The 57,671-nt window shown below is 39.2% G+C and carries 54 protein-coding genes and 4 tRNA genes (1 of these 58 running past the window's edge); 31 read left to right on the top strand and 27 right to left on the bottom strand.

The genetic code is table 11. From position 1 onward, the window contains the following. The 6 genes from F4V57_RS06220 to F4V57_RS06195 form a co-directional block, all read left to right on the top strand. Positions 1-214 carry the end of a peptide chain release factor 3 gene (locus tag F4V57_RS06220; protein ID WP_070069741.1) on the top strand. Its footprint begins 1,379 nt before the window's first position, so 214 of the gene's 1,593 nt are visible here — the last part of the coding sequence; the start codon falls outside the window, past its left edge; it ends in the stop codon at positions 212-214. A 38-nt stretch (positions 215-252) separates the two neighbouring features. Continuing rightward, complete coding sequence (locus F4V57_RS06215; protein ID WP_070069742.1) at positions 253-1,077, top strand: hypothetical protein; 825 nt, start codon at positions 253-255, stop codon at positions 1,075-1,077. A 146-nt stretch (positions 1,078-1,223) separates the two neighbouring features. Next, complete coding sequence (locus F4V57_RS06210; RefSeq protein ID WP_171257535.1) at positions 1,224-2,195, top strand: RsiV family protein; 972 nt, start codon at positions 1,224-1,226, stop codon at positions 2,193-2,195. A gap of 4 nt (positions 2,196-2,199) precedes the next feature. Beyond that, complete coding sequence (locus F4V57_RS06205; protein WP_070069744.1) at positions 2,200-3,021, top strand: TatD family hydrolase; 822 nt, start codon at positions 2,200-2,202, stop codon at positions 3,019-3,021. Between the two features lie 96 nt (positions 3,022-3,117). Next, on the top strand, positions 3,118-3,819 hold the full coding sequence (locus F4V57_RS06200; protein ID WP_070069753.1) for a transglutaminase-like domain-containing protein: 702 nt from the start codon (positions 3,118-3,120) through the stop codon (positions 3,817-3,819). 76 nt (positions 3,820-3,895) lie between these two features. Beyond that, a complete protein-coding gene (locus F4V57_RS06195; RefSeq protein WP_070069745.1) occupies positions 3,896-4,681 on the top strand; it encodes a tRNA threonylcarbamoyladenosine dehydratase in 786 nt (261 codons plus the stop codon). Positions 4,682-4,718: 37 nt separating this feature from the next. Here the strand turns inward: F4V57_RS06195 and F4V57_RS06190 are convergent, their stop codons facing one another. Further along, positions 4,719-5,360 carry a peroxiredoxin gene (locus tag F4V57_RS06190; protein ID WP_070069746.1) on the bottom strand — a complete coding sequence of 214 codons (642 nt, stop codon included), beginning with the start codon at positions 5,358-5,360 and terminating at the stop codon, positions 4,719-4,721. Positions 5,361-5,643: 283 nt separating this feature from the next. On the opposite strand from F4V57_RS06190, the gene secA reads away from it, so the two are divergent. From secA to F4V57_RS06125, 13 genes are all read left to right on the top strand, one after another. After that, positions 5,644-8,385 (top strand): preprotein translocase subunit SecA, encoded by a 2,742-nt coding sequence (secA, locus tag F4V57_RS06185; protein WP_070069747.1) that lies wholly within the window; start codon positions 5,644-5,646, stop codon positions 8,383-8,385. Between the two features lie 99 nt (positions 8,386-8,484). Next, positions 8,485-8,859 carry a hypothetical protein gene (locus F4V57_RS06180; RefSeq protein WP_070069748.1) on the top strand — a complete coding sequence of 125 codons (375 nt, stop codon included), beginning with the start codon at positions 8,485-8,487 and terminating at the stop codon, positions 8,857-8,859. 212 nt (positions 8,860-9,071) lie between these two features. Beyond that, a complete protein-coding gene (gene argJ / locus F4V57_RS06175; RefSeq protein WP_070069749.1) occupies positions 9,072-10,292 on the top strand; it encodes a bifunctional glutamate N-acetyltransferase/amino-acid acetyltransferase ArgJ in 1,221 nt (406 codons plus the stop codon). 247 nt (positions 10,293-10,539) lie between these two features. Beyond that, positions 10,540-11,604, top strand: coding sequence for a quinolinate synthase NadA (nadA, locus tag F4V57_RS06170; protein WP_070069750.1), 1,065 nt, complete (start codon positions 10,540-10,542; stop codon positions 11,602-11,604). A gap of 134 nt (positions 11,605-11,738) precedes the next feature. Next, positions 11,739-11,815, top strand: a tRNA-Pro gene (locus F4V57_RS06165). A gap of 56 nt (positions 11,816-11,871) precedes the next feature. Next, positions 11,872-11,948: transfer RNA gene (locus tag F4V57_RS06160), tRNA-Arg, on the top strand. A gap of 32 nt (positions 11,949-11,980) precedes the next feature. Beyond that, positions 11,981-12,056, top strand: a tRNA-His gene (locus F4V57_RS06155). Positions 12,057-12,072: 16 nt separating this feature from the next. Further along, positions 12,073-12,149, top strand: a tRNA-Pro gene (locus tag F4V57_RS06150). Positions 12,150-12,752: 603 nt separating this feature from the next. Continuing rightward, positions 12,753-12,947, top strand: a complete 195-nt coding sequence (gene cydP / locus F4V57_RS06145; RefSeq protein WP_070069037.1) for a cytochrome oxidase putative small subunit CydP — start codon at positions 12,753-12,755, stop codon at positions 12,945-12,947. Continuing rightward, entirely contained in the window at positions 12,944-14,527 is a 1,584-nt protein-coding gene (locus tag F4V57_RS06140; RefSeq protein WP_070069036.1) for a cytochrome ubiquinol oxidase subunit I, read from the top strand. Before cydP ends, F4V57_RS06140 begins: the two co-directional genes overlap by 4 nt. Further along, complete coding sequence (cydB, locus tag F4V57_RS06135; protein ID WP_070069035.1) at positions 14,524-15,669, top strand: cytochrome d ubiquinol oxidase subunit II; 1,146 nt, start codon at positions 14,524-14,526, stop codon at positions 15,667-15,669. Before F4V57_RS06140 ends, cydB begins: the two co-directional genes overlap by 4 nt. Positions 15,670-15,689: 20 nt before the next feature. Further along, positions 15,690-15,791: a cytochrome bd-I oxidase subunit CydX gene (gene cydX, locus F4V57_RS06130; protein ID WP_070069034.1), complete on the top strand. Its 102-nt coding sequence runs from the start codon at positions 15,690-15,692 to the stop codon at positions 15,789-15,791. Positions 15,792-15,794: 3 nt separating this feature from the next. After that, complete coding sequence (locus F4V57_RS06125) at positions 15,795-16,091, top strand: cyd operon YbgE family protein (protein ID WP_070069033.1); 297 nt, start codon at positions 15,795-15,797, stop codon at positions 16,089-16,091. A 44-nt stretch (positions 16,092-16,135) separates the two neighbouring features. Here the strand turns inward: F4V57_RS06125 and F4V57_RS06120 are convergent, their stop codons facing one another. From F4V57_RS06120 to F4V57_RS06080, 9 genes are all read right to left on the bottom strand, one after another. Further along, complete coding sequence (locus F4V57_RS06120; RefSeq protein WP_070069032.1) at positions 16,136-16,762, bottom strand: LysE family translocator; 627 nt, start codon at positions 16,760-16,762, stop codon at positions 16,136-16,138. Between the two features lie 68 nt (positions 16,763-16,830). Then, positions 16,831-17,646 carry an AraC family transcriptional regulator gene (locus tag F4V57_RS06115; protein WP_070069031.1) on the bottom strand — a complete coding sequence of 272 codons (816 nt, stop codon included), beginning with the start codon at positions 17,644-17,646 and terminating at the stop codon, positions 16,831-16,833. Positions 17,647-17,650: 4 nt separating this feature from the next. Next, complete coding sequence (locus tag F4V57_RS06110) at positions 17,651-19,051, bottom strand: efflux transporter outer membrane subunit (protein ID WP_070069030.1); 1,401 nt, start codon at positions 19,049-19,051, stop codon at positions 17,651-17,653. Between the two features lie 45 nt (positions 19,052-19,096). Continuing rightward, the gene (locus tag F4V57_RS06105) at positions 19,097-21,085 is read right to left on the bottom strand and encodes a MacB family efflux pump subunit (protein WP_070069029.1); all 1,989 of its coding nucleotides are present in this window, start codon (positions 21,083-21,085) and stop codon (positions 19,097-19,099) included. 2 nt (positions 21,086-21,087) lie between these two features. Continuing rightward, a complete protein-coding gene (locus tag F4V57_RS06100; protein WP_070069028.1) occupies positions 21,088-22,425 on the bottom strand; it encodes a MacA family efflux pump subunit in 1,338 nt (445 codons plus the stop codon). A gap of 93 nt (positions 22,426-22,518) precedes the next feature. Next, complete coding sequence (gene holA, locus F4V57_RS06095; RefSeq protein ID WP_070069027.1) at positions 22,519-23,514, bottom strand: DNA polymerase III subunit delta; 996 nt, start codon at positions 23,512-23,514, stop codon at positions 22,519-22,521. Positions 23,515-23,526: 12 nt separating this feature from the next. Beyond that, the gene (locus tag F4V57_RS06090; RefSeq protein WP_070069041.1) at positions 23,527-24,048 is read right to left on the bottom strand and encodes an LPS-assembly lipoprotein LptE; all 522 of its coding nucleotides are present in this window, start codon (positions 24,046-24,048) and stop codon (positions 23,527-23,529) included. 81 nt (positions 24,049-24,129) lie between these two features. Beyond that, on the bottom strand, positions 24,130-26,751 hold the full coding sequence (gene leuS, locus F4V57_RS06085; protein WP_070069026.1) for a leucine--tRNA ligase: 2,622 nt from the start codon (positions 26,749-26,751) through the stop codon (positions 24,130-24,132). 109 nt (positions 26,752-26,860) lie between these two features. After that, entirely contained in the window at positions 26,861-27,280 is a 420-nt protein-coding gene (locus F4V57_RS06080) for a DUF4124 domain-containing protein (protein WP_227515660.1), read from the bottom strand. 481 nt (positions 27,281-27,761) lie between these two features. Here F4V57_RS06080 and F4V57_RS06075 point away from each other — a divergent pair, with 481 nt between their 5' ends. From F4V57_RS06075 to ilvC, 3 genes are read left to right on the top strand one after another with little or no spacing between them, the layout of a single operon-like run. Continuing rightward, positions 27,762-29,486, top strand: a complete 1,725-nt coding sequence (locus tag F4V57_RS06075; RefSeq protein WP_070069024.1) for an acetolactate synthase 3 large subunit — start codon at positions 27,762-27,764, stop codon at positions 29,484-29,486. Continuing rightward, positions 29,486-29,977 (top strand): acetolactate synthase small subunit, encoded by a 492-nt coding sequence (gene ilvN, locus F4V57_RS06070; RefSeq protein ID WP_070069023.1) that lies wholly within the window; start codon positions 29,486-29,488, stop codon positions 29,975-29,977. The genes F4V57_RS06075 and ilvN overlap by 1 nt, the downstream gene beginning before the upstream one ends. Before the next feature lie 38 nt (positions 29,978-30,015). Beyond that, positions 30,016-31,032, top strand: coding sequence for a ketol-acid reductoisomerase (gene ilvC, locus F4V57_RS06065; RefSeq protein ID WP_070069022.1), 1,017 nt, complete (start codon positions 30,016-30,018; stop codon positions 31,030-31,032). Between the two features lie 87 nt (positions 31,033-31,119). On the opposite strand, the gene msrA is transcribed toward ilvC, so the two are convergent. The 5 genes from msrA to thyA all read right to left on the bottom strand — a co-directional run bounded on the left by msrA (position 31,120) and on the right by thyA (position 34,735). Then, the gene (msrA, locus tag F4V57_RS06060; RefSeq protein WP_070069021.1) at positions 31,120-31,641 is read right to left on the bottom strand and encodes a peptide-methionine (S)-S-oxide reductase MsrA; all 522 of its coding nucleotides are present in this window, start codon (positions 31,639-31,641) and stop codon (positions 31,120-31,122) included. A 24-nt stretch (positions 31,642-31,665) separates the two neighbouring features. After that, positions 31,666-32,115, bottom strand: a complete 450-nt coding sequence (locus tag F4V57_RS06055) for an META domain-containing protein (protein WP_070069020.1) — start codon at positions 32,113-32,115, stop codon at positions 31,666-31,668. 103 nt (positions 32,116-32,218) lie between these two features. Next, entirely contained in the window at positions 32,219-33,271 is a 1,053-nt protein-coding gene (locus F4V57_RS06050) for an Lnb N-terminal periplasmic domain-containing protein (RefSeq protein ID WP_070069019.1), read from the bottom strand. Between the two features lie 3 nt (positions 33,272-33,274). Next, positions 33,275-33,799: a dihydrofolate reductase gene (locus F4V57_RS06045; RefSeq protein WP_070069018.1), complete on the bottom strand. Its 525-nt coding sequence runs from the start codon at positions 33,797-33,799 to the stop codon at positions 33,275-33,277. Positions 33,800-33,892: 93 nt separating this feature from the next. Continuing rightward, positions 33,893-34,735, bottom strand: a complete 843-nt coding sequence (gene thyA / locus F4V57_RS06040) for a thymidylate synthase (RefSeq protein WP_070069017.1) — start codon at positions 34,733-34,735, stop codon at positions 33,893-33,895. A gap of 252 nt (positions 34,736-34,987) precedes the next feature. On the opposite strand from thyA, the gene F4V57_RS06035 reads away from it, so the two are divergent. Continuing rightward, the gene (locus F4V57_RS06035; RefSeq protein ID WP_070069016.1) at positions 34,988-35,461 is read left to right on the top strand and encodes a hypothetical protein; all 474 of its coding nucleotides are present in this window, start codon (positions 34,988-34,990) and stop codon (positions 35,459-35,461) included. 14 nt (positions 35,462-35,475) lie between these two features. Here the strand turns inward: F4V57_RS06035 and F4V57_RS06030 are convergent, their stop codons facing one another. The 3 genes from F4V57_RS06030 to lgt all read right to left on the bottom strand — a co-directional run bounded on the left by F4V57_RS06030 (position 35,476) and on the right by lgt (position 37,892). Beyond that, positions 35,476-36,636: a glutathionylspermidine synthase family protein gene (locus tag F4V57_RS06030; RefSeq protein WP_070069015.1), complete on the bottom strand. Its 1,161-nt coding sequence runs from the start codon at positions 36,634-36,636 to the stop codon at positions 35,476-35,478. 6 nt (positions 36,637-36,642) lie between these two features. Continuing rightward, entirely contained in the window at positions 36,643-37,008 is a 366-nt protein-coding gene (locus F4V57_RS06025; protein WP_070069014.1) for a hypothetical protein, read from the bottom strand. 74 nt (positions 37,009-37,082) lie between these two features. Continuing rightward, entirely contained in the window at positions 37,083-37,892 is an 810-nt protein-coding gene (gene lgt, locus F4V57_RS06020; RefSeq protein ID WP_070069013.1) for a prolipoprotein diacylglyceryl transferase, read from the bottom strand. 95 nt (positions 37,893-37,987) lie between these two features. Here lgt and F4V57_RS06015 point away from each other — a divergent pair, with 95 nt between their 5' ends. The 3 genes from F4V57_RS06015 (at position 37,988) to F4V57_RS06005 (ending at position 40,064) form a co-directional block, all read left to right on the top strand. Beyond that, complete coding sequence (locus F4V57_RS06015; protein ID WP_070069012.1) at positions 37,988-38,782, top strand: NRDE family protein; 795 nt, start codon at positions 37,988-37,990, stop codon at positions 38,780-38,782. A 58-nt stretch (positions 38,783-38,840) separates the two neighbouring features. Then, the gene (locus F4V57_RS06010; protein WP_070069011.1) at positions 38,841-39,713 is read left to right on the top strand and encodes an AEC family transporter; all 873 of its coding nucleotides are present in this window, start codon (positions 38,841-38,843) and stop codon (positions 39,711-39,713) included. Between the two features lie 99 nt (positions 39,714-39,812). Then, on the top strand, positions 39,813-40,064 hold the full coding sequence (locus tag F4V57_RS06005) for a DUF2789 family protein (protein WP_070069010.1): 252 nt from the start codon (positions 39,813-39,815) through the stop codon (positions 40,062-40,064). Here the strand turns inward: F4V57_RS06005 and F4V57_RS06000 are convergent. Then, entirely contained in the window at positions 40,061-40,579 is a 519-nt protein-coding gene (locus F4V57_RS06000) for a hypothetical protein (RefSeq protein ID WP_070069009.1), read from the bottom strand. The two genes, F4V57_RS06005 and F4V57_RS06000, sit on opposite strands and share 4 nt — an antisense overlap. Positions 40,580-40,671: 92 nt before the next feature. Continuing rightward, positions 40,672-41,274 (bottom strand): 2OG-Fe(II) oxygenase, encoded by a 603-nt coding sequence (locus F4V57_RS05995; protein ID WP_070069040.1) that lies wholly within the window; start codon positions 41,272-41,274, stop codon positions 40,672-40,674. A 115-nt stretch (positions 41,275-41,389) separates the two neighbouring features. Between F4V57_RS05995 and F4V57_RS05990 the strand changes: the two genes are divergently transcribed. Continuing rightward, positions 41,390-42,247: a 23S rRNA (adenine(2030)-N(6))-methyltransferase RlmJ gene (locus F4V57_RS05990; protein WP_070069008.1), complete on the top strand. Its 858-nt coding sequence runs from the start codon at positions 41,390-41,392 to the stop codon at positions 42,245-42,247. Between the two features lie 26 nt (positions 42,248-42,273). Beyond that, positions 42,274-43,089, top strand: a complete 816-nt coding sequence (pssA, locus tag F4V57_RS05985) for a CDP-diacylglycerol--serine O-phosphatidyltransferase (RefSeq protein WP_070069007.1) — start codon at positions 42,274-42,276, stop codon at positions 43,087-43,089. A gap of 95 nt (positions 43,090-43,184) precedes the next feature. Here the strand turns inward: pssA and rsfS are convergent, their stop codons facing one another. The 5 genes from rsfS to nagZ form a co-directional block, all read right to left on the bottom strand. Next, complete coding sequence (gene rsfS / locus F4V57_RS05980) at positions 43,185-43,577, bottom strand: ribosome silencing factor (RefSeq protein WP_070069006.1); 393 nt, start codon at positions 43,575-43,577, stop codon at positions 43,185-43,187. A gap of 197 nt (positions 43,578-43,774) precedes the next feature. Next, positions 43,775-45,910, bottom strand: coding sequence for a phosphate acetyltransferase (gene pta / locus F4V57_RS05975; RefSeq protein WP_070069005.1), 2,136 nt, complete (start codon positions 45,908-45,910; stop codon positions 43,775-43,777). A gap of 83 nt (positions 45,911-45,993) precedes the next feature. Next, on the bottom strand, positions 45,994-47,172 hold the full coding sequence (locus tag F4V57_RS05970; protein WP_070069004.1) for an acetate/propionate family kinase: 1,179 nt from the start codon (positions 47,170-47,172) through the stop codon (positions 45,994-45,996). A gap of 399 nt (positions 47,173-47,571) precedes the next feature. After that, positions 47,572-48,837, bottom strand: coding sequence for a glutamate-5-semialdehyde dehydrogenase (locus F4V57_RS05965; RefSeq protein WP_070069003.1), 1,266 nt, complete (start codon positions 48,835-48,837; stop codon positions 47,572-47,574). A 241-nt stretch (positions 48,838-49,078) separates the two neighbouring features. Next, entirely contained in the window at positions 49,079-50,101 is a 1,023-nt protein-coding gene (nagZ, locus tag F4V57_RS05960) for a beta-N-acetylhexosaminidase (RefSeq protein ID WP_070069002.1), read from the bottom strand. Between the two features lie 196 nt (positions 50,102-50,297). Between nagZ and F4V57_RS05955 the strand changes: the two genes are divergently transcribed. The 3 genes from F4V57_RS05955 (at position 50,298) to topA (ending at position 55,785) form a co-directional block, all read left to right on the top strand. Further along, on the top strand, positions 50,298-52,499 hold the full coding sequence (locus F4V57_RS05955) for a carboxy terminal-processing peptidase (protein WP_070069001.1): 2,202 nt from the start codon (positions 50,298-50,300) through the stop codon (positions 52,497-52,499). Positions 52,500-52,664: 165 nt separating this feature from the next. Further along, positions 52,665-53,126, top strand: coding sequence for an ammonium transporter (locus F4V57_RS05950; protein WP_070069000.1), 462 nt, complete (start codon positions 52,665-52,667; stop codon positions 53,124-53,126). Positions 53,127-53,154: 28 nt separating this feature from the next. Next, complete coding sequence (gene topA, locus F4V57_RS05945; protein ID WP_070068999.1) at positions 53,155-55,785, top strand: type I DNA topoisomerase; 2,631 nt, start codon at positions 53,155-53,157, stop codon at positions 55,783-55,785. Between the two features lie 163 nt (positions 55,786-55,948). Here topA and F4V57_RS14750 read toward each other — a convergent pair whose 3' ends face one another. Both F4V57_RS14750 and F4V57_RS05940 read right to left on the bottom strand, forming a co-directional pair. Further along, complete coding sequence (locus F4V57_RS14750; protein WP_171257520.1) at positions 55,949-56,110, bottom strand: hypothetical protein; 162 nt, start codon at positions 56,108-56,110, stop codon at positions 55,949-55,951. Positions 56,111-56,127: 17 nt separating this feature from the next. After that, positions 56,128-57,333, bottom strand: coding sequence for an RtcB family protein (locus F4V57_RS05940; RefSeq protein WP_070068998.1), 1,206 nt, complete (start codon positions 57,331-57,333; stop codon positions 56,128-56,130). Between the last annotated feature and the right edge of the window lie 338 nt (positions 57,334-57,671).

Below are 57,671 nucleotides of genomic sequence, written 5' to 3'. Positions count from 1 at the left end.
GGATTGTATTTATGAACCAGTGAGCATTAACACTGTGCGTTGGGTGTACTGCGATGATGAGAAAAAACTCAATGATTTTCGCAAAAAAGCCCATGACCAATTATCGCTGGATGGTGGTGGTTATTTAACCTATCTTGCACCAAGCCGTGTTAATTTACAATTGATGCAGGAACGCTGGCCAGAAATCCAATTCCGTGCGACGCGGGAGCATTAAGTTGTCTTTGTCCTGATTAATTGGGGAGAGAAATCGTCATGCCATATTGTTTACATTATCGTATTTTTCTCCCTATCGGTATTATGTTGTTTTTATTCACTGCCTGTGATGATGATCAAAATAAAAAACAGCCTGATCAGTTGTTACAGCAACAATCGCAACAACAAGGTTATCCAGTTTTAATTGCGACACCAGAGGCAGCAGATTATTCCTTACCTTTTTGTGAAAAACAATATTGCATTGAGATCGAAATTCAGGCTTTTCATAGTCAGGATCAGTGGTTTAATCAGATTACCAATCAACAAATTGCAGAATTAATTCGTAAACAACTGGGCTTAAAGCAAAAATTAACTTTACAGCAGGCCGTAGATACATTTATTCAACAATCAGATCTTTGGCAACAACAACATCCACAATCCAAACCTTGGTCGTTGTATATTCAATCGAAAGTCCCTATGCAGCATCAGGAAATGACATTGCTGCAACTAGAGTCGCAATATCAGATTGCAGATCAACAGATTCCTGCTGAACATTATTTTTTTATGCTGGATCGAAAACGTCATCAAATATTACGTTTATATGATGTCATTAAGCCGGAAAAACGTATTGAATTTGGACAGTTTATTCAACAATCTTATCAGCAGTGGAAACAAAAGTTGTCTGCAACACAAAGCCAGAATACACCTGCAACTTTGTATTGGGCAAATCAGGATTGGTATGTCGATGAACAAGGAATTGTTATTTACTATAGAGCCTCTGATTTGCAACTGACACAGCAGCGTGTATTGGAAATCAGTTTAACCACTGAACAGGCCAAGCAATGGCTAAACGTTGACATTCTACAACAATTATCTTTATATTGAATTGTAAAGCTATGATAATTTAAGCGTAATAAAAACATTCCTTAACGAAGCTTAAAATAAATCAGTGTTAAGCTATGCCAAGGTACATCGTGTGCCATGTTTTAAGATCGGGTCAAATGATTATGCTGAAATTACTTGGCGATAGTATGAAACTAAGAACTACAGCCGTAATGTTTTGTGTTGTTGTGATATCTATGGCAGGTTGTGAGAAAAAAACAGATGCAATAGCAGAACAAGCACAGGCGTCCAAACCTCAGAATACAGCACCACAAACACCAAAGTTTCAAGCCAGTGTTGAAAATGTGGCGTTGCATCTTCCTGAATGTGAAGGACAAAACTGTCCACAAATTGCAATCCAGCGCTTAAATAGTAATGCGCCAGAATTAAATGAAGCCGTGGATAATTACATTCAGAATTATGTACAAAGTTTGGTACAAGGTTTTGATCTAGATGCAGCATCAACTGATCAGCAATCCAGTGCATCATCGGATTTAAATTCACCAATTATGCACATGAATGAAAAAGAACGTAATAAGACGGGTGTATCTACGGAGCATCAAACGAGCTTGCAACGAGATATCAATAAATTCTTTAAACTTGCTGAAGAAGTGCGAGCGATGGGATCTGCTTCCCAATTAATATTAAATGTTAAACCTGAACTACTGGATAATGATCTGCCGATTGTGGCGATCGTCATTCGTGCCAATAATTATGTGGGAGGAGCACACGGTAGTTCATCTGAGCAATATTTTAATTATGACATTAAAAATAAAGCCATTTTAAATCTGGATGAAGTCATTATTGCTGGCAAACGCAAGGCTTTTAATGATTTGGCATACAATGCCTTCCAGCAATGGATTAAACAGACACAACCTGCCATGAATATCCATGATTATCAAAAACTATGGCCATTTGCCATGTCTGATAATTTTTATTTTGCAAAAGATGGCTTGATTCTACAATATGGTGAGTATGAAATCGGACCGTATGCAGTTGGCCTGCCAAGACTTGTGATTCCATATTCACAATTACAAGGGATTTTAAAAGAAAATTATCTTCCGGAAAGTGTGAAAAGACATCAAACTGCTGCATCCTCTTCTCAGCCTGCCAAATCATGATCCTATGCTACAACTGATTGATACGCATACACATTTTGATGTTGAAGACTTTGATTTAGATCGACAGCAACTGGCAGAACAAGCATATCAATCTGGAGTAAAAGCATTGGTTCTGATTGGATTTATCGCCTCACGGTTTGATAAACTAATCCAATGCAACCAAAAGTTACAGCAATTACAATGTGTTCCAAGAAGTTTGTTGGCTCCCGGATTACATCCTTTTTATATTGAACAACATTTACCAGAACATCTGTTGCAATTAGAACGGATTCTGATCACGCAACCCTGCGTTGCCATTGGAGAGATTGGTCTGGATAGTTTTATTAAAGCACATAAACAACAAAATATCAGACAATTACAGGCGCAATATTTTTCGGCACAACTTGAGTTAGCAACAATTTACCAAAAACCAGTCTTACTTCATATCCGCAAATCTCATGCAGAAACTATTCAATTATTAAAACAGCATCAATTTAAACAAGGTGGTATTGCTCATGCTTTTAGTGGTGGTGTAGAAGAAGCCAAAGCTTTGATCAAACTTGGATTTAAAATTGGTATTACTGGTCAGATTACCAATCCCAATGCAAAACGACTGCATGAGGTGGTTGGACAAATTACACTTGATGATTTGGTTTTGGAAACAGATTGTCCTGATATGACACCCCTTTGCTGTCAAAATTCTACAGAACATCGTACCCGAAATACACCTGGGAATTTACCTTACGTGCTTGCGGGTTTGGCCGAAATCACCCAGCAGGATCAGTATCTGCTAGCGCAAAAATTGTGGTGGAATAGTTTAGAGGCGCTACACTTACAAGCACTTTAAAAGAGCAGTTGGAATTTGAGTAACTGATGACTTGACCTTACTATCGTATCAAGGTTTATAAAATAATTTTAATTTAAATCATTTAGAGAAATAATGATGGAAAATTATCTTAAAGAAACAAGAATCCTTGATTATTCACATGAAACTGTCCAAACATTGTTAGAGCAAAGAGGCTGGAGCAGTCTGGATATTGTGGAAAAAATAAAAGCAATATATAACTTTGTACGGGATGAAATCGCATTTGGTTATAATATTTCAGATGATATTCCTGCCTCGAAAATCCTGAAAGATGGGTACGGACAGTGCAACACCAAAGCGACTTTGCTGATGGCTTTGTTAAGAGTGGTCGGTATACCAAACCGTATTCATGGCTTTACCATTGATAAGGCATTACAAAAAGGAGCGATTACAGGCATTTGCTATAAACTTTCGCCGCAAAACATCTTACATAGCTGGGTTGAGGTTTTGGTGAATGGGCAATGGTATTTTTTAGAAGGTGTGATTGTCGATAAACCTTATCTCTCAAAATTACAGGAGCAATATATTGACTGTAAAACGACTTTTTGTGGTTTTGGGGTCTATACAGATAACTTTGCAAATCCGCCCATCGAATGGAACAACAATAATCCCTTTATTCAGAATAAAGGGATTAATCAGGACTTTGGATTATTTGATACACCTGATGATCTGTATTCAAAGCATCAGCAAAAACTAAATTTTTTCAAGCGTTTGGTATTTAAGAACATCGTTCGACATATTATGAACAGTAATGTGGAGAAGATTAGAAATGGAAATTAATATTGTGATGGATGTGATTTAGTATTACTGATGAACTCAGTTATAATTTGTATATCCTGATTCTCGATATCTACAAATGACAGATTCCAATACTGAAATCCAAAATGATTACACTCGTCGTTTTACCGGTGCCAATAAAATTTATGGTGAAGCAGCTTTTCAGACATTTGAAAAAAGCCATGTGATGGTGATTGGTATTGGCGGTGTAGGTTCATGGGCAGTTGAAGCACTGGCACGTTCGGGTATTGGAAAATTAACGCTTATCGATATGGATGTGATTGTTGCATCCAATGTTAACCGTCAGCTTCCTGCGCTAAGCTCAACATTTGGACATGATAAAATTGAAGTTATGGCACAGCGTTGCCGTGAAATTAATCCTGCAATAAAGATTAATTTGATTGATGATTTTTTAACGCCAGAGAATGTTACGGAATTGCTCGCCAGTGAACCTGATGTAGTTTTGGATTGCATTGATGATGTAAAGGCTAAACTGGCTTTAATTTTACATTGTCGTTTTAATAAAATTCCATTAATTATGTCAGGTGGTGCTGGGGGAAAGTTGGATCCGCTAAAAATTCGTGTCGCAGATTTATCTAAAACAGAACAGGATCCTATGTTGGCAAAATTACGTTCACAATTACGCAATAAAGGAATTTGTAAAAAGCCCAAGGAAAAATTTGGAGTGAGCTGTGTATATTCAGTGGATAATCCATTTTCCAATGTGTCTACTTGCGATAGTCTGAATGGTAATGCTGGTTTGCGTTGTGGTGGATATGGCTCAGCAGTTGTTGTGACCAGTAGTTTTGCCATGATTGCTGTTGCAGAAGTTTTGAAAAAATTATCAATAAAAGCAAAGCCCTAAAAATTTAGGGCTTAGGATGTATTATTTATTGTTTTGATTAATCTTTATTAGGTTGAGGCGTTAAGCGTAAATAAGGTGTAACGGCCTTGTAGCCTTTTGGAAAGCGCTGTTTAATTTCTTCCTCATCTTTAATAGATGGTACAATCACTACATCATCACCATCCTGCCAGTTTGCAGGCGTTGCAACTTTATAGTTATCCGTAAGTTGTAAAGAGTCGATTACACGTAAAATTTCATGGAAATTACGACCTGTAGATGCAGGATAAGTAATGATCAAACGTACTTTTTTATTTGGATCAATAACCACTAATGAACGTACAGTTGTTGTTTCACTAGCATTTGGATGAATAAATCCATAAAGTTCAGAAACTTTAAGATCAGCATCAGCAATAATCGGAAAATTTACAGTTGTATTCTGAGTGCTGTTAATATCGTTAATCCAACCTTTATGTGACTCGGCATCATCTACAGATAATGCGATCGCTTTAACGTTGCGTTTGGTAAACTCATCTTTAAGCTTGGCGGTGTAACCTAATTCAGTGGTACAAACTGGGGTGTAATCAGCAGGATGCGAAAATAAAATTCCCCATTGATCGCCTAAATAATCATAAAAATGGATCAGACCTTCACTTGATTCCTGTTCAAAATCAGGCGCAATATCACCAAGACGTAAACTCATTTTTCTCTCCAGATTGTGTATTGTTGCTATCAATAGCTAAACTATGCGCTAATTTTTATATTATTAAAAATAAAGTTTTTATATTTTATTATGAATAAAAAGAATAAGTGGTTGTTAAAAATAAATCATATTACTTCTAATGTTGTCTAAGCTACCAGTTTCAAGGAAAAAATTGTAGAAAGTAACGGATTACTACTTGTACTTCCAGTTTCTGACCTCATAATATTCGGGTAAAATTTTCCTGTAGAAAATAACGTATTTTTAAATTTAGAGAGTTATATTCATGTTGGCAAGTCTGATCGGAGGAATCTTCGGTACCAAGAATGAGCGTGAGCTCAAAAGAATGCGTAAAATCGTTGATCAAATTAACGCACTTGAACCGTCGATCTCTAGTTTAAGCGATGCAGGCTTAACTGCAAAAACTCAGGAATTTAAAGAACGTTATCAAAAAGGAGACTCTCTGGATAAATTATTACCAGAAGCCTTTGCTGTCTGTCGTGAAGCATCCAAACGTGTTATGGGAATGCGTCACTATGATGTGCAGTTAATTGGTGGTATTACCTTGCATGAAGGTAAAATTGCCGAAATGCGTACAGGTGAGGGTAAGACCCTAATGGGAACACTTGCATGTTATTTAAATGCTTTAAGTGGTCAAGGTGTGCATGTCATTACTGTCAATGATTATTTGGCACAACGTGATGCTGAATTAAACCGTCCTTTATTCGAGTTTTTGGGGTTAAGTGTTGGTACCGTTTATTCAATGCAGATGCCACTAGAAAAAACTCAAGCTTATCAGGCAGATATTACTTACGGTACCAATAATGAATTTGGTTTTGACTATCTGCGTGACAACATGGTCTTTTCCCTTGCTGAGAAAAAACAGCGTGGTTTGCATTACGCGATTATCGATGAGGTGGATTCGATCCTGATTGATGAAGCACGCACACCTTTGATTATTTCAGGACAAAGTGAAGACTCTTCACAACTTTATCAATTAATTAACAATATTCCGGCCAAGTTGTATCCGCAAAAAGAAGAAAAAGTTGTAGATGGCGGGCATTTTTGGGTAGATGAAAAACAGCGCTCAATTGAGATTACCGAAATTGGCTTTGAAATTATTGAAGATGAATTAATTCAAATGGGTTTACTCGCAGAAGGAGAAAGCCTGTATTCAGCCAGTAATTTAAATTTATTGCATCATGCAACCGCAGCTATTCGTGCGCATTATTTATATCAACGTAACGTACATTATATTATTGGCATCAATCCACAAAGCCAGCAACAGGAAATCATCATTGTTGATGAAAATACCGGGCGTACCATGCCTGGTCGTCGCTGGTCAGAAGGCTTGCATCAGGCTGTCGAAGCGAAGGAAGGTCTGGAAGTTCAACCAGAAAACCAGACATTGGCAACCACAACATTCCAGAATTATTTCCGTTTATATCAAAAACTTTCAGGTATGACCGGAACTGCGGACACTGAAGCCGCAGAAATGAAAGAAATTTATGATCTGGATGTGGTGATCATTCCAACCCACCGTCCAATGATTCGTAAAGATTTAAATGATTTGATTTATCTGACACGTGATGGCAAATACAATGCCATTATTCAAGCGATTCAGGAAATTCGTGAGGCGGGTGTTGCACCGATTCTTATTGGTACAGCAACTATTGAAGCCAGTGAAATTTTATCGGAAAAACTACAGCAGGCTGGCATTCATCATGAAGTATTGAATGCTAAACAGCATGAGCGTGAGGCTGATATTATTGCACAAGCCGGTAGTCCGAATTCTGTAACCATTGCAACCAATATGGCAGGCCGTGGTACGGATATTTTGCTTGGTGGTAACTGGCGAGCCAAGCTTGCCAAAATCGAGACACCAACAGCAGAGGATGAAGCACGTCTGGAAGCTGAATGGCGAGATAATAACAAAGCTGTTCTGGATGCAGGTGGTTTACATATCATTGGTTCTGAACGTCATGAATCACGTCGTATTGACAACCAATTACGTGGTCGTGCTGGTCGTCAGGGTGATCCGGGTGTATCACGCTTTTATTTATCCCTTGAAGATGATTTGATGAGAATCTTTGCTGGTGATCGCGTGATTGCCATGATGCGTTCATTAGGACTGACAGAAAATGAAGCGATTGAACATAAAATGGTGTCACGTTCGATTGAAAATGCACAACGTAAAGTTGAATCACGTAACTTTGATATCCGTAAAAACTTGCTGAAATACGATGACGTTAATAACGAACAACGTAAAATTATTTATCGTCAGCGTGATGAAGTTCTATCAGAAGCAACTTTACAGGAAGGCATTGAAGAAATGCACCGTGATGTGGCCAAGGGACTGATTGCCAATTTTGTTCCACCGGAATCTATTCATGATCAATGGGACATTGCAGGACTGGAAAATGCCTTACGAACAGATCTTGGCCTGGAGCTTCCTGTATCAGAGTGGTTGGAAGAAAATCGCCGTTTGGATGAGGAAGGTTTGGTTGAACGTATTACCGATGAAGTATTGGAACGTTACCGTATGCGCCGTGCGCAAATGATCCAGATGGGCAATGATAATGCTGCCATGCTGGAGCGCCATTTCATGTTACAGGCACTGGATAAACACTGGAAAGATCATCTGGCAGCCATGGATTATTTACGTCAAGGTATTCATTTACGTGGATATGCACAAAAAAATCCTGAGCAGGAATACAAAAAAGAAGCCTTTAATTTGTTTGTGAATATGCTTGGTGCGATTAAGTCGGATGTGGTCACTGATTTATCTCAAGTACATATTCCTACTGCTGAAGAATTGGCTGAACTTGAAGCAGAGCAACAGCGTCAAGCAGAAGCCATGCAGTTGTCGTTTGCGCATGATGATGTAGATGGTTTAACTGGCGAAATTACTGAAATTGCAGAATCTGAAGTGTCTGACAGCATGCAGATTGCACCACCAACAAGCCGTAATGCACCTTGTCCTTGTGGTTCAGGGTTAAAGTATAAACAATGTCACGGAAAAATCTGATCGTTACATAAAGTTAGCGTAAGACCAAACCTTTTTATTGTTTAATAGAGATATGTACACCTTATAAACCTTTGCGACATATCAGGGATAATCAAATATATGAAACAACATGCTCGATTAATTATTTTAGGATTAGCAATCAGTGCTCCAACTTTGGCTATGGCTGAACAAGAGCAGGCTAAAAGTATGACTGTACCCGCCGCACAAATAGAAGCCGTTACTGCTGCATCGAATGTTGCTGCAACACAACAAGGCAAAAAAACAGTTTTGATTAGCCCTCGTACCGGAATACGCTATGCGTTTGACAATCCAAATAATCGACCAATTACTTTCAAGACAGAAGTTCTACTGCCTGCAAACTCTCAAACCGTCAGCCGTATTGTTGCCTCTAATCCGGCACTTTCTGTTGAAAGTCAACAACAAGCTGAGCAAACTTTGCTGAATATTGGAAAACCTGCTAATCCGATGCAATAATATTCACAACCACCTGAAAGCCTATTACATCAGTAATGGGCTTTTTCAATGGATAAAATTCATTGAATAAATCATCGCACCACTTTTAATTCATTGTCTTTATAATCAAGCTACTACCCATTCACGGTATTAAGGGGTAATCTATATGTCTACGCAGACAAATGGTATTGCGTTCCAGTAAAATATTATTGATAGATAAAAGGTTTATTCTCATGGCGGTTGGTGACGTAACTTTTCCAAAAATGTGGACAGTGTCTGGTGTAAAAATTGGTACCAGTGAAGCGTATGTACGTTATGCCAATCGACGAGATTTGGTTGTGTTTGAATTTGCGGAAGGTTCAAACGTTGCGGGTGTATTTACCCAGAGTGCATTTGCCGCAGCCCCAGTATTACTCAGTAAAAAGCATCTTGCAGAGAATACGCCGCGTTATTTGATTATTAATACAGGCAATGCCAATGCCGCAACTGGTGAAATTGGTTTACAAAATGCAGAAAAAACTTGTAAAAGATTGGCTGATTTAGGCTATGTCCAAACCAATCAGGTTTTACCTTTTTCTACAGGTGTCATTGGTGAGCAATTACCAATAGAGCGGTTACTCAACGGTATTCAGCCAGCCTTAGAAAATCTAACTGAAGAGGGGTGGGAAGCAGCTGCATACGGTATTATGACTACAGATACTACACCTAAAGGTGCATCTGAACAATTTGAACTGGATGGGGTGACTTATCACATGACTGGCATCAGTAAAGGTGCAGGAATGATTCGCCCAAATATGGCAACCATGTTAAGTTTTGTGGCAACAGATGCTCCGATTGCTCAGGAATTAGTTGACCAATTATTACAAACTACAGTTACTCAGTCATTTAATCGCATCACTATTGATGGTGATACATCAACCAATGACTCCTGTATTTTTATTGCTACAGGTCTGGCTGGAGGAAAAGGCATTGATTCGATTGATGATCCTCGCTATCAAGTGATTCTGGACGTTTTATCCAGAGTTATGTTGCGTCTGGCACAATTGATTGTAAGAGATGGTGAAGGGGCGACCAAATTTATTACCGTTACAGTAGAAGGTGGTGCCAATACGCAAGAATGCTGTGATGTGGCCTACAGTATTGCTGAATCGCCTTTAATTAAAACGGCTCTATTTGCTTCTGACCCAAATTGGGGGCGCATTGTCATGGCAATTGGTAAAGCTGGTGTTGATAATCTTGATAGCAGTAAAGTGCAAGTCTGGTTGGGTGAAGTACAAATTTGTTTAGATGGTGGTGCTAATCCGAATTATACTGAAGCAGCTGGGGCAGCAGTTATGAGTGAAAAAGAAATTCTGATTCGAGTAGATCTGGGACGTGGTGATGCCAAGGATACGGTATATACCTGTGACTTTTCTTATGATTATGTCAAAATCAATGCAGATTATCGATCTTAACTCATTTATAACTCAAAATAACGTGCTTTAACACGTTGTATCTTAAATTCAAAAGATATAGATGGGCACTCAGCGTTCATCTATATTTTAATGGTCTAGAAATTTTTAATTTGAATTTATTATTGAAAATCCTTGTATAAAGTAATACGTGCTATGCTACTCCCATCATTAAATTCGCCAAAGTTTTTGGGTAGAAGTCTATAGCAAAGCAAAGTTTTTGCTTGCCAACAAAAGGATTGTAGCAGTAATGAATGATTCCACTTTAATTGCCAATGATGCACAGCAAATAGTGCAACACCATTTGGATCAGTTAGGGCAACCATCGGAACATATTCTATCGACTGAAGAAAAACAGCAAAAATTTGAGCAAATTGCTACAGAATTAAAAAAGCAAAATGCTGTTCTTGTTGCGCATTATTATTGTCATCCTGATATTCAGGAGCTTGCTGAATGGACGGGGGGCTGTATTTCAGATTCTCTGGAAATGGCGAGATATGGACGTGATCATGAGGCAAGCACTTTGGTTGTTGCGGGTGTGAAATTTATGGGAGAAACAGCAAAAATTTTATCTCCTGAAAAAACCATCCTGATGCCAACACTAGAAGCAACTTGTTCACTGGATCTGGGATGCCCTGTAGATGAATTTACAACTTTTTGTGATGCACATCCAGATCATACGGTAGTTGTTTACGCCAATACTTCTGCTGCGGTAAAAGCTCGGGCAGATTGGGTTGTGACGTCAAGTTGTGCCGTAGAGATTATTGAACATTTAGATAGTTTGGGAGAAAAAATTATCTGGGCGCCAGATCAGCATCTGGGGGGCTATATCAAAAAGAAAACAGGCGCTGATATGCTGTTATGGCAAGGCTCATGTATTGTCCATGAAGAATTCAGAGCGCGTGGCATTGCCAGAATGAAAGCTTTATATCCTGATGCTGCGGTATTAGTGCATCCTGAATCACCTGAATCCGTAGTTGCAATTGCAGATGCAGTGGGTAGCACCAGCCAATTGATCAAAGCTGCACAAACATTGCCGCACAAACAAATGATTGTTGCAACAGATCGTGGTATTTTTTATAAAATGCAACAAGCGGCGCCAGATAAGGAACTGATTGAAGCACCTACAGCAGGTGAAGGTGCAAGCTGCCGTTCATGTGCACATTGTCCTTGGATGGCAATGAATGAGCTGGATGCAATTTTACATGTTTTACAATATCGTGATCAGGAAATATTTGTAGAAGAAAAATTACGGCAACGGGCTAAAGTTCCACTTGATCGCATGTTAAATTTTACTTCTCAATTAAAAAGATAAACTATTGTTGTTAAAATAAACATTTAGATAAAAAAACTTGGTTTTTTTGAATCTAAGTATTGACGTGGTGCGGTGCTACCCCTAGAATGCACACCGTACCGCACATGGTGCGATACAAAAAACGCTGAGAAAATCGGAGCATAGCACAGCCTGGTAGTGCACCTGGTTTGGGACCAGGGGGTCGTAGGTTCGAATCCTACTGCTCCGACCACTTAAAGAATTTTAAGAGGCGGCAACGTATCGCATGATAGTTTTATCATCAAGTATGCGCTTGTAGCTCAGTTGGATAGAGCATCCGCCTTCTAAGCGGATGGTCACAGGTTCGAATCCTGTCAGGCGCGCCATTTGGTCGCTTGCGGTATTTAACCACATTATGGTGGATGTAGCTCAGTTGGTAGAGCCCCGGATTGTGATTCCGGTTGTCGTGGGTTCGAGCCCCATCATTCACCCCAATCTCTTTATGAGAATCGGAGCATAGCACAGCCTGGTAGTGCACCTGGTTTGGGACCAGGGGGTCGTAGGTTCGAATCCTACTGCTCCGACCATTTAGCTAGTCTTAGCTAAATAAATAATCCGCTGACATAGCGGTTTTTTTATATCTAAAATTTCGGTAAATGATTTTTCTTCTTGTTTCCAAAGAATGTAATAAGTTGTGATGGCTTTGTTAAAAGGGTTTTAATAAATTGCCTTAATATTTATCTCAATGAATGAAAATATAATAACTAAAATTTGTAATGGTTAAAGTAATAACTAAAAAATCCTAGTCTTTGGGATAAAAAATACAGCAATGGGTGATTTTTGTCTTATTTTTTTATTAAATTAAGATGTATTTGATGTTTAGATTACCGCTGTCATTGTGCTCTTGAGTGAACTAAATTTTTTTTAAAAATCCATAAAATTTGTATGGTTTTATTGTTTATTACGATTAAAATAAATTATGTCATTGGATTTTGTCCATTATCTAAAATTTTTATAAGTATATATTTTATATAAATAAGTATAAATTTCAAATAAATGCTGTATTTTTTCCTAAATTTTATCAGAAACCCAAACAAAATAATCAGGAAACTTGGCATGTTTTATGAGTATGGCTTTTTGTATCATTTTTGAAATAATAAAAAAACCTACTTTTTTAATGGTTTTTCATCATGAAAGACTGGCTAGATTTTAGTAATAAAAAATTGGTTAAAGAGATTGCCGTGATTTTGGTAATCAAAGTGATTTGTTTAATGGGTATTAAGGCAATCTGGTTCAATTCTCCCACGATCCCTAAAGGTATCGATCATCAGGTTGCAGAACATATAGCAGGTTTGCCATCTGCTTCACAGGAGTCATCTCGATGATCTCAGAAACAGTCGTTGATTTGTCGCGGTTCCAGTTTGCAATGACTGCGATGTATCACTTTTTATTTGTCCCTCTTACTTTAGGTTTAGCTTTTATTCTTGCCATTATGGAAACGACTTATGTGGTTTCAGGTAAGGAAATTTATAAGGATATGACCAAATTCTGGGGTAAGTTATTCGGGATTAACTTTGCTTTAGGTGTAACTACAGGGTTAACCATGGAGTTCCAGTTTGGTACAAACTGGGCATATTATTCTCATTATGTTGGGGATATTTTTGGCGCACCACTTGCGATCGAAGGATTGATGGCATTCTTTTTAGAGTCAACTTTTATTGGTTTATTCTTTTTTGGTTGGGATCGGTTGTCCAAAGCACAGCATTTAGCGGTTACTTGGCTGGTTGCAATTGGTTCTAATTTATCTGCATTGTGGATTTTGATTGCGAATGGTTGGATGCAAAACCCAGTTGGTGCTGCATTCAATTATGAAACTATGCGTATGGAATTGGTAGATTTTGGGGCATTGCTATTCAATCCGGTTGCTCAGGTTAAATTTGTACATACTGTATCAGCAGGTTATGTTACCGGTGCAATATTTGTTCTGGCGATTTCAAGTTATTATTTATTAAAAAAACGAGATTTACCCTTTGCTCGTCGTTCTTTTGCGATTGCTGCAATTTTTGGTCTAGCATCTACATTATCTGTGATTTTACTGGGTGATGAATCTGGTTATGAGCTTGGTGATGTACAAAAAACCAAACTGGCTGCAATTGAAGCGGAATGGCATACTGAGCCTGCACCGGCAAGCTTTACGTTGTTTGGTTTTCCAAATCAGGAAGAGCAACGTACGGATTATGCAATTAAAATTCCTTACGTAATGGGCATTATTGCAACACGTTCTACTGATAAGCAAGTGACAGGTCTGATTGATCTGATGAAAGAGCACGAAACCCGTATTCGTAATGGTATGGTTGCTTATAGTCAATTAGAAAAACTTCGTGCTGGTGATCGTTCTCCTGAGCTTTTAGCTGCCTTTAAGGAAAGTCAAAAAGATTTGGGTTATGGTCTGTTATTGAAAAAATATACTGAAAATGTAACAAATGCGACTGATGAGCAAATTAAAGCTGCAGTTAAAGATTCTATTCCTGGTGTTGCCAGCTTATTTTGGTCATTCCGTGCAATGGTTGCATCCGGATTCTTGATGTTATTGTTATTTGTTCTTGCGGCTTGGGCTGTTGCAAAACGTAATGCAGAACAAAAACCGTGGTTATTGAAATTTGCTTTATTTGCATTGCCATTACCATGGATTGCAGCTCAGACAGGATGGTATGTTGCAGAGCATGGTCGTCAGCCCTGGACGATTGGTGAAGTGTTACCAACACATCTATCTGCTTCCAGTTTAAGCTCTGGTGATTTATGGGGTTCTATTTTTGCGTTAGTAACGTTTTATACTGTTCTATTGATTATTGAAATGTATTTGATGATCAAATTTGCTCGACTTGGCCCGAGTTCGTTACATACAGGGCGTTATCATTTTGAAAAAAATGAAACTCAAGAGGGTGTTCGGGAGGCTCAGTCATGATCGAATATGAAATACTAAAAATCATCTGGTGGGTTCTGGTTGGTGTATTACTCATTGGTTTTGCCTTGACAGATGGTTTTGATATGGGATCAATGGCTGTAATGCCATTTGTTGGCAAGACTGATAATGAACGTCGTGCAGCGATTAATACTATTGCACCTCACTGGGATGGTAATCAGGTTTGGTTTATTACTGCAGGTGGTGCTTTATTTGCAGCATGGCCAATGGTATATGCAGTTGCATTTTCTGGAATGTATTGGGCTTTGTTGTTGGTATTATTTGCCTTGTTTCTAAGACCAGTAGGTTTTGACTATCGATCTAAACTGGAAAATACGCAATGGCGTACTGCATGGGATTGGGCACTTTGTGTTGGTGGTGCTGTTCCGGCATTGGTATTTGGTGTGGCATTTGGTAATTTATTCCAAGGTGTACCATTTGAACTGGATAACACCATGCGTTCAACTTATACAGGTAGTTTTTTCGCTTTACTCAATCCATTTGCTCTACTGACAGGGATAGTGAGTCTAAGTATGCTCTGTGCCCATGGTAGTTCGTGGTTAATGTTACGTACAGATGGCGCTTTGCATGAACGTTCACGTAAATCAACTTTAATCTGTGGTGCAGTATTTTTAGTGACATTTATTCTTGCCGGTGTCTGGCTATATCTAGGCAATATTGAAGGATATAGTTATGCGCAGGCAGTTGATACAGGTGCAGCCTTAAATCCATTAGCAAAAGATGTGGTGGCCAATGGCAATCATGGCTGGTTTAATAACTACAGTCGTTATCCAATTACCATTCTGGCACCAATTGTGGGTATATTAGGTGGTTTAATTGTAGTGGCTGCTGCAAAAGCCAATAAATCAGGTTTAAGTTTTTTGGGTACAAGCTTGGGTATTGTGGGTGCTATTTTAACTGCTGGATTTGCATTGGCACCATTTGTATTACCATCTAGTTTAAATCCTGTATCAAGTTTAACGATGTGGGATGCAGTTTCCAGTAAGAATACTATGACAGTCATGACTGTAGTTGCTTGTATTTTTGTCCCAATTATTTTGTTATATACCTCTTGGGGTTATTACAAAATGTGGGGGAAAATTACCAGTAAACATATTGAAGCAAACTCGCATAGTTTGTACTAACTTTGGTACGGAGAATAGATATGTGGTATTTCGCTTGGATTTTAGGTGTGTTGATGGCTTGTTTTTCTGGTGTGATTGCTGCACTTTATATGGAAAATCATCAGGATTTAGATGAGGAATAAGTGATGACTGAGGTGGTAATGAACGTAAAAAATTCCATGCGTCAGAAAATCGTGATGGCAATTTCATTTTTATTGGCATTGCCACTTGCAGCAATCTTACTGGTTTATCCAAATTTAATGTTAGATGTAAACGGACATTACAGCCATAATGCCATGATGCTGGTCATGTTAGGTATTTCTGGCGGTTTTATATATGGTGTAGGCTTTGTTCCACAATTTTGGTTGTGGAAATGGTTGTTTAGTCCATTCGTTGCCTGGCCATTGATGTTGTATGGTTACTATTTATGGTTATTTAACTGAAACAGTTGATCCATGATAACGGTGCTGTGATGCACCGTTATTTTTTAAAACATCACTAGATTTGCAGTAATAATTATAGCAAAGCCAATAAAAACAATTGCAGTAATGATTTGAATGGGCTTTAGCCAATGTTGAAAAATATGTTGAAAATAACGTTGGGTAAATAAATAGGCTAAGAAAAAATCCCATAAAAATACGATACCCGTCATCCAGATGATATAAAACAGTTTGATATAGAGAGTAATTTGTTGTCCAAGTAAACTGATTAATGAGGCATAAAATAATGCATTTTTAGGATTAAGCAGGCTGATAGCCAGACCTTCAAAAAAAACTTGTACAATTGATGCCGATTCAGTTAAGTTCTTTTGCTGATTTATAGATAGAGTATTAGTATTTTTTAGCGTGCGGAGCATCTGAGCAGCAAGATACAGCAGATATGTTACGCCCATAATTTGAATACAATCTAATATCCAAACATACTGTTCTAATAAGCTTAATCCAAAAAATACCAATACTAAGTAGCATAAATGTCCAGTCGCAATTCCAATACACAAAATAAAAGCCAAATACTGTTTTTGAGTTGTTGCTACTTTTAAAATTAAAAAGAAATCGGGACCGGGAGATAACAGTGCCAAAAAATGTGCAGTTGCAATCAGGATAAAAGTTAGCATAAATATAATTCATTAAAAAAATGCATCATGCAAACAAATAGGAACTTTGTATTGAAAAAAATTGCAGCTTAATGTGCTAAAGCATTTTGATATTGTTGTGGTGTAATCCCTACAAAAGATTTAAATGTTCGTTGAAAATGGCTTTGATCAGCAAAACCGAGTTGATAGGTAATATCTGTTAATCTTAACTGTTGTTGCAGCAATTCTCGAGCACGATTAATGCGTAGATTTAATTGAAAATGATGAGGGGTAAAACCTGTATATGCTTTAAATAAGCGAATAATCTGAAAGCTGCTTAATTGTGTCATTTGCATTAAATCTTCCAGACTTAACAATCCTTCATGTTGTGCAATTTCATGATAACAATGGGTGAGTAAGAATGGTTCATGATTAAGTTGAGGCTTTTCCAAAGTGAGTTCAGGTTCACTATTAAAAATTTGTTCCAGTAATTGATATAACGTAATCTGTTTAATAAATATATCCTGTGTTGAAAATAACAGGATATTGAATTGACAAAAGGCGGTGTACAACTGTGGATGGTCAAGGATAATAACTTGCTGAAGACCATGTTTCTTTGTAGTGACGATTTCTTGGTGTACTTGATTCAACCAGTCTAAGTCCAAATGCAGCATTTGATAACTCCATGCCTGATTTGGGCGTGGATTACAGGAATGTTGCTGATGTGCGGGAATTAAAATGATTTGACCCGCTTTAAGATGATGCTGGCCAAATGTTTGTGCCTGAAAAATACTTTGTCCTTTGTCGATGACTCCAATCGAAAAACTTGGATGACTATGTGATTTATAGCAAACACGACTGTCGCAAGCACGGCGAGATTCAATAATATAAGGTAATTGCGAATCTCGCCAGAACATTGTACTCATTTAATTACGGTAGGCTCTGTAGTGGAGATCCACCCAAAGCCTGCATCAATGTGACATAGGCATTATATTGATTGTATCGCATTTGAGTAAGTGACACTTGTGCATCACGAACAGATTCCTGAGCATCTAGTACATTCTTTAAGGCCACTGCACCATTACGATATTGTACTTCATATAAGTAAGCGCTTCTTTCTGCCAGTTGCAGTGTTTTTTGTTGGTTTTGGACTTGATTGGTAAGTTCAGTTCGATTAGAAAGTGCATTTTCTACATCTGCAAATGCCTGATATAGCGTTTTGCGATAACTGATAATACTACTTTCATACTCTAGTTCACTGATTTGTAGATCGCGCTTCATATCGTTATATTGCAAAAATGGTAAACTTAAACTTGCACCGAGAACCAGTGCCGGATTTTTAAGCAAATCAGTAAGTGATGTACTACTTGACCCTAAGGAACCAGTCAAGCTAATGGATGGATAATAACTGGCTTTTGTGGCATCTTTTGTGGCTAAAGCCTTACGTAAACGTAATTCCGCAGCACGTAAATCTGGACGCCGTGACAATACTTCGGCAGGAATCCCCGCATAAATTGCAGGTAATCGAATTTGTGGTAATGTTTTTGGTTCGCTGATATTAAGCTGCTGTAAAGGTTCATGTAATAACACAGCAAGTGCAGTGCGTGCTTCGACAACTTGTTGGCGCAATTGGCTTAAAGTAGCCAGTTGGCTTTGTACGGATTGTTGCGCTTGTGCTAATTCAAGCCCAGAAACGGCACCAGCTTTATATTGAACTTGTACCAGTTGCAATAATTTTTGGCTGGTTGCCAGACTAGTTTGCGCTGAACTTAATCGTTCATTCAAATAGCCAATTTGCCAGTACAGTTGACAAGTGGTTGCAATCAGACTTTGGGCGGTGGCTTGTAAATCCTGCTCTGTTGCCAAGGCCTCCCAACGTGCTGCTTCTGTTTGGCTAGATAATTTACCAAATAAATCCAGTTCATAACTGACATTACCACTGAGAGATAAACCATTGGCACTATCTTCGCCAGAACCCAGATTAATGGTATGTCCAGTAGACACGCTAGAGCCTACACGTAAACCTTGCTGATTTTCGGTCAATTTTGCCTGTAAACGTGCTTGTTTGAGGGCAATACCTGCTACGGCAAGATCGGCATTTTTGCTAATAACCTGATCAACTAGACGGTTTAATTCAGTATCATTGAATAATGTCCACCATTGATCTGAAAACTGATTAACTGAGGTTCCCTGAGTGGATTTTGCATATTCAAATTGTGTAGGTGTCTGGACTGCGGGTGCGTGATAAGGAGTTTTTACCAGTGCAGTGCAACCGACCAAAGCACTTGATATGAGCAAGCTCAGACTAATTTTGTAATAATGATTTGGCATGATTAATCCTAATTTATATTTGTTGATTTTGATCATCAAAATAAGTTACTCACGAGACAGTGCGGCAACTGGATCAAGTTGTGCAGCATTTTTGGCAGGAAGATAGCCAAATAATACGCCAATCAAACTTGAACAAACGAATGCTGCAATCATGGAAGTGGTTGAATAAGCCATCTGGAATGAACTACCGGCAAATTTAGTAATGACTTGGCCAATACCCAAAGAAAGGAGTACACCTAAAATACCCCCTAAAATACAGACCAAAACTGCTTCTATCAAGAACTGTTGCAAAATATCACTTTGCCTTGCACCTACAGCCATTCGGACGCCAATTTCCTGTGTACGTTCGGTAACAGAGACAAGCATGATATTCATGACACCAATTCCGCCAACTACCAGTGAAATAACAGCAATCGCAGATACCAGTAACGTCATTGTCTGTGTCGTTTGTTCAATGGTTTCACGAATGGTATCAGCATTTTGGGTAAATACATCTGATGTGCCGTGACGTAATTCTAATAAACTTAAAATCGCATTTTCTGCGGTAGCAGTAGAATATTGATCTTTAATTCGGACAATGACACTTTTTACATTGGCTTGTCCAAGGAAGCGGCTCATTACCGTAGAGTATGGTAAGTAGACATTCAAGCTGTCTGAGTTACCAAAGGTACTTTTTTCCTTATTTAAAATACCAATGATGCGGCAAGGGACACTACCAAGTAAAATGACTTGACCAATCGGATCATTACCATCTGAGAAAAAAGTATCCTTGGTATTTTGATCAATAATAACATCTTGACTGAGTTGAGTAATGCTGCTGCTGTCAAAGGATTGACCACTTGCAAAACTTAAACCCTTAACATCAAAATATTGGTCACCCACACCATTTACTGTAGCCGATGCTTCGGTATCTTTAAATCGTGCAGTGACACTATCGCTTACTGTTGGGCTGATTGCCTGTACATAAGGCTGTTCAGATAGGGCAATAGCATCACTAGGTACCAACGTTTTACTGGCTGCTGTTCTAGAGTTATCTCCAAATCCACGCCCTTGATAAACGGTAATGGTATTGGTACCCAAGCTGCTGATATTGGATAAAATTTGTTTTTGTGAACCATTACCGAGTGCAACGACTGAAACTACGGATGCAATCCCGATAATGATACCCAACATGGTCAAAAAAGTACGCATCCGGTGAGCATTCATTGACAACAAGGCCATGCGGAAAGCTTCACTTAGTCGATCAAGAAAAGAACGTAAAGCGGACGTCTGCTTTTTTGGGGTTTTGACCAAGGTTTGTTTGTCCTGTACAGAATTTGTGTCATCTGTATATTCAGGAGTATTGGGTTGATCTGAAATAATGTTGCCATCACTAATTTCAATGATACGTGTGGCATTTTTAGCCACGTTAATGTCATGCGTTACGATAATGACAGTATGACCTTTGGCATTGAGTTCACGTAAGATACGCATAACCTCAACACCACTATTTTTATCCAGTGCACCAGTGGGTTCGTCGGCAAGAATGACATCTCCACCATTCATTAATGCACGTGCAATTGATACGCGCTGTTGTTGCCCACCGGATAATTGGCTAGGACGGTGATGCAGGCGTTCTGCCAAACCAAGTTCTGTTAATAATTCGGCTGAACGCTGGTGACGCTGATTACTTTCAACACCTGCATAAACAGCAGGAACTTCAACATTACCCGCAGCAGTTAAATCACCAAGTAGATGATAACGCTGAAAGATAAAACCAAAATATTCACGACGTAGCTGTGCTAGTTGATCAGGTTCAAGTTTTCCTGTTTCCTGACCACTCACCTTATAACTACCTGAACTCGGTTTGTCCAGACAGCCCAGAATATTCATTAATGTGGATTTACCTGAACCGGATTGACCAATAATGGCTACCAGTTCTCCGGGATAAATTTCCAGATTAATGCCTTTTAGAATTTGAACCGTACCTTCACCAGCAGGGAATTCACGGGTCAGATTTTTCACCTCAAGTAGAGGTTGTTGAGTTTGACTCATGATTACATCCCCATTGGCGGTGGACCTGAGTTATTTTTTCTGGTACTACGTTTTGAAGAATCATTGGATGTATCTGAGCCGTCAGCGACAATAACTTTGTCACCTTTTTTCAAGCCTTTTAGTACTTGTGCATTTACTCGGTTATTAATGCCAACCAAAATTTGTTGTGGTCGTGCCGTACCATCAGCCTGAAGTACACGCACCATTGCTAAACTGGCTTGACCTGATTTAATTTGTGCCTGTTCCTGTTCTGTAAGCTCTAGCCGACCTAATGGCGAGCGAGCAGAATTTGAACCTGTCCGAGCCTGGGCAGCAGGAGCACTGGCAGAGTTCACCTGAGTTGAGGATGTTGAATTATTATGTGTTGAAATTGCGGTTGCCGGAATGATTAAAGCATTCTTTGCATCCTGTAAAATAATGGTGACATTGGCAGTCATGTCAATACGTAGTTTTCCATCAGCATTTGGTACGTCAAATAATGCATTATAATAAATGGCTGTACTGCTATCAGATGAGTCATCGTCATCTGTAATTGAATCTGGTGCAGGCTCAACCTGACGTAAAGAAGCATAATGTTTGGTATTACTGTCACCTAAAGTAGTAAAGTAAACAGTTTGACCTTTTTCAACTTTCATTACGTCTGCTTCAGAGATTTCAGCCTTAATAGTCATGGTATCGAGTTTGGCTAGTTTGACAATCGTTGGTGTACTTTGATTGGCGTTAACGGTCTGACCTTCTTCAGTCACAATTGCAACCACTGTACCATCCATTGGTGCCACGATATGTGTGTAACCCACATTGGTTGTTGCTGTATCACGTGTAACTTTGGCAGATTGAATTTGTGCATCAATTGCTTTGATCTGAGCTTGGGCGGTTTGATAATTGGCCAATGCACTTTCGTAGTCTGCACGAGATGTGGCGTCTTGTGCATACATTTGTTTTTGTCGCTGATATTCCTGTTGCACTTGATTAAGATTGGCAATTTGTTGTAAACGTTGTGCTTCTAGATTGGTGATACTGGCTTCAGCAGTTTTTAGTGAGTTTTCTTGTGTTGTTGAATCAATTTGCGCAATAGGATCACCTTTTTTAACCTCTTGTCCCAGTTCTACATACATTTTCTTTACCTGACCGGAAACTTGAGCACCAACACTAATAATTTTGGTTGCATCCAGTGTTCCTGTTGCTAGAACAGTATTTTGAAGATCGCCCTGAGTAACCTCAGCAGTAATATAATCAGGAGCGGTTTGTTTAGGTTTCAAATATGACCATGCGCCAAAGGCAATTAAGATCAGGACAATAATTCCCACAACAATTTTGATAATTTTGGATCGTGATAGCATAACCGATTCAATTGCATGTTTATAAAATTGCTTGACAGTATAAAATTGAATTACGAATAAAGCATGTGTTTTTTAAATGGAAATAAGCATTGTTTATGCATATTGTAGTGGAATTGTAGCGCCACAAAGACTGTAGATAAGTTGTAAAAAAAGATCCTCAACTTTTTGATTACCAATCCCCTTGATTGCGCAATCTGTACGTAGCATCAGTGTAGGCCATTGTAGTAGTAGTTGGGGTGTTAAACGCCTTAGTGCTTGTTGATAAACAGGAATTTTATTTTTCCAGATACCGATTTGCAGGGCATTTTGTGGCTGCTCAAATAATTGTAGAAGTAAACGCATTTCTTTTTGTAACACCCAAAAAATAAGTGTAGGTGCTTCACCTGATTGTAAAAGGAAATTCAAAATTTTATGTGCAAGCATAAAATCGCCTTTTAGACAGGCATCACCTAGATCGAAAGTGCTATAGCGAGATTGGTCTTGTAAGGCAAGCTGTAAATCTTTGCTAGTGATATGCTGAGAATCTGCACAGCTATCCGCAACATTTAACAAACTATTGCGGGCGGCAAGCAAATTATTCTCATGGTGGTAAAGCAGCCACTGCCATGCATCATCATCAAGCCGGATTTCGATTTTATCCGCTTCTTGCATGAGAATGCGCTGCTGCTCCTGACGACCATAGGCATTTAGACTTACCAATATGCCATTGGCTTCAATGCTTTGAAAAAAGGCTGATTTTAAACTCTGACTTTCTTGTTTAGGGAAAACAACAACCAGTAAATTGCCTTGCGGGTTTTGAATAAAACTTTTGAGTTGCTTTAATCCTTGTGCATCAGGTTTTAGATTGCCATGAACTTCAATGGCAAGCTGGCTTGAAAATAAAGATAAACTATTGAGTGCTGAAAATATTTGTTTCCAGTCCTGAGCACTTTGTAAGTCAAAACGCTGTCGTTCGATATTTTTGCTTTGCCAATCCTGCCGTAAAATTTGGAGTAAATTTTGTTCCAAAAGTGGTTCAGCCCCATGTAATAACCAGACGCCCTGAGCATCGGGCACACGTTTTAACGCCTGTGTATAATCTAATTTCATGAGGATTAAAACTTACTGAGCTTGATCAATAACAGCTTCAGGTAATCGATTTGCATGCAGTTGTCGAGCAATTTGCTGGGAAATATCTGTTTGCATAACTTGAATCAGATAATCCTGTTCCTGATTATCGACATTGACACTTGCACGATCATATTGATAAGAACGTTGTGCAACAACAGTACGAGGAGCAGTAAGCTGGCGCCCTTGATGGTCTTCAATCGAGAATGTCACACTTAAATGCAAACGTACTTCAGTCAATGTACCACTGAATAGTTGGCGTTTTAGCTGATAATTATTAATACGTAAAACAGTTTGGGCATCTGATTGATCAATCTTGCCACCAATATCTGTCAATGCGATTTCAAGTGGTTTTTTTAAGCTGCTGGCTTGCTCCGGAAGTTCGAGTTTAATAGATTGATAAGCCTGTGGTAGAGCGGCTGTTTGTGTACCACGTAAATGAAAACCACAACCAACAAGGCTTGCACCTAAGCCAAGGGTTAAAACAACTGCTGCAACACGATGGGTTAAGTGCATATTTTTCCAAACCTCACTTGATGGCATATTTACCTTGCCTCTCCATGTAGGAGAGGGTTGTTATTGATCAATCTATGAATGTTAAACCACTAAATTTACCAGTTTATTGGGTACGACAATTTCTTTTTTGGTTGGACCTGTTAAGAATTGTTGTACTTCAGGTAATGCTTTAGCTTGTAGCAATAAATCCTCTTTGGAAATATCGACAGGCACTTCGAGTTTACCACGCAATTTACCATTGACTTGTACCACAATCGTTTGGGTATTACGAGTCAATGCAGATTGATCTACTTGTGGTAAGATTGTTTGAGTCAAATCAATTGTAAACTGTGTTAATAACGTTTGACTTAAATGTGGTGCAAAAGGGGAAAGCAATGTGAGTAATGTGATGATAGCTTCACGAGCAACCGCAGCATCTTGATCAGATTGTACATCGAATTTGCCAATTGCATTGAGTAATTCCATTTGCGCGGCAATTGCAGTATTAAATGCATGACGGCGTTCGATATCATCAGCAACTTTGGCAATGGTTTCATGCACCTTACGACGTAAATCTTGTGCATCTTTAGATAAATTCGTTGTATCAATTTCTACATTTGAATGATCTTTTTCAAGGAAGCTTGTAGTCAAACGCCAGACACGCTTCAAGAAACGATTTGCGCCTTCAACTCCGGCATCTGACCATTCCAGTGATTGATCAGGTGGTGCAGCAAACATCATAAATACACGAGCAGTGTCTGCACCGTATTGATCAATAATGGCTTGTGGATCGACACCATTATTTTTCGATTTTGACATTTTTTCCTGACCGCCAATGATCACTGTTTGTCCATCAGCCTTATATTTGGCAGAAAGATTACGACCTTTTTCATCACGTTCAAGTTCAACATCGGCAGGGTTAAACCATGTTTTTTTGCCAGAAGCATCTTCACGATAGAATGTGTCTGCCAACACCATACCTTGTGTTAAAAGATTGGCAAAAGGTTCATTACCTTGCACTACACCTTCATCACGCATCAATTTATGAAAGAAACGGGCATATAATAAATGTAAAATCGCATGCTCAACACCACCAATATATTGATTGACTGGTAACCATGTCTGTGCTGCTTCTGGTTTGACCATTCCGTCAGTAAAATCAGGAGAAGCATAACGAGCATAATACCAAGATGATTCTACAAAAGTATCCAGTGTATCTGTTTCACGGCGAGCATCACCACCACAACAAGGGCACTTGGTCTCGTAGAATTCCGGCATTTTATTCAGTGGATTACCTGAACCATCTGGAACAACATCCGTTGGTAGAACTACGGGTAATTGCTCTTCTGGAACAGTGACTTGACCACATTTTTCACAGTTGATCATTGGGATTGGACAACCCCAATAACGCTGACGAGAAACACCCCAGTCACGTAAACGGAATTGTACTTTTTTATTTGCAAGTTGTTGTGGTGCAAGTTTTTCAGTAAATGCATTGAAGGCTTGTTGGAAAGTTAAGCCGTCAAATTCGCCTGAATTGACTAATTGACCTTCTTTGCTACCGTACCAGTCTTGCCAAGTTGTGATATCAAAATCAGCATCACTTTCGCCTTTGGCATCAATTACTTGTTTGATGTTTAAACCAAATTTGTTAGCAAACTCAAAGTCACGTTCATCGTGTGCAGGAACTGCCATGACTGCACCTGAACCATAAGACATCAACACATAGTTTGCAATCCAGACAGGTACTTGTTCGCCAGTAACAGGGTGTTTAACAAATAAACCTGTGGCAATACCTTTTTTCTCGGCAGTCGCAAGGTCTGCTTCGGCAACAGAACCATGACGGCATTCTTCAATAAAATCGTTTAATGCAGGATTTAATTCAGCTGCTTTTTTTGCCATTGGATGTTCAGCGGCAATCGCAACATAAGTTACACCCATTAGGGTATCTGGACGAGTGGTATAAACCATCAAACCATCAGCATAAATATTAGTATCGACTGAAGGGAAGGTAATTTCCATGCCTTCAGAACGACCAATCCAGTTACGTTGCATGGTCAAGACTTGTTGAGGCCAACCATCTTTTAAGGTGTCTAAATCATCTAATAATTCTTGTGCATAATCGGTGATGCGGAAGTAATACATAGGAATATCACGTTTTTCGACCAATGCACCTGAACGCCAGCCACGACCATTTTCGACTTGTTCATTTGCCAATACAGTTTGATCGACAGGATCCCAGTTTACGGTAGAGAGTTTGCGATAAATTAAGCCTTTTTTATAAAGCTGAACAAACAGCCATTGTTCCCAGTGATAATATTCTGGTGTACAGGTAGCAAATTCTCGATCCCAATCAATGGCTAAACCTAATTTTTTTAATTGGTTGCGCATATAGTCAATGTTTTCAAAAGTCCATTTTGCTGGTGCAACTTTGTGGGCAATCGCTGCATTTTCCGCAGGAAGACCAAATGCATCCCATCCCATTGGCTGTAAAACACTTTCACCTTTTAAACGGTGAAAACGGCTGATTACATCACCAATAGTATAATTACGCACATGACCCATATGCAGTTTGCCACTTGGGTAAGGAAACATCGAGAGGATATAACGATGTTTACCTTCAACAGTATCTGCAACTTTAAATATTTTACGATTTTCCCAGTCTTGTTGGACTTGAGGCTCAATCGCACTGGCTTGATATTCAGGATCAATGTGAGTAGTCATAACGCAATAAAATTAATATCAAAAATTTTGTTGCACAGCATAGCGCAAAATCAGACAAAATGTGCAGCCATTCGGCTAAAAGCCATGCATATTTTTCAAAAAACAGAACTTATAGTACAGCACGTCCCTGTTGAGGGATCGCAGGCTGAGTCTGGTTAGTATCAGATGATTGTGGTGGTAATGGAATTTTTTCATTATTGGTTTGAGGCTGGGTTGAATGTTGTGACTGCTCAGATGGGTTATTGCTGGATTCTGTTTTTTGTGGGTTTTGTTGTGTGGTATTGGTCGCAGTTGCTGGTTTTGCACTCGAGGTGACGCTATCATTATACGTCATGATTTTGCCCAGTTTTTGGGCATTTTTAGGTGGTGGGGTTGTGGTGTAGTGCGTTGAACCTTTTGCATCAATCCATTTATAAAAATTCTGAGCATGGAGGGTATGACTTGCCAGTATGGTCATACTGATTAGGCATAAGGTTTTAACTGAATAAAGTATGTGATGTGTCGTTGATTTTATTGGTGTGATTGTCATAAAGTTTTCCTTAGAATTTAAAAATATCTTTTTTGCCAGTTTAACCAAAAAAACCGCTTTATGCTTGATTTTAACAGCATGAAATTGAGTGATGTGTTATGGTGGTTGCGGTGGTTTTTTCATGTCAGTGATTTAGATTGCAGGATTGCGATAAAAACAATGATTTTCTCTTGACTTTCGTTGCAATAGCATCAAAAATGCTCGCTTTAGTTTTTATGTGTTGATTCGATCACCCTTCGAATTAAAAACATAATTGCAACAAACATCCAGCTCTATACGAGTGGATGATATGCAGATCGTGTATCCATCCAGACATGATCTATTTGTTGATGTGGCTTAACTTTACTACATCACCAATCTGTTTGTTGCGGTAAGCTTGTTAAATTTCGGACTGCTGTCATCAGCATGTCAAAACTGTTTATGAATATGATGTAATGACTCTTACAAGAGTGTTATGTCCAGAAAGTCTAGGGTGAATACGTTGGAACTTCTATCTGGTGGAGAAATGCTCGTTCGTGCATTAGCGGACGAAGGTGTAGAACACGTTTTTGGTTATCCAGGCGGCGCAGTATTACATATCTACGATGCGCTTTTTCAACAAAATAAGATTGATCACTATCTTGTGCGCCATGAGCAGGCTGCCGGACATATGGCAGATGCTTATTCCCGCGTCACAGGTAAAACAGGCGTTGTGCTGGTTACATCAGGTCCGGGTGCGACCAATACTGTTACCCCAATTGCAACTGCATATATGGATTCCATTCCGATGGTTATTTTGTCGGGGCAGGTTGCTTCTCACTTAATTGGTGAAGATGCTTTTCAGGAAACTGACATGGTCGGTGTATCCCGTCCAATTGTAAAACACAGTTTTCAGGTGCGTCACGCAAGTGAAATTCCAGCAATTATCAAAAAAGCTTTTTATATTGCGGCAAGTGGTCGTCCGGGGCCAGTTGTGGTGGATATTCCTAAAGATGCAACTAACCCAGCGGAAAAGTTTGCTTATGAATATCCTGAAAAAGTTAAAATGCGTTCTTACCAACCGCCATTTCGTGGTCATTCAGGTCAAATTCGTAAAGCAATTGATGAGTTATTAACTGCAAAACGTCCGATCATTTATGCTGGTGGTGGTGTTGTACAAGGTAATGCATCTGAATTATTGACAGAACTTGCTCATATTCTGGGTTTCCCTGTTACCAATACTTTAATGGGATTGGGTGGTTTCCCGGGTGATGATCCGCAATTTGTCGGTATGCTTGGTATGCATGGCTGCTATGAGGCTAATCTGGCCATGCACAATGCAGATGTAATTTTTGCAGTAGGTGCGCGTTTTGATGACCGTGTAACCAATAATCCGGCAAAATTCTGTCCAAATGCCCGTGTGATTCATATTGATATTGATCCGGCAACAATTTCTAAAACAATTTCAGCACATATTCCGATTGTAGGTGCTGTTGAACCTGTACTTCAGGAAATGTTGGCTCAATTGAAACAGTTGAATATTTCTAAACCAAATACTGATTCGATTGCTGCATGGTGGCAACAAATTAATGATTGGCGTCAGATTCATGGCTTGCGTTATGACGTACCAACCGATGGTTCAATGAAACCTCAACAAGTGGTTGAGGCTTTGTATAAAGTAACTAATGGTGATGCCATTATTACTTCTGATGTTGGCCAACACCAGATGTTTGCTGCACTATATTATAAATATAAGGCACCTCGCCAATGGATTAATTCTGGCGGCTTGGGAACTATGGGAGTCGGCTTACCATACGCAATGGCCGCAAAACTGGCAAAACCTGAGCAACAGGTAGTTTGTATTACCGGTGAAGCATCTATTCAAATGTGTATTCAGGAATTGTCTACCTGTAAACAGTATGGTCTGAATGTCAAAATCCTATGCTTGAATAACCGTGCTTTGGGTATGGTAAAACAATGGCAGGATATGAATTACGAAGGTCGCCATTCAAGCTCATATATTGAATCACTTCCAGATTTTCCAAAATTAATGGAAGCTTATGGTCATGTCGGAATTACTATTGAGCATGCTGATGAGCTGGAAGAAAAATTACAGGAAGCCATGAACGTTAATGATAAATGTGTATTTATCAATGTGATGGTCGATCGCTCTGAGCATGTTTATCCAATGCAGGTAGCAGGTCAATCCATGAAGGATATGTGGTTGCACAAAGGAGAGCGTACCTGATGAGACATATTATTTCTGTACTCGTTGAGAATGAATCCGGTGCATTATCCCGTCTGGTCGGTTTATTTAGTCAGCGTGGCTACAATATTGAAACCTTAAATGTAGCACCAACTGAAGATGCAACTTTATCTCGTTTGACGTTAACCACTTATGGTGATGAACATAAAATTGAGCAGATCACCAAGCAGCTGAATAAACTGATTGAAGTGGTTAAAGTGGTTGATTTATCCGAAGGTGCTCATATCGAGCGTGAACTTATGCTGATGAAAGTCAAAGCATTAGGTGCAGCTCGTGCAGAGATCAAGCGTACGGCAGATATTTTCCGTGCACAGATTGTGGATGTCACAGCCAATACTTATACCATTCAGATTGTTGGTACAACTGATAAACTGGATGGATTCATTGAAGCATTATCTGAAAATACCATTTTGGAAGTGGTTCGTTCAGGTGTTTCAGGTATTGCACGTGGTGAAAAAGTTTTAAGTCTCTAATTCATAGAGCAAAGCAAGAATTTTAGCGGAGAACACAAATGCAAATTTTTTACGATAAAGACTGTGACTTATCGATTATCCAAAGCAAGAAAGTTGCCATCATTGGTTATGGTTCACAAGGGCACGCGCATGCACAAAACCTCAAAGATTCTGGTGTAGACGTAACTGTTGGTTTACGTAAAGATTCTGGTTCATGGAAAAAAGCAGAAGGTGCTGGTCTTAAAGTGGCTGAAGTGGCTGATGCAGTAAAACAAGCTGATCTAGTCATGATCTTGACTCCGGACGAATTCCAGTCACAACTTTATCGTGATGTGATTGAGCCAAATATCAAAGAAGGCGGTACGCTGGCATTTGCTCATGGTTTCTCTATTCTTTATAACCAAGTTGTTCCTCGTAAAGATTTAGATGTGATTATGGTTGCACCAAAAGCACCTGGTCATACAGTTCGTTCTGAATTCCAGCGTGGTTCTGGTATTCCGGATTTAATCGCAATTCATCAAGATGCTTCTGGTAATGCACGTAATGTTGCATTGTCTTATGCTTCTGGTGTAGGTGGTGGCCGTACAGGAATCATCGAAACTTCTTTCCGTGAAGAAACTGAAACTGACTTATTTGGTGAGCAAGCAGTACTTTGTGGTGGTGTGGTTGAACTGGTTAAAACTGGCTTTGAAACTTTGGTTGAAGCGGGTTATGCACCAGAAATGGCTTACTTTGAATGTTTCCACGAATTAAAATTAATCGTTGATTTAATGTTTGAAGGCGGTATTGCAGACATGAACTATTCAGTATCTAACAATGCTGAATATGGTGAGTATGTGACTGGCCCTGAAGTAATCAATGCACAATCTCGTGAAGCAATGCGTAATGCACTTAAACGTATTCAATCTGGTGAATATGCAAAAATGTTTATTCAGGAAGGTGCATTAAATTACCCATCAATGACTGCTCGTCGCCGTCAAAATGCTGCACATCAAATTGAAATCACTGGTGAAAAACTTCGTGCCATGATGCCTTCAATCAAAGCAAACAAAATCATTGATAAAGAGAAAAACTAATTTTTTCTTTTGATTAAAAAAACCTGCCAAATGCTGGCAGGTTTTTTTATGGATGAAATAAAAAAAATTAATATTTATTTGGCTGCACTATTTTGTAAATAATTCAGGAAATTTTTGCTGTAGTTTTTCCAGTTTGGGTGGAATAGCAAAATTACAATATCCTTGTGATGGGTTACGCTGATAAAAATTTTGATGATATTCTTCTGCACTATAAAATACTGGTACGGCAGCCAGTTCGGTAACAACATTTATACCTTGTTGTTTTAGATCAAGAATTTTTGTGTGTGTAGCTACCTTTTGAGCATCATTCAGATAAAAAATAACTGAGCGGTATTGTGTTCCAGTATCGTTACCTTGGCGATTGAGCGTTGTTGGATCGTGCGTTGCAAAAAATACATCTAGTAGCTGAGTAAAACTAATTTGAGTTTCATCAAACTCGATTTTAATGACTTCGGCATGGCCAGTTTCACCAGAACAAACTTGCTCATAGTTCGGATTTTTAAATTGTCCGCCAGCATAACCACTTTCGACATGTTGTACACCTTTAACATGCTGAAATACCGATTCGGTACACCAAAAACAGCCACCACCAAAAATTGCTTGTTGCATCTTAAGATTCCTTTAAATTTCTATTTATCGTGGTTGAATTGGACTGACCAGTTTAAGTACGACATTACCTTGTGCATCAAGCAAATTTAGTTCCTGATGATTGACTTGATATTGTTTAACTTGGGTTAACGCCTGTTGATAAGCGATATCAATTTGATGGTTATCCAAACATGCCATACGTGTTGAGGCAACTTGTCCAATATTCAGATTTTTTTGATCGGCTTGATAAGCTCCCATAATTCGATTACAGCCATCAAAACCACTAAGACGTTGATGATCAGCACTAAATTGTAGGGTAGCTGGTGTTTTTTCGGCATTATAACGAATGGGTTGTGAACCAATTTGTGCCAGAATCCAGTTTTTATTTTGTAAAATTTGTAGATTATTTTGTCCCGATATTGACTGTGTTGTTGTACATGCCCCAAGAATTAACATTGACCCAAAACTTGCAGCAAACAACATCATTTTTTTCATCGTTATGTCCTCTGTTTATTCAATATAGTGTGATTATCAAAACAAAAAAATCATAAAAAGACCAGTAAAAGATGTTATGTAATGGTAACTATATCTTTTGTCATTATGGTGATGATTGCGGTAAACCGGAACGAATCAGACGGGAAAAGTTTTGGCTTGATTGATCTTTATTGTGATTAAAATCCTTGACCTTAGGATTAATAAAAGCCATTTGCTGCCATTGTGCCAAACTATATTGATGACTTAGTTGATTATGATCATATAAATAAGAGGGTAGTAAGCCTGATAAAAGCATTCTGATATCGACAGGAACGGGTTCAATGTGATTGACCATATCAAAAATAATCGTGGTGCAATTACTAAAAATTGTATTGTACCAACGAGGTTCAGTTTGTAAATTTTTACCTTGTTGTAAGTAAGATAGAAATAATTCCTGCATATCAATTTTTGGCATTTTTACAGGATAAATATAAACGCGTTCATTGCGGATATTACTACGGGTAAAAATAATATCTTTTTCATCAGCAGGGACAATGGCAAGCTCATATTGCCTAAAAAACCCACCAATACTAGAAAATGATTCATGTTTTTCTTTACGAATTTCAATCGAAAAGCTGAGTACCTGACCATCACTAAACATAAAACTCACTAATGTATGTGCAATTTTATCGCCTGCCCAATAGGATAGGATCAAATCCATACTTTGTAATTTGCTTAAGTCATAATGCCGTGTTTCCCAATGGATATCGTATTGATCTTCAGTATGCCATGTAAAATTTCTTACATTCTCAATGGTAATCTGTTGGCCTTGTTGCTGATAATCTAAAATTTTTGCAACTTCGGGATTCCAGTCACGATCATTGCGTGGTGGCATAGAAAAGAACCAGATTAATGCAAAGGTAAAACAAACAAGGTAAATAATGACATCAGTTTTGCGTTTAAAAATGGCCTGAGTAATATAAATACCTGTTAGACTTAATGAAAGTGTTATCCAGAAAATAATAGCAGCATAGGTAAACCAGCGGCCGAAGGGTTGGTGAATCCATAAGGCGAGACAAAGCCAGATACTGGAAAAAATTACCAACAGATAGAATACAGCATGTAAAAATGATGCAATCAAGCTTTTGCCAAAAGTTTGTTTATCAATATCATTCATGATTTAGCAAAAATTATCTTGGCGTAAATATTGTGCAAAGCGAAAAGCAATTTGAGTTTTCTCACTGATATGGTCACTAAATTGCGTTAGCACAAATTCTTTGCTGATGGCTGGATAAAAAGCATCGCCCTGAATATTTAAATCGACATGCGTAATTTCCAGACGATCTGTAATCGCGAGTGTCTGGGTGAAAATTTCCCCGCCACCAATAATAAATAAACTTTGTTTTTCTACCTCATCTAGATCAAAACTGGCTTCTTGTAGAGCATCTTCAATAGAATGTGCTACTTTTACACCATCATGTTGCCATTGATGGTCATGGGTGATTACCCAATTGATACGGTTCGGCAGTGGGCGACCAATAGATTCAAAGGTCTTACGGCCCATAATAATAATACCTCCCTGAGTGATTTCTTTAAAATGTTTGAAATCCTCGGAAATATGCCAAGCCATTTGATTGTTTTTACCAATACAATAATGTTGATCAAAAGCAACGACATGTACCACTTCAATATTATTAAATGCCATGTTTTATATTCATCTCGTTAAATTAAGTCGATTGTCTGTTTTTAATTGACGATTTTAAATTTATTCGCCTGAATTGTAGCGTCAATAATTAAACTAAATGGCAACTGGCGCTTTAATTGCCGGATGTGATTGATAATTTACAATTTCAATATCTTCAAATTTAAAATCAAATAGATCCCGAACTTCGGGATTTAATTTTAATTCACACAATGCTAGAGGTTTTCGGCTAAGCTGTTCTTTGGCCTGTTCAAAGTGGTTGCAATATAAATGTGTATCGCCACCTGTCCAGATAAAATCGCCCACCTTTAAATCGCATACTTGTGCAATCATGTGGGTGAGTAGGGCATAACTGGCAATATTAAAGGGTACACCCAGAAATACATCAGCACTGCGCTGGTAAAGTTGACAAGACAATTTGTCATTCTGTACAAAAAACTGAAAAAGTGTGTGGCAGGGTGGCAAAGCAACTTGTCCGGCTTCGTTGGGATTCCAGCCTGAAACAATTAATCGGCGTGAATTGGGATTCGTTTTAATTTCGTTAATTAACCATTTAATCTGGTCAAAGCCATCCTGCTGATAACTTCCATCGACATTTTTACTGGCACCAAAATTTCGCCATTGATGACCATATACTGGCCCAAGTTGACCTTCAGGTCGGCCAAAACGTGCAGTTTGTTGCGCAGTTGACCATTCATCCCAGATCGTAACATTATGGTTTTGTAAGTATTTAACGTTGGTATCACCTTTTAGGAACCATAATAATTCAATAATGATTGAGCGAAAATGCACTTTTTTTGTAGTTAATAAAGGAAAGCCTTCTGATAAATCGAAGCGCATTTGATGACCAAATACGGAACGTGTGCCAGTACCAGTACGATCACCTTTATCTCCACCATTCTCCAGAATATGTTGCAAAAGGTCTAAATACGCTCTCATAAGATTTCCATCGAGGTTAAATATTTGTCAAATTCGATTGAAAAAGACAATAAAATTTATGGGTTGGGGCAGTTTATACCAAAAAACTATTTTAATAAATTTGCCTCGTGTAACTTGTGTTTTAGGTGTTTTATTTTGAGGCATGACGCAATGGATCATGCCAAGACTATTTACAATTGTGCTGGAGTTAAAGCTAGTATTTCGGTACATTTATGATTAAATGGCAGCACACAGGATAATTTTGATACATATATGCATATCTGGAATACCAAGGCTTTGGCACACGAACTTGCACAAAATGCCTTAACACAGCGCCAATATAAAAATTATTATCTGGGAACAGCGTTGTTGATCAGTGCTTTGTATTATTATGCAATGTACTCACCTTACTATAACCCTGCGGTGATTCTGTTTGAAGGTGTATTGACTATTATTATCATGTTGTTTGGGATTAATCGTGCTTATCAGATTAATGGTGCAGAACAGGGGGAATTTTTCATTCAGCGTATTACTGCATTATCTTTTCCAATTATGCTGCAAACTTCTGTAGCAGGGATTATTTTTGCTTTATTGCTGTTGAATATTTTTGATATTTTTAATCTTTCCATTTTTTGGTTAGATGTCTGGTATGAGTGGTGTGTGTCGGCATTTACTGTATTGTTACAAGTGATATTTTTTGTCCGATTGAGCAAATATATGCATCGAGTAGCACAACACCAGATTTGACGTGTGCCTTACTGTTATTCTATAAAATAATGCGCTGCAAAATGCGCATCATTGCCAATCACTTGATAGCGGTCTTCCCGAATGGATAAGCCACTACATTCATCACCAATCATCCATAAACCGAGTGTAGGTAGCATGCCTTGATATAATGGTGTTTCAATCCATTGTTGCATCACATGACCTGATTTGGCGTAATCTGCAAAATAAAAACTTCCTGAAGCCGCCCCTAAATTTTGATTATTTTCAAAAATTTGAATGTTAGCCCCTTCTCTGGCCAGAATTGGTTTTTTAACCCATTTTCCTTGATAATGTTGTTGTTGATTAAAAGGATATGTTGCAACCAAAAGTGGATGTCGTGGAAAATGTTTCCATAATTCAATTAAAATGGCTTTGTTAGAAAGTAACATTTTCCAGCATGGTTCTATCCATTGTGTGGTTGCAGGAAGATACTGGGCAAATTTTTCTTCCCACAACCATTCCCATGGATAAAGTTTGAATAAATGCGCAATCGTATGGTTGTTAAGATCTACAAAATTTCGTCCGTCCCAGCCAATATTCTCGATAGACATTTCGCTGACATTCAAGCCTGCTTGATAAGCAGTGTCCATGAGGTATTCCAAGTTTCCCCAATCTTCCCGGCCTGCTTCATAACAGGCTGCAAAATGAATATGGGCAGCATTTGGATATAATGTTTTCCAGCGTGCAATCAAGTCTTCATGAATGCTGTTAAATTGATCACGATGTTTGATCTGTTCCACCTGTTCTAGCCATCGCCATTGTGCGACAGAAGCTTCAAGCAATCCGGTTGGTGTATCTGCATTATATTCCAGCATTTTGATATTGTGTCCATCATAGGCAAAATCAAAACGTCCGTATAGCATGGCAGCTTGTTGCTTCCATGATTGTTCAATAGTCGAAAGCGCAGCAGATGGAATTTGAAAATAAGCAGGATAATCACCTGATTGAATCATGTGTTTTACAATGTGCAGGCACATTTGATGCAATTCATTGGCTGCATCTTCAAGGTGTTCAATTTGTTTAAGGGTAAATTCATAAGCTATACCTTCTGACCAATAAATTGAGCCATCTTCAGAAGGTAGATTGTAATAATCAAAACCAATATCTTGATGTTGTTGTTGCCAATTATTGCGAATAGGAAGTTGTATTCGTTTCATTATTTATTAGCCACCAAAAGAGGAGCTGGCACGTCCAAAACCGCCTCGTATTGGCGTTGATTTTGCTAAACGATCAATAGATTGCGAAATCAAAGGCTGTTTGGTGCTGTGATTTCCTTTAGCTTTGATTTTACGGCCAGATAAATTCATTTTGACTTGACGATTCTTACGATAATATTGTGGTCCCAAATAACGATGTATATAATAAGCATAGCTAGAAGTTGATGAGTCTTCTGCTTCGCAAAGTTCACTATTCCAGTCCTGCATACAGTCCCGCTGTGAATTATAAACATCACGGTATAATGTATTATCCTGATGACAAGCTGTAAGTAGGATCGGAACAATGATAAGTGTAATTTTTCCCGATTTCATGAATAAACTCTTAATAAATTAATTGATACAGGACGGTTCATTATTACAACGCTGTCCTGATATCATTTATGCTGTTATTTTAATCGCCAGTCATATTGCTTGCGTTGATATGCGTACCACAACAAAATAACACCGATAATAATCATTGGAAAACTCAGTATTTGCCCTTTGGTTACCCAGCCAAAAAGAATATAACCCTGATCAGCATCAGGTTCACGGAAAAATTCCATAAAGAAACGTGCTACACCATAACCCATCAGAAAAACTGCTGATACCGCCATTCTTGGGCGAGGCTTGCGACTGAAAAACCATAGAATGATAAAAAGTAATAGACCTTCACACATTGCCTGATAAATCTGTGATGGATGACGTACCAGATGCAATGGATCTGTGGGAAAAATCATACCAAAAGGATAATCAGGATTAGTGACAGCACGGCCATAAAGCTCGCCACCGATGAAATTACCAAAACGTCCAAACATCAAACCGGTTGGTACGCAGGGTGCAATAAAATCCAATGTTTCAAACCATGATTTGTGGTATTTACGGCACCAGAAAATCATTGCCAGTATCACACCAATAAAGCCACCATGAAAACTCATGCCACCTGTCCAAACTTGGAATAACCATACAGGATTAGCCAGAAACTGATCAAACTCATAAAACAATACATAACCAATGCGTCCACCCAGGATTACACCAAGCGCTCCATAAAAGATCAGGTCGGAAATCATTTCGGAATTCCAGCTGTCACGTTGTTTGGCACGATAAGTCGCCAATCCCCATGCACATAAAAATGCCAGTAAATACATCACACCATACCAGTGGATGCTGACTGGTCCCAGATGCAGTGCAACAGGATCAATGTTTGGATAAGTCAGCATTGATAAATCCTAAAGAGTTTATTTTGTGCATGATTGTAGCGGAAAAAAAGAAAAATGTTGTACATTCAGTGTGTAAAGTTAAAGTGAGCCTAGAGATGTGTATTGTGGCATTGGCATGGCAAGTGCTGGAAAATACCCCTGTATTGATATTGTCTAACCGAGATGAATTTTATCATCGTCCGGCGCAGGCTTTGCATTATTGGCAAAATGAAGCATTTTATGCTGGAAAGGATTTACAGCAGGGGGGTACATGGATGGCTGTGAATGAAACAGGTCGTTGGGCTGTTGTGACCAACTTTCGTGATGGTCGGGATCAACGTCATTTTGCAACTTCTAGGGGGCAATTAATCAAGGATTTTTTGCATTCGGATTTGTCTCCGATTCGATTTGCCCGACAACTGGAGCAACAACAACAGTTGTATGCTGGATTTAATTTGATGATGGGAAATACAGTGCAGGCCGTGTATATGAGTAATCGTGGTGAAACACCACAGGTTTTAGCGAATGGCGTGTATGTTGTTTCTAATGCTTTGTTACATGATCATTGGCAGAAAACAGCACATTTGCGCAAACGTTTTACTCAGGAATTTTTACCGTTATTACAACTGTCGAATACATCATTATCTGATCAAATGGATGCAGCATGGCAAATTTTGCAGGATCAACGTAAAGTTGCTCAGGCACTTTTACCAGATACGGGTATTTCTCTAGAATTGGAACAGCTTATTTCTTCAACGTTTATTCAAAGTGAAAAGTATGGAACACGTTGCTCCAATTTTTTTAAAATCATCAATCAGGATATGATTTGGTTGGAAAAAACACAGCAAGGGGAACATGCTGGAAAAATTCAGAAGATACAGCAAACATTAAAAACAGCAAAAGTTATGTGAAAAAATAGATCTAAATATCATATACTGCAAATTCATTATATTTTTTATAGGTCATGGAATGAGCTTAGCACTGCCAGTAATATCATTTGTTTTAGGATTGATGCTGGCAGATCGATTTCCAAAATTAAAACGTTATCTTGCCCAATTATTATCACAATTTCTGATTCCTTATGTGATTGTCTACAACATGGTATTTTACCAGCCGGGCAGTATAAATTTAATTGCTTTTAGTTTGTTGAGTTCAGCAATCTTATATGCATTTTATCTCTGTATGAGTACGGATAAAGTTCAAGCCTTATGTATTTCTTATCCTAATCTGGCGTGGCTTGGTTTTCCGGTAGCTTTTGCAATTTTTGGTGATCAGGTCAGTGCAGCGATGGTATCGTTATACATTGGTGGATCCTTATTTGGTAATGTGATTGCCGTTGCAGCATTAAGTCCACAAATCAATTCTGTATCGTATTTTATCCAGCGTATTTTAAAATCCCCTCCCGTAATTGCTCTCGCTATTGCTACAATTTTGCGTTTAACTGGAATTCAGCATTGGCAATCTCATGACATTGCCGATGGTTTATATGAGTTTGTAAAAGTTGCAACCAGTTTTGCTGGTATGTTTGTTTTGGGGATGTGGATGCGACATACCAAAATTTTAGGCTCTGATCTTGTTTTTGCCTTGAGGCAAGCTCTGATCAGATTAAGTATTGGTGTTGGGATTTGTATTTTGACCTGGTATGTTTTTCATTTTGCTCAAGTTGACCAATATATTGCAGTCATGTTGATGATTTTTTTTCTACCTCCTGGTGCAAATATCGTTTCCTTGGAAACATATTATGCAGGTACAGGAAAATCTGCTCAATATATTGCTGCTGGTACGGTAGTGAGTTGTGGTCTACTTTTGTTTTATGGATTATTTATTCACTGGTTATACTGATACAAATGATAACAAGGCTAAACATCAGCATACTTTTGTTTTCTATATAGATCTGTCAGGATAAAAGTTATCCAGCCAATCAATGATAAGGAGAATACAATGCTAGATGGACAAGAACCTACTTATGAAATGTTATTTGAACAACTAGGGTTGGATTCGGATCAGCTTGCGATTGATGCGTTTATTAAAACACATCAGCTCCCTGCCGATGTTAAATTAGTGGATGCACCCTTTTGGAATGAAGGACAACGGCAATTTCTTGCGCAACAATTTAAACAAGATGATAATTGGGCAATCGTGGTAGATGATTTAAATCAACAACTCCATCATGATAGCCAAGAAAAGCCTTAATGTAATTTACCTTTTAATAACCCAGCAAACCATTGTTGTGATTGCAAGTGTTGAAAGGCCGTATGGTTTTGTAAAAGTGCAAAATCAAACACTGGACTACGTACATATTTTTGCAGCCAGTGTTTGGTCATGGCAAACTCGGACTTTACTGCGCAAGCATAAGCCAGTAAAAATAGCAAATCTCCATCCTGATAATGTGCCAATGGTTTTAAAATTTGCTGGGTAATGGTGGCGAACTTTGTATCTCGAGTCAGCTCATAGTACATCATGTACGCACGACCCAATTGTAATGAAAGATCAAGGTATAGTTGAAGGGGTATTTCATCAAATTCTAGACGTGATTGTTCTAAAATCACAATGGCTTCGTGTAAAAAATGGATTTGCTCCTGACGATTATGGCTTAAAGTTACTAATTGCAAGCGCAGATCGCCACGCTCCAATGCCAGTTCAGGAGTATTTTTTTTCAGATAAAACTGATCGGTTTCACCAATTCTTTGAATAATACGTTGGCTCATGTCCGGTTCCTCATCAAGTCATTGTTCTTTATATATGGGCAGCAGTTGATTTTTAAAGAATTTTCAATATGGAAAAATTGATCAGTAAAAATTTACCATAAATTTTGATCGGAACGCAGCCATCCTGTAATGGATAAACGTTGTTGTTGTGCAGCAAGCACTTCATGTAATAAATCGCTCTGAAAAACTGCCAATCGATTAGGGTGGGGTTCGATTAAGTGCCAATTGCCGTGTTTATCCTGTAGCCGTAATAATCCTCCCCAGTTTTCTTGCCACTTTTCTTGTAAATACAACACAGTAGAAATAATTCGATGATTTTTTTGCTGGGGATTATCACGATGAAGGGCATAAAACTCACCTGGGTTATAACAGGCAAAATGCGCTTCTACATTTTTAATGCCTAGATAAAAATTTTGATTAAGCAGATCTGAAAGTACTTCGAGTGCCTTGATATGCTGATAAGCTGTGGGTAACTCTGGATTAATCCACAGAATATGGTCACTACGAATTTGACTCACTACACCATTTTGGATTGCAGCATCTTTAAATTCCTGTAGATTTTCCAGACATTCTTCACGAATTTGTAAGAAAAAATCATCTGAATAAGCATGATCAAGCAGGGCAAAACCATTGTCATTCAAGTCATCACAAAGTTGATGGATGTTCCAGTTAGAAGCAGCAGAAATTGGCAACATGGGCATAGTCATGATCATGATTCATGGGAAGGCTACATTTTAGATGAAGATCAGTCCAAAAAATAACTTTTTTTTCATGTTAAACTACTTACTGAATTAAGGAACTCACAGCAACATGAATTATCGTCATCATTTCCATGCCGGCAATTTCGCTGACGTGATGAAACACGTTTTGTTATTGCAACTTTTAGACCGTTTAAATGCCAAAGATAAACCTTATCGTTATATTGATACGCATGGTGGTGCCGGTAAGTACGACCTTTCTGAGGCCCCTGCACAAAAATCCGGAGAGTTTCTGACAGGAATTCATCGTTTGATACAACTTTCTTCAGCGCAGAAAAAACAGGCACCTGTTGCCATACAACGTTATCTTGATTTAGTTGGTCAATTACGTGAACAGGACGGAAAAGGTGCTTATCCTGGTTCACCATGGTTCGCAGTACAGGAAATGCGAGAGCAGGACAAAGCCACAATTTTTGAAATGCAATCAGAAGTTTTTGAGTATTTACGTGACAATATTCGGGATAAACGCGTAGGATTGCATGAGCGTGATGCGTATGAAGGCCTACTTGCGGTTATTCCACCAAAGGAAAAACGTGGATTGGTGATGATTGATCCACCTTATGAAATTGAGCGTAAGGATTTTCCACAATTGGTCGAATTGCTGCAAAATGCACACAAAAAATGGGCAACCGGAGTTTTTGCTGTCTGGTATCCAATTAAGGATCGAGCCATGATTGAACGTTTTGAGAAAAAAATGTTTAAAACCGGTATTCGTCGCCAATTGATTTGTGAAATTTGTGTTTGGCCTGATGATACACCAGTGGGGCTAAATGGTTGTGGTTTACTGGTCATTAATCCACCTTGGCAATTTGCTGAAGATGCTAAAGCTGCTTTACAGTGGCTACTACCTCATTTAAAAATGACTGAACATGGTGCAATGACCAATGTGCGTTGGTTAGTTGGTGAGTAAACCGAATTTATAAAAAGAAGGTCTCTATGCAAAATCAGCCCCAGAACAAAGATCAACAAGATAGCTTTGAAGGCATTACCTTTGAAGTAGTTGAAGAAGAACATACCGAAACGGGAAAAGTGCATCGCCGCGGTATTTATCTTTGGCCCAATCTGATCACGACAGCCGCATTATTGAGTGGTTTTTATTCCATCATTGCCAGTATGAATGGTGAATATCAACAGGCAGTCTATGCGATTATTCTTGCCGCCTTATTTGATGGGTTGGATGGTCGGGTTGCGCGGGCAATTGGTGCGCAAAGTGCATTTGGTGAGCAATACGATTCATTGTCAGACTTATTGGCCTTTGGTGTTGCACCAGCAATTCTCATGTACAGTTGGAGTGTGCATGATCTGGGGCGTATTGGTCTGGCGTGTTGTTTTATTTATACAGCTTGTGCAGCCTTTCGATTGGCACGTTTTAACGTGCAAATAGGTGTGGTTGATAAACGTTATTTTATTGGTGTAGCTAGTCCACTTGCTGCAATTATTGTGATTTGTTCTGTGTGGGTACAGCGCGATTTATCCAAAATCATTGATTTAAGCCAGACTTGGATCTTGATTGTCAATGCAGCCACGATGGTGATCGTTGGTTTACTGATGATTTCTAATTTGAAATATTATTCATTTAAGGTGATGGATCGTAAGCGGGTGCCTTTTGTCATCATGTTGCCGGTGGTACTGGTATTTGCAGCAATTACCTATAATATTCCTGTTGGTATTTTAGTGGTATCTGTGATTTATGCATTGTCAGGTATTGTAACTACATTGATGAATAAAAAAGCTGATTCTATTCAGAAATAGCGTCTTTACATCTAAAGTTGGTGTTAAGACTAGCAATTAATAAAAAATCCCGATATTTTCGGGATTTTTTATTATGTATAAATTCTAAAAATATATTAGCTTGCTTCAGCTGGTACGGGACGCCATAAGCTTTCTAGATCATAAAATTTACGTGTTGTAGGCAGCATGACATGAACAACAACAAAACCAAGATCAATCAAGATCCATTCTGCATCACGTTCACCTTCAACCCCGATTGGACGAAAACCTGCTTTTTTTGCTTCTTCTGCAACATTATCAGCAAGTGCTTTAATATGACGAGTAGAGGTACCACTTGCGATCACAATAGCATCGGATACATTGCTAATATCAGATACATCAAATTGTATAATGTCTTTGGCTTTTACATCGAGAAGTGCGTCATGAACGACTTGTAAACAACTTTGAATTTGTGAATGTTTGTCAACAGCGTGATGATGAGAATTGGCAGGCGATGGTTCAATGTTCATAAAGTGAAAATAATCCAGAGATTGAGTCACTATCTACTATAAGAGGATTACATTAAAAAATCAAATGAATAAAAAATATTCAGAAATTTATTTAAAAGATGATGCACCTTCAATGCACCATCTTTCATATAACAATTAAATAAAATTTTTATTTACATTATGGATTTAAGCTTTGATTCATTGTCATGCCAATAAATCTACTTTTGTGTTGCCTGAATTGCTGTTAAGGCAATGGTAAACACAATATCATCGACCAGCGCACCACGGGATAAATCATTTACGGGTTTATTTAGTCCCTGCAACATTGGACCAACACTGACCACATTGGCAGAGCGTTGTACTGCCTTATAAGTCGTATTTCCTGTGTTTAAATCGGGGAAAATAAACACATTGGCTTGGCCAGCTACTGGTGAGTTTGGCGCTTTTTGTTTACCGACACTTTCAACTGATGCGGCATCATATTGTAGCGGGCCATCAATTTTTAAGTCGGGGCGGCGTTGTTGTGCAATTTGTGTAGCAGTTTTTACTTTTTCTACTTCTGCACCTGTACCTGAATCGCCGGTTGAATAACTGATCATGGCAATACGAGGCTCAATGCCGAATGCCTGAGCTGAATCGGCTGATTGAATGGCGATTTCAGCCAGTTGTTCTGCAGTCGGATTTGGATTGACTGCACAATCGCCGTATACATAGACTTCATCCGGTAACAGCATAAAAAATACGGATGATACCAGAGAATATTCCGGTGCTGTTTTAATCAATTGAAAAGCAGGGCGGATGGTATTGGCCGTGGTGTGAATTGCTCCGGAAACCAGGCCATCGACTTCATCCAGTGCCAACATCATGGTACCAAGAACTACGGTATCCTGTAGTTGATCCTTGGCTTGAATGGCATCAAGTTTGCCTTTGCGTAGTTCAACCATAGGTGCAATGTATTTTTCCCGAACCTGATCCGGGTCAACAATTTCCAGATCATCAGGCAATTGTAGATTACGTGCTTTGGCAACATCATGTACTTCTTCTGGTTTTGCCAACAAAATACAGTGTGCAATGCCTCGAGTCTGGCAGATGATGGCCGCCTGAATTGTACGAGGCTCGGCTCCTTCTGGTAACACAATTCGTTTTTTAGCTGCAATAGATTTTTGTGCCAGCTCATGACGAAACGCAGAAGGCGATAGACGTGGCTGGACTTTACTGTCACAGACTTGTTTTAACCAGTTAAAATCAATATGGCTGGAAACAAAACGGGTAATTTGTTCTGCTCGTTGAATATCATCAGCAGGAACTTCATTGGCAATATGCAGAATTTGTTGCATGGTTTGAAAAGTATCTTGCGGTGTGCGCATTACTGGTAAGCCTGCTTTATACGCTTGCTCTACAAAACCATGAATATGATCACTGGCATGTTTTTCACTGTCAGTGAGTACTACACCTGCTACAGGAACACCACTTAAGGTTGCGACGCTACTGGCAAGAACAACATCACTACGATCACTGGATGCAATTAATAATTCGCCTGCAATAAATTTGTCCAGTTCATGTTCAATACGGCCACTAATCAAACTACTATGTTGTACACGGCGTTGATCTGCTTTACCTTCATTTAACCAGTTTGCCTGAATTGCACGTGCGATATCCAGTGTTCTGGGTACACTCAAGGTTGCACTAAAAGGCACTAATCCAATCACTGGAAATTGCTGTGAACCTAATAATGGTGCAAAACGTTGTAAGGCTGAGGTAAAGCCATCAATATAATCATTTAGACGAAGATTCTGATCTGTAGCAACTGGAATTTGTGCAGTTTCAGCAGGTAGGCCTTTGCTGCGCATGAATAAAACACCTGCGGTACGAGCAGAGCTTAATCCACCAAAAGGACGTAAATGACGTTCAATTAGTTCGGCAGTTTGTTCTGGTGCATTAATATCTGCACTACTGATAAGGATCACTTGGGCATCAAGTGCCTGCGCCAGAGCATTATTGAGCTGCCCAGTATAACTTTGATCCGCATTAGGTGTAAGGCCTTCAACAATAACCACTTCATGTGCAGCGCTGATTTGTCTATGCAGACTCACCACATCTTCGAGGAGATCATCAATATTATCTGTACTGATGTGATGATTAATTTTTTCGAAACTAATTGGTGTAACTTGCGGGCGTTGGTATATGTGAGCAATTAAGGCTGAACTGCGACTCGGAGCAGCATTTTTTTCCTGTGAAAATGGTTTTAAAAAATTGGCTTTAATTCCAATGCAATCCAGTGCTTGTATAAATCCTAAACAAGCTGAAGTCAAACCAATATTTTCTGCGGTAGGCACTAAAATAAATGTTTTCATGAATGATCCTGTTTCTAATGTAATAGGTGCATATTATGATGCACCTATACTGTATATTCCTTATTTGAAATGCTGCATAGTACTTATGCAGGTTCAGCAATTTTTAAGGCAATCTCACGGGTTTCGTGAGCAATGCGACCTTCTTCATCGGTTGGAATGACCCAGATTTGTGGGCCTTGCCCTTGATCAATACGGATTTCTTTGCCACGTGCATGATCATTTTGATTTTGATCAATACTAAAACCAAAATGTGGCAGACTTTTGACAACTCTTTCACGAATATAAGCAGAGTTTTCACCAATACCACCAGTAAAAATCAGCCCACTAATCTCTGGCAGACCACATGACATGGCTGCCAAAGATTTTGCCAAGCGATAAACAAACACTTCTATAGCAAGTGCCGCATCGTGATTACCATTATCGGCAGCTTCAACCAGTGTACGCATGTCATTGGATAAGCCTGAGATACCAAGTAAACCACTTTCACGGTTCAGCATTTTATCAATACGTTCCAGATCCCAGCCCAAATTTTTTGCCAGAAATTGATGTAAGCTTGGATCAACGTCACCACTACGCGTACCCATGCATAAACCTTCAAGTGGTGTTAAACCCATACTGGTATCTACACTTTTGCCATTCCATACGGCGCAGGTTGAGCTACCATTGCCCAAATGTGCAACTAACCAGCCGCCTTGATTTTTTTGTCCGGCAAGTGTTGATGCACGCTCACTGACATACGCATGACTGGTACCGTGGAAACCGTAACGGCGTACACCATAGTCTGTATACAGGTTCTTAGGCAAGGCATAACGGTACGCTTTTTCAGGCATGGATTGATGAAACGCTGTGTCAAATACGGCAACTTGCGGTAAATCCGGAAATAATTCCAGCGTCGCTTCTATACCGACAATGTGTGCAGGGTTATGTAATGGGGCAAGTGCCGAGGTTTGTTTAATATGTTGAATGACTTCATCATTGATGAGTTGTGCTTCGGTGATTTCACCACCATGCACTACACGATGTCCGATAGCTTCAGGTTTGTAATGTTTTAAACGTGTAAGCGCAACTTCGAGTGCCTGCTTGTGATCTGCATGTGGTAACGGCATTTCGAATTTTTCTTCACCAATTGTTACCCCTTTGATACGTGCTTCAGCCGTACCAAGATTTTCAGCTAAGCCCTGAATACGAAAATGTTGATCTTCAAGTAAAAGTGCAAATTTGATTGAAGAAGAACCACAATTGATTACAAGTATATTAGACACGGTCAGTCATCCCTAAAAAACAACAAAATTTAAAAATCTTATGTCTTCCGTGATATTAGGTAAAATATACATAAGACATCTTGTTCCATAGACAGGTATATGGACTGTAAGGTATTTGCTCTGGGTTAGAACTTAAACCATTTAACAATTAATTGCTTGCGACTACAAATTAGACTTTGGATTACTAGACTTTAGCATGATGTTCTGGATTTAAAAATGGCATAATTTAATGAAGTAAAATATTATTTTTTTAATAAATAGTTGTTTTTGATGATTGAAATGAAAAGATTATGATGAGGGATTCAGTGAATTTAAAGCAGATATTAGACTTAAGGCTGATAAAAAGTAGGGTTTAAGTAGGTATGCCAGTTTAACAAAACGGACATACCTCATCGTTATTTATTGGCGAATTTGCCCATCTCCAAGAACAATCCATTTTTGTGATGTCAAACCTTCTAATCCAACCGGACCTCTGGCATGGATTTTATCGGTAGAGATTCCAATTTCGGCACCTAATCCATATTCAAAGCCATCTGCAAAACGGGTAGATGCATTAATCATGACTGAGCTCGAATCCACCAGTGCAAGAAATTTACGAGCTTTGCTATAATTTTCTGTTACGATGGCATCAGTATGATGTGAGCCATAGTGATTAATATGGTCAATTGCCGAAGCTAAGCCATCAACGATTTTAATGGCTAAAATTGGACCAAGATATTCGGTATACCAGTCATCTTCTGTTGCAGCAATGACATCATCACCAAGAATACGCAAGGTTTCAGCACAGCCACGTAATTCAACCTGTTTCTCACGATACAAGTCAGCAATTTTTGGTAAAAATTGTTCGGCAACAGGCGCATCAACCAATAATGTTTCCATAGCATTACAGACACCATAACGATGCGTTTTGGCATTCAGACTAATTCTGACAGCTTTGTCTAAATCTGCTTCACGTTCGACAAAAACATGGCAATTCCCATCTAGATGTTTGATGACTGGGATACGTGCTTCAGCAGTAATTCGTTCAATCAGACTTTTACCACCACGAGGTACGATCACATCGACATAGTCTGTCATGGTGATTAAACAACCTACGGCTGTACGATCCGCTGTTTCAATCACTTGAATAGCATGCTCTGGTACACCGGCTGTTTTCAATCCATCCTGAATGGCTTTGGCGATGGCTTGGTTGGATAGTAATGCTTCAGAACCACCTCGCAGGATAATTGCATTGCCTGATTTTAATGCCAGTGAAGCAGCTTCTAGTGTGACATTGGGACGCGATTCATAAATCATGCCAACGACACCAAGCGGCACACGCATTTTTCCAAGCTGAATACCAGAAGGTCGATAAGCTAAATCAGTAATTACGCCAATCGGGTCAGTTAGCGCAATCACATCTTTTAAACCTGTCAACATAGATTCAAAACGAGCAGGGGTGAATTCCAGACGGTCTAGTAGGGCACTGTCCAGTTGTTTGTTACGACCATTTTCCATGTCGGTGTTGTTTGCTGCAATAATCTGGTTTTGCTGCTGCTGCAATGCAATCAAAATAGCGTTTAAAGCCTGATTTTTTTCATTGCTGCTTAGACTTGCTAGTGTACGTGAAGCAATGCGTGCCTGTTGACCGATATTTGTCATGTAGTCCTGAATAGATTCACTCATAATTAACCCGATTTGATGTGGTGAATAACGTAAAACTTGCGATCATCCTTGTGAAAAGCAAAGAGAAGGTGCAAGTCTTTCGATTATGTTATAGATTGCATGAAGTTTAAAGCTTGAATCTGCAAAATCATATTGTCAAAATTATGGTGTAAATCATCTACTGAGTCGATTCAATCTCTAACAATTGAATTGATATTGGCTGATGTTATTGCTGTGGTATTGACTCGACGGTAACAGTATTTTATTTTGCCATAAACTCTTCGATCTGAGCTTTTGCCTCTTGCCATGCTTGACCTAGATTTAATGGTGTCAGATGGTTTTGTCTAGGAATACGTCCACGCATACGTTCCATACGCTGCTGATTGGGTTCGGGAAGATCTTTCAATCTTTCCAGTGCAATACATGCAGATTGACGGTCGTTACAAACCAACCCCATATCACAACCAGCCTGTAATGCTGCCTGAATACGTGCATCCGCACCACCAGCAACACAAGCCGCCTGCATGGAAAGATCATCTGAAAATAATACGCCATCAAAACCAAGTTGCTTGCGTAAAATGGTTTGAATCCAGAATTTAGAAAAACCTGCTGGATTTGGATCCACTTGTTGATAAATCACATGCGCCGGCATAATGGCATCTAATTCGGGCATAAGTTGTGAAAAAGGCTGCATATCTCGTTGGGCAATCTCTTCAAATGAGCGCAAATCAATTGCTGCGGCAATATGTGAGTCCGCCTTAACCGAACCATGACCCGGAAAATGTTTCCCTGTGGTTGCCATACCTGCCTGTTTCATTCCTTGCATAAAAGCACGTGCTAAAGGAATAATTTGCTGGGGATTTCTGGAAAAACCGCGATCCCCAATGACATCACTGATATCATCAATATCAAGCACAGGGGCAAAACTAAAATCAATGCCGACAGCCAGCACTTCAGTTGCCATCAGCCAACCACAAGTTTGAGCCAGATGTAAAGCTTGTTGCTGATCTTGCTGAAATAATTCGCCAAAACGACCCATAGCAGGAATATGGCTAAAGCCATGTTCAGTTTTTAAACGTCTTACTCTGCCACCTTCCTGATCAATCGCAATTAGAATTTCTGGGCGAATTTGGCGAATATGATCGGTCAAGGCACGAACCTGTTGTGGTGATTCAATGTTCCGGGCAAATAAAATAAGTCCACCGACCTGAGGTACTTGAAGAATTTCGATATCCTCTGGGCTAAGGGTGGTGCCTGCAACATCCAGCATCAGTGCGCCGATCATATTGTTTCCTTTTCCGGGTTTGATTGCTTTGCAAATATTCTGCAAATTATGCAATGATTTATTACATTTACACCATGAAGAATATGTTAAAACTAACACAATCTTCAAACCAATAAATTAATGTGATGAATAATAGTAGTGATCGCTACAAATCGCAAAATATTATCGCCGCATAACCAGGAAACGAATATAGATTATGAAGTTACAACAATTGGCATGCGCAGTTGCATTGGCAACAAGTGGCTTGTTTTTTACACATATCATTTCACAGGCAATGGCTGAACCAGAAACACAAACAGCCAAAGCTGGGGTAATTCAGCCAACACAGGCACAGTCTTTAGTGGCTCGACAAATGGCAACGCTGGTTGATCGTCAGCATTATTTGCCGATGCGTTTGGATGCTAAAACATCTGAACGTATATTTGATATGTATGTGGATAGTCTGGATCCGGATCACAGCATTCTGTTACAGAGTGATATTGCACAATTAAAGCAAAAATATGGAGCAAATTTTGGACTTGCTTTAAAAACTGGTGATTTAAATCCAGCCTTTACCATTCATGCTTTATATCGTGAACGTATCAAAGAATATTACGATTACATGCTCAGTGAGTTGAAAAAACCACAAAATCTTCATCAGCAAAATGTTTATGTCGATACGGATCGTGAAAAAGCACCATTTTTCAGAAATAAACAAGATCAACGAACATATTGGAATAAGGTTCTGGTTTCCCAGTTAATCAGTCTGACAATTAATAAAGAAGAAGAAGCAGCGAAGCAAAAAGCTTTGAAAGATGATCCTTCTCTGGCAGATGGTCAAAACCTGACGCCACCGGAAGATCTCACCCCGGTACAAACGCTTGAAAAACGGTATAAACGACAGCTTGAGCGTATTTCACGGCTAAAAAGTGATGATGTACTGGATAAAACCTTGAATGCAATGTTGGCCACTTATGATCCACATAGTAATTATTTCCCACCTGTAGATGCAATGGAGCTTAATCGTCAGACCACTTTACAGTTAGAAGGGATTGGTGTAACCATCCGTCCAGAACGTGGTAATGAGGATTATACTAAGATTGAAACCATCGTTGACGGTGGACCAGCGAGCAAAACCGGACAGGTGCGTGCAGGTGATCGCATTGTCGGTGTGGCTCAGGAAGGACAGCCAATGCAAGATGTGATTGGCTGGTCAAGTCAGGAAATTGTGGGTGTGATCCGTGGTAAACGAGGGACCAAGGTAACCCTGAAATTATTGGCTTCGGGCGCACCGATGAGTCAGGCTCGAGTAGTGACCATTACCCGTGACATTATTCAGGAAGAAGATTCAGGATTAAAATATCGCACCGTAGATGTGCAGCGTGACAATAAAAAAATTAAAGTCGGTGTGATCGAAATCCCATCTTTTTATTTGAATTATCGCGCCAGAAGTGAAGGACAAAATTATCGTAGTGTGGCAGAAGATACTGCCAATGCATTAATCGCCCTATCTAAGCAAAATGTTGCCGGCATTATTATTGATTTACGTAATAACCCGGGCGGTTCACTGGAAGAGGTGGTGAAAATGCTGGGGCAGGTCATTAAACAGGGACCTGTTGTACAGATTCGTGACGGGAATGGCAATATCAGTATTTTTGAAGATACCGATGGCGGTCAGCAGCTTTACTCCGGACCGTTGGCTGTGATGGTGAATCTGGCATCTGCGTCTGCAAGTGAAATTTATTCCGCTGCTATTCAGGATTACGGTCGTGGTATTGTCATTGGCAGTACAACTACAGGTAAAGGCACCGCACAGGTACAACTAGATAGTCTGGCTTATGGTCAGGCCACATTGACTCAGCGCAAGTTTTATCGAATTACTGGTGGAAGTACCCAGAATAAAGGTGTGATTCCGGACATTAAAATGATTGATATTTATTTTGATCAATTTGGTGAACGCAAATCCAAAAATCCATTACAGTGGGATACGATTCCGACAGCACCATTTAAACGGGAAGGTATCATTAAGCCGTATGTTGCTGAGTTACAAAAACAATCCGATGCACGTCGTGCCAATGATCCACAGTTCCAGTTCTTGCAAAATTACGTAAATCTTGCCAAAAAAACCGTAGATGAAAAACGGGTTGTTCTGGATATTGATCAACGTAAAACTGAAATTACACAATTGGAAGCACAAACTTTGGCAAATGAAAATCGCCGCCGTCAAGCGACAGGATTAAAACCATATGCCAATTGGCAAAGTTATCAGGCAGCGATGGATGCATTAAGTGAGGCACGTGCCAAAATGAAAGATGCAACCCGTCCACCATTACCTGAGGAAGAAACTTTTGTGACTGAATCTGCAAAAATTTTACTGGGTTTAACAGATATGCAGAAAAAACAAGCAACTGCTCAGTAATTATCACCTTGAGTAACCCTGTAAGCATTTTAATGGTTTACAGGGTTTTTATATGGGCTAAGATGGCATGAATTGCATCATAATGCACACCAACAATCAGAAAAGTGATATTTTACCCTTGCCTTTTTGATTCAGCTTATGCAAACCTAATAAACAGGAACAATTATGGATGCATCACATTCTACGGCATATTGGGTTGTAGGTATCATCGTTTTATTTATCCTAGGCTCAATTTTTGGATTGCGGGTTAGCCCTCGAGAGAAAGCCTTGGGTTTGTTACGCGATAAAGCACGTAAAATGGGCTTACATCCAAGACTGCTTCCTGCACCTGATTGGAGCAAAATTCCGAAAGTAACGGAAACACGCGCCAGCATGGTTGCGTATTACAGCATTCTGGTGCCGGAAGGTAAATTTCCGTTGATGCGGGCAATTGTTGTTGAACAAACCCTGAAAGTGGTGACAGGACAGCATATTCTGGATGGTCAAACAATTCCCATGAATGGCATTTTTGCAATTGACATGCAAGCTAATTGTGTTGGTGCATATTGGGATGAAAGTACAGATTTTCATGGAGAGCAGCTTGAAACTTTAAAAGCTTACCTCCATTCATTAACCCAGTTAACTTAAAAAACAAAATTATTGATTTGGAAGATATATGGCGACAGCAACACAGAAACGTGACAACTCTACTCAGGGAGCAAAAGGGCGTTCTTTAGTCATTGTGGAGTCGCCTGCAAAAGCAAAGACCATCAATAAATATCTGGGTAATCAATTTATTGTGAAATCCTCTGTGGGGCATGTGCGTGATTTGCCAACAGGTGGTGGTGCCAAATCAAGTGAAAAAAAGCCTGCGACCAGAACCAAGCAAACTGCAGAAGAAAAAGCCCAAAAAGCACAAACCGCTTTGGTTAATCGCATGGGCGTTGATCCGGAACATGGCTGGAAAGCAAAGTATGAAATTCTTCCGGGCAAAGAGCATGTTGTTGCCGACCTGAAAAAATTAGCAAAAGAAGCTGATGCGATCTATCTCGCAACGGATTTGGATAGAGAAGGGGAAGCAATCGCATGGCATTTAAAAGAAGTTATTGGTGGAGATGACAGCCGCTATCATCGGGTAGTGTTTAACGAAATCACCAAAAATGCGATTCAGGAAGCTTTTAAACAACCATCACGTCTGGATATTAATCGTGTTAATGCACAACAGGCTCGTCGTTTCTTGGATCGTGTCGTTGGATTCATGGTATCACCACTACTTTGGGAAAAAATTGCCCGGGGTTTATCCGCAGGACGTGTACAATCTGTAGCTGTTAAACTGGTGGTAGAGCGTGAACGTGAAATTCGTGCATTTATTCCGGAAGAGTATTGGGAAATTTTTGCAGATACAGAGAAAGATCGGGATGCGATTCGTTTAGAAGCCGTTAAACAGGCTGGCAAAACCTTAAAGCTTAAAAATAAGGCACAGGCAGATGCCATTCTCGCTTTATTAAAAGATGCCATTTACAAAATTACTGCACGCGAAGACAAGCCTACCAAGGTTAATCCAAGCGCCCCATATATCACCTCCACATTACAACAGGCAGCAAGCACACGGTTAGGTTTCTCGGTCAAGAAAACCATGATGTTGGCGCAACGTTTATATGAAGGTGGATATATCACGTATATGCGTACCGATTCCACTTTCTTGAGTGATGATGCGGTTAACATGGTACGTACCCATATTGAAGAAAATTTTGGTGAAAAATACTTACCAGCAAAACCTAACCGCTATGGCAATAAAGCAGGTGCACAAGAAGCACATGAAGCCATTCGTCCTTCCAATGTGGCGTTGACCGGTAGTGATCTGAGTGGTACTGAACGTGATGCACAGCGATTATATGATTTAATCTGGCGTCAATTTGTCGCCTGTCAAATGACACCGGCACAATATTTATCTTCAACCATTTTAGTTGATGCCAATGGTATTGAGTTAAAGGCTAAAGGCCGTACATTGATTTTTGATGGATTTACGCGAGTTCGTGGTGCCAATAAGTCTGATGATGACATTTTATTACCTGCGGTAAAAGTGGGAGATGTTCTTAATCTGATCAAACTTGATCCATCCCAACATTTTACCAAACCACCTGCACGTTTTACCGAAGCTTCTCTGGTTAAAGAATTGGAAAAACGAGGTATTGGTCGTCCATCCACCTATGCCGCAATTATTTCCACTATTCAGGAACGAGGCTACGTTAAACTGGAAAATCGCCGTCTTTTTGCAGAAAAAATGGGCGAAATTGTCACAGATCGTCTGGATGAAAGCTTCAATAATTTAATGAATTATGCGTTTACAGCCGATCTGGAAGGACAACTGGATAAAGTTGCTACAGGTGAAGAAAATTGGAAAAATTTGCTGGATCAATTCTATGGTGATTTTAAAAAACGTTTAACCACTGCTGCCAGTGAGCAAGGGATGCGTCGAAATCAACCTGTTGAAGTTCCAGATGTACACTGCCCACAGTGTGATCGTGCCATGCAAATTCGTACAGGAACCACAGGTGTTTTTCTTGGATGCTCAGGTTATAACCTGCCACCGAAAGAACGCTGTAAGGGCACAATGAATTTAACACCAGTAGAATCATTGGCGGCTTTATCTGATGATGATAGTGCTGAAACTGATGATCTTATGGCAAAGAAACGTTGTCCAGCTTGTGGTACGGCAATGGATAGTTATGTGCTGGATGGCGGACGCAAACTGCATATTTGCGGTAATAATCCGGACTGTGCTGGTTATGAAGTTGAAGAAGGTGAGTTTAAAATCAAGGGCTATGATGGTCCAACTATTCCATGTGATAAGTGTGATGGTGAAATGCAACTTAAAACTGGACGATTTGGCCCTTACTTTGCTTGCAGCAGTTGTGATAATACCCGAAAAGTTCTAAAAAATGGTCAACCTGCACCGCCACGAGTTGATCCAATTAAAATGGAACATTTACGCTCAACCAAACATGATGATTATTTTGTGTTGCGTGATGGTGCAGCCGGGCTATTTTTGGCTGCCAGTAAATTCCCTAAAGTGCGTGAAACACGTGCGCCAAAATTGGCAGAGCTGCGAAGTGTTGCCGATCAACTGGATGCAAAATTTAAATATTTACTGGATGCGCCAGACACCGATCCAGAAGGTAACGCAACCATTTTGAAATTTAGCCGTAAAAATCAGGCCCAGTATGTTGCTTCAGAAACATCTGAAGGTAAGCCAACCAAATGGTCACTGGTGTATCAGGATGGAAAATGGCTCGAAGGTAAATAAACTTGAACATCATACCCCAGACAAAAGCCTGGGGTATTTTTTTAGTAAAGCCAAAATAAAATGAGAAAATTGTAGTTTTAATCAATACAATTCATTCACCTTAAAGTCTGCTTCCTTAATATGCAAATAAATTACCCAATACGATTCGCTGATGGTGAACTTCTTATTCCCAAAAACTTTTTTTGAGTAATTGTTTAGCTTGTTTACGTTCACGCCGATGTACGGTTTTCGGTTTTTCACTCTCGTGAACACCGCCTTTGTGTAACAGCGGTGAAAGTGCAACATGATTACGTACTTTGATTTTTGGCATTTGCTTTAATTTCATTCTTAATATCCTCTTAATTAGCCTTTAATACACATGACTTGTTTTAGTGTATGAACAATCTCAATTAAATCAGTTTGATATGCCATAACTTGATCAATGTCTTTGTAAGCGGCCGGAATTTCATCTACAACATGCTTGTCTTTTCGACATTCAACACCTTGCGTTTGAAGAATTAAATCCTGTTGGTTAAACAGTTGTCTGGCTTTGGTTCGACTCATTTTTCGTCCTGCACCATGTGAGCATGAGCAGAAAGATTCTGGATTACCTTTACCTCTAACAATATACGACTTGGCACCCATGGAGCCGGGTATAATTCCCAGTTCATCTACTTCTGCACGAATGGCACCTTTACGAGTTACAAACACTTGTTCGCCATAATGCCATTCCTGCTGTACATAATTGTGATGACAATTAATGGCTTCCTTAGTCATCTGAAAATTTGGCAATAATGGGCGAATTGCTTCAAGAATCAGCCGCATCATTTCACGGCGATTTTCAAATGCATATTCCTGAGCCCAAAGTACTGCTTCAACATAATCATCAAAACTGGCAGAGCCTTGTGTGAAGTAGGATAAATCTTGATCTGGAACATGCCCAAAGCGGTGCTGAGCCTCTTTTTTGGCCCGTTCAATAAAATACGTACCAATAACATTGCCTAAACCGCGACTACCTGAATGCAGCATGATCCAGACAAAGTCACTTTCATCAAGGCATAATTCGATAAAATGATTGCCACCACCTAATGTTCCAATCTGTTTTTGCCATGTTAAATCAAAATTTCTAAGCATGCGGCGTAATCCCGGATGTTTATCTGTAATGATCTTTAGACGTTTTTCAAGAGGAGATAAGGTGGATGCCTTTGCCCTAATTTGCTGGTGCATTTCAAATCCAACAGGTACTTTTCTTTCAATCGCATTGCGTAAAGCACCGAGATGATCTGGTAGTTGCGACCCTTTTAAATTCAGACGTAAAGCATTCATCCCACAGCCGATATCTACACCGACAGCAGCAGGGATAATGGCATTTTTAGTTGGAATCACACTACCAACTGTTGCACCTTTACCTAAATGTACATCTGGCATTACTGCAATATGTGAATGAATAAATTGCAGTTGTGCCATTTTGCGTAGCTGATGCAGAGTTTCCTCATCAATATCATTGGTAAATATTTTGACAGGGACGCCGTATTCAGCTTTGGCATTTAAAATTTTTTGTATGCCCATGAAATTTTTCTCATTAAGTTTTTATTTTGTCCGAAAATTGATGTCTTGATTAAAATCTAGACATAAAAAAATCCGGCGAATGCCAGATCTTGATTGCTTTGCATTCGGACATATCAGTGATTAAACCTATGTCCGTGAGCAGACGTATGCTTAATCAGTTTAAGTTAGGTTTTCCAGATAAAAGCATGACGTCCTCCTAATATTTCAATATGGGTATAAAATCTTTGAATGCGCATTCTAGTGTAAAAAAACAGCATGTCAAGTTTAAAATAGATCTTTTACAACAAAAATATTATTAAAAATGCATTAATATTGCCACTTTGGCTTCAAAATATATG

Origin of the sequence: Acinetobacter qingfengensis (genome assembly GCF_008693185.1) — a bacterium.
GTDB classification, from domain to species: Bacteria; Pseudomonadota; Gammaproteobacteria; order Pseudomonadales; family Moraxellaceae; genus Acinetobacter; species Acinetobacter qingfengensis.
This window is presented reverse-complemented; position numbering and strand designations above follow the sequence as displayed.

Coding starts and splice junctions, on each gene's coding strand:
- F4V57_RS06120 (WP_070069032.1), bottom strand. CDS start 16,762: ATGCTAACTTTTATCCTGATTGCAACTGCACATTTTTTGGCACTGTTA.
- F4V57_RS06000 (WP_070069009.1), bottom strand. CDS start 40,579: ATGAGCCAACGTATTATTCAAAGAATTGGTGAAACCGATCAGTTTTAT.
- ilvC (WP_070069022.1), top strand. CDS start 30,016: ATGCAAATTTTTTACGATAAAGACTGTGACTTATCGATTATCCAAAGC.
- F4V57_RS06190 (WP_070069746.1), bottom strand. CDS start 5,360: ATGAGTTTACGTCTTGGTGATATTGCGCCTGATTTTGAACAGGAATCA.
- F4V57_RS06015 (WP_070069012.1), top strand. CDS start 37,988: ATGTGTATTGTGGCATTGGCATGGCAAGTGCTGGAAAATACCCCTGTA.
- pta (WP_070069005.1), bottom strand. CDS start 45,910: ATGAAAACATTTATTTTAGTGCCTACCGCAGAAAATATTGGTTTGACT.
- F4V57_RS06030 (WP_070069015.1), bottom strand. CDS start 36,636: ATGAAACGAATACAACTTCCTATTCGCAATAATTGGCAACAACAACAT.
- holA (WP_070069027.1), bottom strand. CDS start 23,514: ATGAAATTAGATTATACACAGGCGTTAAAACGTGTGCCCGATGCTCAG.
- F4V57_RS06110 (WP_070069030.1), bottom strand. CDS start 19,051: ATGCCAAATCATTATTACAAAATTAGTCTGAGCTTGCTCATATCAAGT.
- F4V57_RS06090 (WP_070069041.1), bottom strand. CDS start 24,048: ATGCACTTAACCCATCGTGTTGCAGCAGTTGTTTTAACCCTTGGCTTA.
- topA (WP_070068999.1), top strand. CDS start 53,155: ATGGCGACAGCAACACAGAAACGTGACAACTCTACTCAGGGAGCAAAA.
- thyA (WP_070069017.1), bottom strand. CDS start 34,735: ATGAGAGCGTATTTAGACCTTTTGCAACATATTCTGGAGAATGGTGGA.
- cydX (WP_070069034.1), top strand. CDS start 15,690: ATGTGGTATTTCGCTTGGATTTTAGGTGTGTTGATGGCTTGTTTTTCT.
- cydB (WP_070069035.1), top strand. CDS start 14,524: ATGATCGAATATGAAATACTAAAAATCATCTGGTGGGTTCTGGTTGGT.
- lgt (WP_070069013.1), bottom strand. CDS start 37,892: ATGCTGACTTATCCAAACATTGATCCTGTTGCACTGCATCTGGGACCA.
- rsfS (WP_070069006.1), bottom strand. CDS start 43,577: ATGAACATTGAACCATCGCCTGCCAATTCTCATCATCACGCTGTTGAC.
- F4V57_RS06180 (WP_070069748.1), top strand. CDS start 8,485: ATGAAACAACATGCTCGATTAATTATTTTAGGATTAGCAATCAGTGCT.
- F4V57_RS06115 (WP_070069031.1), bottom strand. CDS start 17,646: ATGAGTACAATGTTCTGGCGAGATTCGCAATTACCTTATATTATTGAA.
- argJ (WP_070069749.1), top strand. CDS start 9,072: ATGGCGGTTGGTGACGTAACTTTTCCAAAAATGTGGACAGTGTCTGGT.
- F4V57_RS05965 (WP_070069003.1), bottom strand. CDS start 48,837: ATGAGTGAATCTATTCAGGACTACATGACAAATATCGGTCAACAGGCA.
- F4V57_RS06050 (WP_070069019.1), bottom strand. CDS start 33,271: ATGAATGATATTGATAAACAAACTTTTGGCAAAAGCTTGATTGCATCA.
- F4V57_RS05955 (WP_070069001.1), top strand. CDS start 50,298: ATGAAGTTACAACAATTGGCATGCGCAGTTGCATTGGCAACAAGTGGC.
- cydP (WP_070069037.1), top strand. CDS start 12,753: ATGAAAGACTGGCTAGATTTTAGTAATAAAAAATTGGTTAAAGAGATT.
- msrA (WP_070069021.1), bottom strand. CDS start 31,641: ATGCAACAAGCAATTTTTGGTGGTGGCTGTTTTTGGTGTACCGAATCG.
- nadA (WP_070069750.1), top strand. CDS start 10,540: ATGAATGATTCCACTTTAATTGCCAATGATGCACAGCAAATAGTGCAA.
- F4V57_RS06105 (WP_070069029.1), bottom strand. CDS start 21,085: ATGAGTCAAACTCAACAACCTCTACTTGAGGTGAAAAATCTGACCCGT.
- F4V57_RS06200 (WP_070069753.1), top strand. CDS start 3,118: ATGGAAAATTATCTTAAAGAAACAAGAATCCTTGATTATTCACATGAA.
- F4V57_RS05990 (WP_070069008.1), top strand. CDS start 41,390: ATGAATTATCGTCATCATTTCCATGCCGGCAATTTCGCTGACGTGATG.
- F4V57_RS06205 (WP_070069744.1), top strand. CDS start 2,200: ATGCTACAACTGATTGATACGCATACACATTTTGATGTTGAAGACTTT.
- F4V57_RS06045 (WP_070069018.1), bottom strand. CDS start 33,799: ATGGCATTTAATAATATTGAAGTGGTACATGTCGTTGCTTTTGATCAA.
- F4V57_RS06195 (WP_070069745.1), top strand. CDS start 3,896: ATGACAGATTCCAATACTGAAATCCAAAATGATTACACTCGTCGTTTT.
- F4V57_RS06140 (WP_070069036.1), top strand. CDS start 12,944: ATGATCTCAGAAACAGTCGTTGATTTGTCGCGGTTCCAGTTTGCAATG.
- F4V57_RS06025 (WP_070069014.1), bottom strand. CDS start 37,008: ATGAAATCGGGAAAAATTACACTTATCATTGTTCCGATCCTACTTACA.
- F4V57_RS06125 (WP_070069033.1), top strand. CDS start 15,795: ATGACTGAGGTGGTAATGAACGTAAAAAATTCCATGCGTCAGAAAATC.
- F4V57_RS06010 (WP_070069011.1), top strand. CDS start 38,841: ATGAGCTTAGCACTGCCAGTAATATCATTTGTTTTAGGATTGATGCTG.
- F4V57_RS05950 (WP_070069000.1), top strand. CDS start 52,665: ATGGATGCATCACATTCTACGGCATATTGGGTTGTAGGTATCATCGTT.
- ilvN (WP_070069023.1), top strand. CDS start 29,486: ATGAGACATATTATTTCTGTACTCGTTGAGAATGAATCCGGTGCATTA.
- F4V57_RS06215 (WP_070069742.1), top strand. CDS start 253: ATGCCATATTGTTTACATTATCGTATTTTTCTCCCTATCGGTATTATG.
- F4V57_RS06005 (WP_070069010.1), top strand. CDS start 39,813: ATGCTAGATGGACAAGAACCTACTTATGAAATGTTATTTGAACAACTA.
- F4V57_RS06055 (WP_070069020.1), bottom strand. CDS start 32,115: ATGAAAAAAATGATGTTGTTTGCTGCAAGTTTTGGGTCAATGTTAATT.
- pssA (WP_070069007.1), top strand. CDS start 42,274: ATGCAAAATCAGCCCCAGAACAAAGATCAACAAGATAGCTTTGAAGGC.
- leuS (WP_070069026.1), bottom strand. CDS start 26,751: ATGACTACTCACATTGATCCTGAATATCAAGCCAGTGCGATTGAGCCT.
- F4V57_RS06210 (WP_171257535.1), top strand. CDS start 1,224: ATGAAACTAAGAACTACAGCCGTAATGTTTTGTGTTGTTGTGATATCT.
- F4V57_RS05995 (WP_070069040.1), bottom strand. CDS start 41,274: ATGTTGCCAATTTCTGCTGCTTCTAACTGGAACATCCATCAACTTTGT.
- secA (WP_070069747.1), top strand. CDS start 5,644: ATGTTGGCAAGTCTGATCGGAGGAATCTTCGGTACCAAGAATGAGCGT.
- F4V57_RS06100 (WP_070069028.1), bottom strand. CDS start 22,425: ATGCTATCACGATCCAAAATTATCAAAATTGTTGTGGGAATTATTGTC.
- nagZ (WP_070069002.1), bottom strand. CDS start 50,101: ATGATCGGCGCACTGATGCTGGATGTTGCAGGCACCACCCTTAGCCCA.
- F4V57_RS06035 (WP_070069016.1), top strand. CDS start 34,988: ATGCATATCTGGAATACCAAGGCTTTGGCACACGAACTTGCACAAAAT.
- F4V57_RS14750 (WP_171257520.1), bottom strand. CDS start 56,110: ATGAAATTAAAGCAAATGCCAAAAATCAAAGTACGTAATCATGTTGCA.
- F4V57_RS06080 (WP_227515660.1), bottom strand. CDS start 27,280: ATGACAATCACACCAATAAAATCAACGACACATCACATACTTTATTCA.
- F4V57_RS05940 (WP_070068998.1), bottom strand. CDS start 57,333: ATGGGCATACAAAAAATTTTAAATGCCAAAGCTGAATACGGCGTCCCT.